At 60.1% G+C, this 57671-nt stretch carries 43 protein-coding genes, 2 tRNA genes and 1 other RNA gene (1 of these 46 running past the window's edge); 16 read left to right on the forward strand and 30 right to left on the reverse strand.

Annotated elements, in window-relative coordinates:
- Positions 1-292: 292 nt before the first annotated feature.
- From WCT10_01880 to WCT10_01895, 4 genes are all read left to right on the forward strand, one after another.
- Positions 293-562: a helix-turn-helix domain-containing protein gene (locus WCT10_01880; GenBank protein MFA6603575.1), complete on the forward strand. Its 270-nt coding sequence runs from the start codon at positions 293-295 to the stop codon at positions 560-562.
- A 102-nt stretch (positions 563-664) separates the two neighbouring features.
- Complete coding sequence (locus tag WCT10_01885) at positions 665-2722, forward strand: putative glycoside hydrolase (GenBank protein MFA6603576.1); 2058 nt, start codon at positions 665-667, stop codon at positions 2720-2722.
- 156 nt (positions 2723-2878) lie between these two features.
- Positions 2879-4879 carry a hypothetical protein gene (locus WCT10_01890; protein MFA6603577.1) on the forward strand — a complete coding sequence of 667 codons (2001 nt, stop codon included), beginning with the start codon at positions 2879-2881 and terminating at the stop codon, positions 4877-4879.
- A gap of 403 nt (positions 4880-5282) precedes the next feature.
- On the forward strand, positions 5283-6437 hold the full coding sequence (locus tag WCT10_01895) for a glycosyltransferase family 4 protein (protein ID MFA6603578.1): 1155 nt from the start codon (positions 5283-5285) through the stop codon (positions 6435-6437).
- Positions 6438-6737: 300 nt separating this feature from the next.
- On the opposite strand, the gene WCT10_01900 is transcribed toward WCT10_01895, so the two are convergent.
- The 15 genes from WCT10_01900 to WCT10_01970 all read right to left on the reverse strand — a co-directional run bounded on the left by WCT10_01900 (position 6738) and on the right by WCT10_01970 (position 21381).
- A complete protein-coding gene (locus tag WCT10_01900) occupies positions 6738-7958 on the reverse strand; it encodes a glycosyltransferase family 4 protein (protein MFA6603579.1) in 1221 nt (406 codons plus the stop codon).
- Between the two features lie 101 nt (positions 7959-8059).
- Entirely contained in the window at positions 8060-9613 is a 1554-nt protein-coding gene (locus WCT10_01905; GenBank protein MFA6603580.1) for a hypothetical protein, read from the reverse strand.
- Positions 9614-9924: 311 nt separating this feature from the next.
- Positions 9925-10536 carry a hypothetical protein gene (locus tag WCT10_01910; GenBank protein MFA6603581.1) on the reverse strand — a complete coding sequence of 204 codons (612 nt, stop codon included), beginning with the start codon at positions 10534-10536 and terminating at the stop codon, positions 9925-9927.
- A gap of 90 nt (positions 10537-10626) precedes the next feature.
- Positions 10627-11493 (reverse strand): hypothetical protein, encoded by an 867-nt coding sequence (locus tag WCT10_01915; GenBank protein MFA6603582.1) that lies wholly within the window; start codon positions 11491-11493, stop codon positions 10627-10629.
- A 551-nt stretch (positions 11494-12044) separates the two neighbouring features.
- Complete coding sequence (locus WCT10_01920) at positions 12045-12686, reverse strand: hypothetical protein (protein ID MFA6603583.1); 642 nt, start codon at positions 12684-12686, stop codon at positions 12045-12047.
- 53 nt (positions 12687-12739) lie between these two features.
- A complete protein-coding gene (locus WCT10_01925) occupies positions 12740-13939 on the reverse strand; it encodes a PDZ domain-containing protein (protein ID MFA6603584.1) in 1200 nt (399 codons plus the stop codon).
- 10 nt (positions 13940-13949) lie between these two features.
- Positions 13950-14738, reverse strand: coding sequence for a hypothetical protein (locus tag WCT10_01930; GenBank protein MFA6603585.1), 789 nt, complete (start codon positions 14736-14738; stop codon positions 13950-13952).
- Between the two features lie 16 nt (positions 14739-14754).
- Positions 14755-15480: a hypothetical protein gene (locus WCT10_01935; GenBank protein ID MFA6603586.1), complete on the reverse strand. Its 726-nt coding sequence runs from the start codon at positions 15478-15480 to the stop codon at positions 14755-14757.
- Positions 15481-15507: 27 nt separating this feature from the next.
- On the reverse strand, positions 15508-15957 hold the full coding sequence (locus WCT10_01940; protein ID MFA6603587.1) for a hypothetical protein: 450 nt from the start codon (positions 15955-15957) through the stop codon (positions 15508-15510).
- Between the two features lie 86 nt (positions 15958-16043).
- Positions 16044-17153, reverse strand: coding sequence for a DUF5667 domain-containing protein (locus WCT10_01945; protein MFA6603588.1), 1110 nt, complete (start codon positions 17151-17153; stop codon positions 16044-16046).
- Entirely contained in the window at positions 17134-17667 is a 534-nt protein-coding gene (locus WCT10_01950; protein ID MFA6603589.1) for an RNA polymerase sigma factor, read from the reverse strand. Before WCT10_01950 ends, WCT10_01945 begins: the two co-directional genes overlap by 20 nt.
- A 212-nt stretch (positions 17668-17879) precedes the next feature.
- Positions 17880-18161 carry a GIY-YIG nuclease family protein gene (locus WCT10_01955; protein MFA6603590.1) on the reverse strand — a complete coding sequence of 94 codons (282 nt, stop codon included), beginning with the start codon at positions 18159-18161 and terminating at the stop codon, positions 17880-17882.
- Positions 18162-18540: 379 nt separating this feature from the next.
- Positions 18541-18932, reverse strand: a transfer-messenger RNA (tmRNA) gene (gene ssrA, locus WCT10_01960).
- A 73-nt stretch (positions 18933-19005) separates the two neighbouring features.
- Positions 19006-19446 (reverse strand): SsrA-binding protein SmpB, encoded by a 441-nt coding sequence (gene smpB, locus WCT10_01965; protein MFA6603591.1) that lies wholly within the window; start codon positions 19444-19446, stop codon positions 19006-19008.
- A gap of 60 nt (positions 19447-19506) precedes the next feature.
- Positions 19507-21381: a DUF2723 domain-containing protein gene (locus WCT10_01970; protein ID MFA6603592.1), complete on the reverse strand. Its 1875-nt coding sequence runs from the start codon at positions 21379-21381 to the stop codon at positions 19507-19509.
- Between the two features lie 203 nt (positions 21382-21584).
- Between WCT10_01970 and infC the strand changes: the two genes are divergently transcribed.
- From infC to WCT10_02025, 11 genes are all read left to right on the forward strand, one after another.
- Positions 21585-22082 carry a translation initiation factor IF-3 gene (infC, locus tag WCT10_01975; GenBank protein MFA6603593.1) on the forward strand — a complete coding sequence of 166 codons (498 nt, stop codon included), beginning with the start codon at positions 21585-21587 and terminating at the stop codon, positions 22080-22082.
- Between the two features lie 96 nt (positions 22083-22178).
- Positions 22179-22358 (forward strand): 50S ribosomal protein L35, encoded by a 180-nt coding sequence (locus WCT10_01980; GenBank protein MFA6603594.1) that lies wholly within the window; start codon positions 22179-22181, stop codon positions 22356-22358.
- Between the two features lie 27 nt (positions 22359-22385).
- A complete protein-coding gene (gene rplT, locus WCT10_01985; GenBank protein MFA6603595.1) occupies positions 22386-22733 on the forward strand; it encodes a 50S ribosomal protein L20 in 348 nt (115 codons plus the stop codon).
- A gap of 453 nt (positions 22734-23186) precedes the next feature.
- Positions 23187-23555, forward strand: a complete 369-nt coding sequence (locus tag WCT10_01990; protein MFA6603596.1) for a hypothetical protein — start codon at positions 23187-23189, stop codon at positions 23553-23555.
- 87 nt (positions 23556-23642) lie between these two features.
- Positions 23643-24473: a hypothetical protein gene (locus tag WCT10_01995; GenBank protein ID MFA6603597.1), complete on the forward strand. Its 831-nt coding sequence runs from the start codon at positions 23643-23645 to the stop codon at positions 24471-24473.
- Positions 24474-24710: 237 nt separating this feature from the next.
- Positions 24711-24965: a GIY-YIG nuclease family protein gene (locus WCT10_02000; GenBank protein MFA6603598.1), complete on the forward strand. Its 255-nt coding sequence runs from the start codon at positions 24711-24713 to the stop codon at positions 24963-24965.
- 100 nt (positions 24966-25065) lie between these two features.
- A tRNA-Asp gene (locus WCT10_02005) sits at positions 25066-25143 on the forward strand.
- Positions 25144-25451: 308 nt separating this feature from the next.
- Positions 25452-26279, forward strand: a complete 828-nt coding sequence (locus tag WCT10_02010; protein ID MFA6603599.1) for a hypothetical protein — start codon at positions 25452-25454, stop codon at positions 26277-26279.
- Between the two features lie 156 nt (positions 26280-26435).
- Complete coding sequence (locus tag WCT10_02015; protein ID MFA6603600.1) at positions 26436-27152, forward strand: hypothetical protein; 717 nt, start codon at positions 26436-26438, stop codon at positions 27150-27152.
- A 420-nt stretch (positions 27153-27572) separates the two neighbouring features.
- On the forward strand, positions 27573-28508 hold the full coding sequence (locus WCT10_02020; protein ID MFA6603601.1) for a hypothetical protein: 936 nt from the start codon (positions 27573-27575) through the stop codon (positions 28506-28508).
- 121 nt (positions 28509-28629) lie between these two features.
- Positions 28630-29436 (forward strand): hypothetical protein, encoded by an 807-nt coding sequence (locus tag WCT10_02025; GenBank protein MFA6603602.1) that lies wholly within the window; start codon positions 28630-28632, stop codon positions 29434-29436.
- 46 nt (positions 29437-29482) lie between these two features.
- On the opposite strand, the gene ppsA is transcribed toward WCT10_02025, so the two are convergent.
- The 15 genes from ppsA to WCT10_02100 form a co-directional block, all read right to left on the reverse strand.
- Entirely contained in the window at positions 29483-31951 is a 2469-nt protein-coding gene (gene ppsA, locus WCT10_02030) for a phosphoenolpyruvate synthase (GenBank protein ID MFA6603603.1), read from the reverse strand.
- Between the two features lie 47 nt (positions 31952-31998).
- Positions 31999-33450: a pyruvate kinase gene (pyk, locus tag WCT10_02035; GenBank protein MFA6603604.1), complete on the reverse strand. Its 1452-nt coding sequence runs from the start codon at positions 33448-33450 to the stop codon at positions 31999-32001.
- Positions 33451-33624: 174 nt separating this feature from the next.
- Complete coding sequence (gene ftsZ, locus WCT10_02040; GenBank protein MFA6603605.1) at positions 33625-34866, reverse strand: cell division protein FtsZ; 1242 nt, start codon at positions 34864-34866, stop codon at positions 33625-33627.
- A 310-nt stretch (positions 34867-35176) separates the two neighbouring features.
- Positions 35177-36433 carry a cell division protein FtsA gene (gene ftsA / locus WCT10_02045; GenBank protein ID MFA6603606.1) on the reverse strand — a complete coding sequence of 419 codons (1257 nt, stop codon included), beginning with the start codon at positions 36431-36433 and terminating at the stop codon, positions 35177-35179.
- A gap of 34 nt (positions 36434-36467) precedes the next feature.
- The gene (locus WCT10_02050) at positions 36468-36833 is read right to left on the reverse strand and encodes a diacylglycerol kinase (protein MFA6603607.1); all 366 of its coding nucleotides are present in this window, start codon (positions 36831-36833) and stop codon (positions 36468-36470) included.
- 13 nt (positions 36834-36846) lie between these two features.
- Positions 36847-37296, reverse strand: a complete 450-nt coding sequence (gene ybeY / locus WCT10_02055) for an rRNA maturation RNase YbeY (GenBank protein MFA6603608.1) — start codon at positions 37294-37296, stop codon at positions 36847-36849.
- A gap of 77 nt (positions 37297-37373) precedes the next feature.
- A complete protein-coding gene (locus WCT10_02060; GenBank protein MFA6603609.1) occupies positions 37374-38549 on the reverse strand; it encodes a hypothetical protein in 1176 nt (391 codons plus the stop codon).
- A gap of 12 nt (positions 38550-38561) precedes the next feature.
- Positions 38562-39164: a hypothetical protein gene (locus WCT10_02065; protein MFA6603610.1), complete on the reverse strand. Its 603-nt coding sequence runs from the start codon at positions 39162-39164 to the stop codon at positions 38562-38564.
- A 189-nt stretch (positions 39165-39353) separates the two neighbouring features.
- A complete protein-coding gene (locus WCT10_02070) occupies positions 39354-39767 on the reverse strand; it encodes a hypothetical protein (GenBank protein MFA6603611.1) in 414 nt (137 codons plus the stop codon).
- 12 nt (positions 39768-39779) lie between these two features.
- Complete coding sequence (locus tag WCT10_02075; protein MFA6603612.1) at positions 39780-51413, reverse strand: IPT/TIG domain-containing protein; 11634 nt, start codon at positions 51411-51413, stop codon at positions 39780-39782.
- 21 nt (positions 51414-51434) lie between these two features.
- Positions 51435-53618 carry a pilin gene (locus WCT10_02080; GenBank protein MFA6603613.1) on the reverse strand — a complete coding sequence of 728 codons (2184 nt, stop codon included), beginning with the start codon at positions 53616-53618 and terminating at the stop codon, positions 51435-51437.
- Between the two features lie 39 nt (positions 53619-53657).
- Entirely contained in the window at positions 53658-54113 is a 456-nt protein-coding gene (locus WCT10_02085) for a GatB/YqeY domain-containing protein (GenBank protein MFA6603614.1), read from the reverse strand.
- Between the two features lie 393 nt (positions 54114-54506).
- Positions 54507-55901 carry a histidine--tRNA ligase gene (hisS, locus tag WCT10_02090; protein ID MFA6603615.1) on the reverse strand — a complete coding sequence of 465 codons (1395 nt, stop codon included), beginning with the start codon at positions 55899-55901 and terminating at the stop codon, positions 54507-54509.
- 29 nt (positions 55902-55930) lie between these two features.
- The gene (gene lepB / locus WCT10_02095; GenBank protein ID MFA6603616.1) at positions 55931-56587 is read right to left on the reverse strand and encodes a signal peptidase I; all 657 of its coding nucleotides are present in this window, start codon (positions 56585-56587) and stop codon (positions 55931-55933) included.
- Positions 56588-56725: 138 nt separating this feature from the next.
- A tRNA-Val gene (locus WCT10_02100) sits at positions 56726-56802 on the reverse strand.
- Between the two features lie 256 nt (positions 56803-57058).
- Between WCT10_02100 and WCT10_02105 the strand changes: the two genes are divergently transcribed.
- Positions 57059-57671, forward strand: the start of a protein-coding gene (locus WCT10_02105; GenBank protein MFA6603617.1) for an LCP family protein. 824 nt of this gene lie beyond the right edge of the window; only the first 613 of its 1437 coding nucleotides appear in the window; its start codon is at positions 57059-57061; its stop codon lies beyond the right edge, outside the window.

A 57671-nucleotide genomic window follows, 5' to 3' on the forward strand; every position in this document is an offset into this window, starting at 1 on the left:
CTGGAGTGCTGGAGTGCTGGAGTGCTGGAGTGCTGGAGTGCTGGAGTGCTGGAGTGCTGGAGTGCTGGAGTGCTGGTCCCCTTGCCGGAGGAAGTGAGCTATAATGGGAGTGCGGAAGTTTGGGAGAGACGGAGTTGGGGAGTGCTGAAGTGCAGGAGTGCTGAAGTGCGGGAGCCACGTCGCTCGCGAATGACGTGACGGAGAGATGGGATTGCTTCAGCCAGCTGCGCTGGCCTCGCAATGACGACGAGGAGAACGCCGGGTTCACCTCGCAATGACGACAAAAAGAATTATGAACATTGTGCGCGTGTCGGTATCGGAGGCTTCGAGACTCTTTGGAGTCTCGACCAAGACCGTGCGGCGAGCGATCGCTGTCGGCGAATTGACGTACGTCGTGGTGCGCGGACGATATAAGATAAATTTCGAAAGTCTGGTACGCTGGTCACAGGAACGACCGACCGTGAAGAACAAACTGAAACGCGAAGGCATCGGACAGTTCGTCGAGCAGTGGAAAATCAAGAACCGGCTTTACAGTCCGAATCCGAAGGTGTTGGAGAAGTGAAGAAGTGACGGAGTCAGGGAGAGACGAAGTGACGGAGTCAGGGAGTTGGGGGCTTATGAGAGTGCGGGAGTGCTGGAGGGCGGGAGTTATTAAAGAGATATTATGAACATGAATCGGGGGAAGACAACTGGCGTTGTGGCGGCTGCGGTGATCGTGGTCGGTTTGGCGTTGCTCTCCCCTGCTCCGGCGGCTGCGGCTTTGAAGACGCCGGCGGACAAGTTCGTCCGGACGGCAAACTATTATCTGAAAGCCGGCACGGACATCCGGCCGGAGCATTACGACCAGCTCGCGAAGTACGACCTCCTGATCCTGCCGGCCGAGGCCCAGGTCTACAACCGCACGCTTTTCGGCGAGCTGCGCAAACGGAACCCGACGATCCTGATCCTCGCCTACGTGCCGACGAAATCCTACAACTACAGCTGGGTCGATCCGCTGCACGCGAAACTGCAGGCCGGCCTGCAAGACGCGTGGTGGCTGCATGACCAATTCGGCGGCCAGGTCTCGGTCTGGCCCGGCACGGCGATGCTCAACATGGTCTCGGGCTGGGGCGACTACCTGCCGCAGTTCGTCGCGAGCGAGATCTGGGCGACCAAACTCTGGGACGGCATCCTATACGATGAATTCTCCGGCAACGTCTCGTGGGTGAACGGCGGCAACATCGACATCCACCGCGATAGCGGCAAGGACGATCCGACGCTCGTGGACGTCGCCTGGAAACGCGCCACGATGAACATGCTGAAGGCGACGCGCGACAAGCTCGGCGCCGAGGCCATCATCGTGACGAACGGCGATTCGACGGATGATCTGCAAGCCAACATCAACGGCCGGATGTTCGAGTCCTTCCCTACTCCGTGGGAGGCCGGCGGCACCTGGGCCGGCGTGATGAGCAACTACATCCGCCTGCAGACCCGGGTCGGTTATCCGGCGGTCTTCATCATCAACGCCAACACCGGCAACACCGGCGAGAACGCCGATTTCCGCAAGGTGCGTTTTTCGCTGGCCTCGACCATGCTCGGGGACGGCTTCTTCAGCTTTGATTTCGGGGAGACCGACCACGGACAGATCTGGAATTATGACGAACAGGGCGTGAAGCTCGGGCGGCCGCTGGGCGGACCGGTGAACCTGCTGGCACCGACCAAAAAGAACCTGACCGCCGGAGTATGGCGGCGGGATTTCGAGAATGGCGTCGTGCTGGTGAATTCCACGGACCAGCCGCGGAAGGTCGAGCTCAAGGAAGAGCTGGAGCGGATCCGAGGCGCTCAGGCTCCGGACGTGAACGACGGCTCCGTGGCGACGAGCGTGACCCTGGCCGCGAGCGACGGACTGCTGCTCCTGAAGCCGCTGGCGAAACTGATCGGGGCGACATTCCCGAACGGAGCTTACGCCCGGGTATTCGACAAGAACGGCGCCAAGGTCCGGAACGGGTTCTTCACCTACGTGGCGCCTTATGACGGTATGTCGTCGATCGTGCTCCGGGATATCGACGGCGACGGCGCGATCGAGAAGATCGTGGCGGAAAAGAACACCGTGTCGGTCAATTCGAGCGACGGGACGCGACGGGCTTCGTTCCAGCCGTACGGCGCGAATTATAATCTGGGGATCAATATCGCGGTCGGCGACCTCGACGGGAACGGCCAGCTGGAGATCGTGACCGGCACGGGAGCCGGGGCCGGGCCGCAGGTACGTATATATAATATGAATGGCGCGCCGCAGGGGTCGGGCTTTTTCGCCTATGATCCGAAGTTCCGGGGCGGGGTGCAAGTGGCGGTCGGCGACCTTTACGGGAACGGGCGCGAGATGATCGTGGCCGGGGCCGGGGTCGGCGGCGGGCCGCACGTGAGGATCTTCACCGGTTCGGGGCGGGCCATCCATCCGGGCTTTTTCGCCTATGATCCGAAGTTCCGGGGCGGGGTGCAGGTGGCAGTCGGCGACATTGACGGCAACGGGCGCGCGGAGATCATCACCGGGGCGGGCCCGGGCGGCGGGCCGCACGTGCGGATCTTCAACCGCGACGGGCGGTTGCTGGGGCCGGGGTTCATGGCCGCGGATGCCGCCGGCCGGGGCGGAGTGAGGGTCGCGGCTGCGGATATCAATGGGGACAAGATCGCGGAGATCGTGGCTTTGAGCACGGATATTTTTCAGTTTTCGTTGGCAAGGTAGGGGGTTGAGGGGGTGGAGGGGGCTGACGGGAGAGTGCAGGAGTGAGGGAGTGCAGGAGTTTGTGAGGGTGCGGGAAGCTCGGGTGGCTGAGCTCAGGGGACATCATCGAACGATGCTTTCTGAGCTGAACCGAATCGAGAAATATCTTAACGGAATATGAAGAAACAACCGAAGGAAACTGACGGACAACAGGCGGCGCGGCCGGTGGAGGCTGAGCCGGTCCTGAATACGGAGCTCGCGGAAGTGCGCGAGACCGAGAAAACTCCGGCCAAAAAGACGGGCAATATCTTCATCGGCACACTGAACGTCATCACGGGGCCGATGAAACAGCTCACCGATCCGGTAAAAAAGATCTGCTACGAACCGCTGCAGCTCCACTGGGAGGAGCGGTATAAGAAAAAGTACGCCCACCACGCGAGCAAGATGCTGATCCTCGACCTGGTGCTCCTGTTCACCGTCGGCGCGCTGGCGGTCGGCGGGATCTTCGCCTATTTCGTGCTGCCGGTTTTGCCGACCGCCAAACTGGTGGAGCTGAACGTGCTGGCGCCGAAACGGATCGTGAGCGGCGAGATCTCCAACCTGATCATCAGCTATCGCAACGAAACCGGATCCGAGCTGGCCAACGCCGAGCTCAAGGTGAGACTGCCGGATGGCTTCGTCGAAGCCGAGGCGTTGGGGAAGACCGGGGCCGCGACTACTCAGGCCAAGACCGATAGCGCGAGCGACGGCATCAAGACCATCGCGGTCGGTTCGATCAAGCCGCATGGGCTGGGCGAGGTCCGGATCAGAGGCGCGGTCTTCGCGCCGGTCGGGACCAAGGTGACCTTGTCGAGCGAGCTGGTCTACTGGGAAGAGGGGCGCTCTGAACCGAGCCGCAACGCGACATTCACGAACTGGCTCGTCGAGGACGCGGTGCTGCAGCTGGCTTTCCGCTCCCCCGATCAGGTGGTCCGTGGGCGGCAAGTGGCGGTGACGATCACTTACGCCAACCAGACCGAGGAGACGATCGATGCAGTCGTGATCAAACTCACGCCGCCGGATGACTTCCGTGTGACGGGCGCGGTGCCGCAATACGGCGACCGTTACGAATGGCGGATCAACAATCTGGCCGGTGGCGCCAAGGGCTCGATCACGGTCTACGGCTTCCTGCTCGCCGGAGCGGCTAAGCAGGCGATCCCGAACTTCTCGGCGCGCGGATATCTGCTCCTGGGCGGCAAGCAACTGATTGTCCAGGAGGTACGCGCGAATCTGGAAGCGCAGGCGACCGGTTTCAGCCTGGGACAGGAACTGACCGAGCCAGCTTCGAAGACCTCGCTGGATCCGGGAGAACAGGTCACAGTCACCGTGCGCTACCGCAACGGCGGCAACAAACCGATCCATAACCTGAAGATCTGGGTCGAACCGACGCCACAATTCCTGGCTGAGACCAAGAGTTTCACCTGGGATACGTCCAATGAAGCAAAACTGATGCGAATCGAGCCGGGCGAATCCGGCGAGGTCATCGCATCCTTCAAGATAAAGGAGATCATCGGCGCAAGCGATGTCGGCGCAGACGGACGTCCGATGATGGAAATCGCCGCGCGGGCACAATATTTCATGGATGACGACCTGACCGACCCGATCTTCGCGGATACGGCAGTGATCAGCCTGCCGATCACGACGAAACTCGCGATCGACGCTTCGGCGATCTACTACTCCAAGGATGGCGACCAGTTGGGAATCGGTCCCCTACCTCCACAGGTCGGCGAGACGACCAAATACTGGGTCTTCATCCAGATCACGAACACCACGAATACGGTGAAGGAAGCCTTGCTGGAGACCTGGTTACCGGAGAACGTCGGTTGGACCGGGCGCTACAGCGTGACCGCGGGCGCGTCGATGGCGCATCTGCCGACGAATGGCCGGATACTCTGGGAGATCGGCGACATCCCGGCGAATGCGAGCAGCGCTGGCACGAAGGTCGGGGCCAGCTTCGAGGTGGAGCTGACGCCGACGAAGGCGGACGCAGGGACGGCTCCCCTGCTGCTCAAAGAAGTCATGCTGTCAGGAGTCGACGCAGTCACACAAACCAAAGTGCGAGCGACAGCGCCGGCGGTCACGACAGCGATACCGTTCGGGCCGGAGGCGGCGCGGACCGGGGTTGTGGTTAAAAAATAGTTAGAGGAGAGTGCTGGAGTTCGGGAGAGACGGAGTGCGGGAGTGCTGAAGTACTGAAGTGCTGGAGTGGTTAAAAGATAAGCCCTGGCTTTTGAGAGGCCGGGGCTTTTTTGTTGGGAGTGCGGGAGCGGTGGGGGGGGTGTGAGAGTGCTGGAGTGCTGGAGTGCTGGAGTGCAGGAGAGACGGAGTCACGTCGCTCGCGAGCGGCGTGGCGGAGATATCGACTAGTAGCCTGGTAGGGTTGACAAAAGGCTTATTTTGTGCTACATTTAGCGGTCAAACTAGAAATCGAGCGGCGGTAAAAAGGCTCAGTTGAGACGTTTTTTGCCCCGCAGCTAATCGATCGTCCGTCTGGATTCCCGCTTATGCGGGAATGACAAAAACTGACTATATGAAAATAGCCATGATCGGACAAAAGGGCATCCCCACGCAGTTCGGCGGCATTGAACGCCATGTCGAGGAATTGGCGTGCCGACTGGGCGCGATGGGCCATGAGGTCACCGTGTACACGAGGGCCTGGTATGCCGCACCCAAAAAACGGTTTTCGAAGGGTGTCCGGACTGTGGCTACGCCGACCGTCAAATCGAAACATCTCGATGCCATCATCCACACGTTCACCTCGACCTTGCACGCGCTCCGCGAGGACGTCGACATCATCCATTATCATGCCGTCGGGCCGTCGCTCCTGTCGTGGATCCCGCGCCTGCTCGCACCGCGCGTCAAAGTGATCGCGACCTTCCACTGCATCGATCGCAAACACCAGAAATGGAATTTCTTCGCGCGCCTGGCGCTCGGCCTCGGCGAGAAGGCAGCCTGTCTGTTCCCGCACGAGACCATCGCCGTCTCGAAGACGCTCGAGGCTTACTGCCGCGACCGTTTCAACCGCGACGTGCACTACATTCCGAATGGCATCACGAATCCCGGACGGACGGGCAGCGACCTGCTGGTCAAATTCAACCTGAAAAAGAACGGCTACATCGCCATGGTCTCGCGCCTCGTGCGACACAAGGGCGTGCACTATCTGATCAAGGCCTTCCAGAACCTGGAAAAACGCGGCCAGACGGGCGGCCTGAAACTCGCGATCGTGGGCGACTCGGCTTTCACCGACGATTACGTCGCCGAATTGAAAGCCGCGGCCGCCGGCAATCCCAACATCGTTTTCACCGGTTATCGCCAGGGCGCGGAACTGCAGCAGCTGTTCGCGAATGCCTACGCCATCGCGCACCCTTCGGAATCCGAGGGGCTGCCAATCGCCGTGCTCGAGGCTATGAGTTACGGAAAGACCGTGCTGGCTTCGGACATCCCGGAGATCCTGGAGGTGACGAGGGAGCACGGACTGAGTTTCCGCAACAAGGACGTGGCCGATCTGGAGCGGAAATTGCGCTCGCTCATCGCGCGGCCGGAACTGGCGCGCGCCAAGGGCCGGGCGGCCAAGACCTTCGTGCTGGCCGATTATCACTGGGATGACGTGGCTACGGCTGTAAGCCGGTTGTATACCGCGGTGACCGCGGCAAGCAGGCCGGTTAAGGCCAAGATAGTGAGGAGCGTAAAGGTTTGAGGAGAGTGCTGGAGTGCGGGAGTGCGGGAGTGCTGGAGAGACGGAGATACGGAGATACGGAGAGAAAATTGGAAGATTAAAATCACCCGCCCTTAAACAAGCGGGTGTTTTGATTGAAGGGCGGGGGGGGGTGTGGGAGAGACGGAGTTGCGGAGTCAGGGAGAGACGGAGTTGGAGAGCTTATGGGAGTGCAGGAGTGAGGGAGATGTGGAGTCACGTCGTTCGCGAACGACGTGGCGGAGTCAGGGAGCCTGTGAGAGTACTGGAGTGCTGGAGTACTGGAGTGCTGAAGTGCGGGAGTTAGGAAAGTTTTTTGCCGCCGTAGATTTTCATCAGACCAGCGTAATATTGGTCGGGAGTGAAATAAGACTCGACCCAGGAACGGGCGACACGGCCCATCTTCTCCGCGATGATCGGGTGATTCCAAAGATCGCGCATGGCCCCGGCAAGATCAGAGACATCGCCGGCGGAAACCGGAATACCGGTCTCCCCCGCTCGCACGAGTTCGGTAAGTCCGCCGATCTCGGAGGCGACTACCGGCTTGCCGGCAGCATAAGCCTCGAGAACGACCAGACCGAAGACCTCATACCAGACCGACGGCACGACCACGAAACGCGCGCCGGCGTATTCGCGTTTCAAATCGTCGCCGGCGAGAAAACCGCGAAAGACGACATTCGTGGCGCGGAGCTCGAGGGTCAGCTTCTTAAGCCGAGCCTCGTCTGGACCGGTTCCGACGATGTGCACCGGAACATTCTTGGCGATCGCGGCCGCCCGGATCAGCGTCTCGACGCCTTTCTCGGCCGACAACCGGCCCACGAACAGAGCGTAGTCGCCGCTGAAAGACGGCTGCCAGTCCGCGGTCTGGACGAAATGAGGCAGGAAAGACACCTGTTTCTCATCAAAGCCATATTCAACCAAGAGGGCCTGAACGAAGCGGCTGGGGGCGATATAACGGTCAATATTGCGCTTATAGAGGCCCAAGGAGCGGTGCAGGGACATTTCCAGGGCCGTGAGTGCGCTCGCCGCGGCCGAGCCTTTGACGCACTTGTGGCTGACCGCCCGCCAGTAAGCCTGCGGCTTGGTGACCTCGCAGATGCGGCCGTCGTGGAACAGTGAGTAGTTAGGCGCGAGCAGATTATAATCATGAACAGTCATGACGACCGGGAGCTGGCGCTTCTTCGCCTCCGGCAAGATGGACGGCGAGATCTGGTGATAGATGTTGTGGACATGGACGAGGTCGGGGTCGGCTTCGGACAGGAGCGTCGCGAACTTTCGCCGCGCCTCGAAAGAATAGAGCATCCGGCCGGCGGTGCGGAGACCTTCCCAGCCGAAAGAGACCGCTTCGGTGCTGACCGGACTCACGAAATGTCTGTACCAGGCGCTCGGCTCGTCATGCTCGCCGGCCATCGCGAAAGGGATGATCTCGTGGCCGCGCGATTCGAGCAAAGTTTTGAGATCAAAAAGATGGCGTTCAGCGCCGCCTCTCAGATAGTAGTACTTATTGGCGAAAATGATGCGCATGTGATGGGAGTGACGTAGTCAAGGAGTGACGGAGTCAGGGAGTTTGTGAGAGTGGTGGAGTGTTGATGCTCCGTAACTCCGTCTCTCCCTGACTCCCCTACTCAGGCATAAATCTTCTCATGCCGGCCGAGGACGTAGAGGAAAGCGCCGTAGAGCCAGAGGTACATGGCAAGCGTCCGGACCTCGAGGTAGGTCGCAAGGAAGGCCTGGAGCGCCACAGCGAGGAGACAGCCGAAATAACCGAGGGCGAGGCCGCGGGTGAACGGCAGCCGCGAACGGCGCCAGACCCGCAGGGCAACGAGGGCCAGGGCAATATACATCCAGAGATAGAAACCCAGGCCGAGAGTGCCAGTCTCGCCCCAGATCGAGAACCAGTTGTTGTCGATGTAGCCCTCGGTGCCGCTCACGCCGAACGGCAGATTGAGCTGTTCATAGACCTTGGTGTTGCCGAGCGCCGCCGCCGCGCCGCCGCCGTATTGGCCGGGGCCGACGCCGAAGAGCGGCGAAGAACGAACGACCGTGAGCGGCGTCTGGACGATCCAGAACATCCGGCCGAGTCCGTAATATTCGCCGCGCCAGCGCTCATAGGAAAAAGCCTCGAAGAAACGTTCGATCGGAGTCTGGCCGGGATAATCCACGAGATAACGCACGACGATGCCGGTGTAGCCGAGGTAAGCCAGCACGACGACCAGGAAGCCGGCGAAAGCGAGGCGGACCTTGACGTCCTTCATGAGCAGGCCGCCGATGACGAGGACGCCGAGCAGGAAGCCGAACCAGGAGGCGCGCGAGAGCGTCATGACGAAACCCGGGAACGCGAGGAGCAGGACCGCGAGCAGGCCCTGGCGCGTCTTGTCGCGCTGCGAATAATACAGCCAGCCGACGATGATCAGGAAGAAGAAGCAGAGGAAGGTGCCGAGCTGGTCGTAGCGGCCCATGGTGGCGAAGACGCGGGTGCCGGGAGACCAGAACTGCGTCGTGCCGGTCGTGAGCTGGATGCTCTCGAAGAAGCGGCGTTCGCTCGGGATGAGGAGTTCGTCGAGCGGACCGCCGATGAGCGACTGCAGGCCGCCCAGGAGGCCCTGGAAGAGGACGATGCCCAGCATGATGTACGAGAAGCGCTTGATGAACGCCCGGTCAGGGTCGAGATAGACGACCAGGAAGAACAGGAGCACGAAACGGATGATCTGGCGCAAGCCGAGGAAACCAGTGACCGGCGAGACGAAATTAATGACGAGCGAGGAGGCGGCGACGAGCAGGAAGAAGAGGAATGGCAAGTCGAGCGGCGTGGCCACGACGCGCTTCTGGCGCACGAGCAGACGCACGGCGACCGAGAGCAGCAGCATGTAAACCAGAGACTCGGAAAAATAGCGGGCGTAGACATAGATCTCGTCGCTCACAAACTTCAGGAGGAAAGGCTCGAACGGAATGAGCGCGCCCAGGAAGATGATGACCCACTCCGGGCGGTAGAAAGCGAGGGCAAAAACAGCCAAGCCGGCCACGATAGCGAAAGCCTTCCAGGGCGAGGTCAGGACGACCAACGCGCCGGCCAGGGCGGCGGTGGCTAAAAGAGCGAAGGCGAAGTGCCTCCCTGAGGGACGTTTGATGTTCAGATCGACCTCAAAATAGCGCCCGATCCTGGCCAAGAAGCTTTCCATAGGTGGGTTTATTGTACCTTATTTACGGAGAGTGAGGGAGTGCAGGAGTGCAGGAGTGCTGAAGTGCGGGAGAGACGGAGTCATGTCGCTCGCGAGCGATGTGGCAGGCCGAGTGATTGGTTATATAAAAGTTGTCGAAATCGTTATTGCCGGGCGAGACCCACACCACAAGGACGCTGTAAATTCGGAGGTGCCCGGTGGCGTAAGCCGAGCCCGGGATTGCTTCGCTCCGCTCGCAATGACGGAAAAGGAAAGAGCCTGCTTCGTAAGGAAGCAGGCTCTTATAGAGGCGGGTTGAGATCAGGAAGGAACTATTCCAGGTTGGCCATGTTGCCGGCTGGCGTGATGTTGCAAGCCGCATCGAAAGTGACGCGAATGCTGCAAGACGGATTCACACCAGTGACCATCTCCCGAGTCGAGGCATTCCACCAGTTGCACTGGATGAACGCACGCGCCTCAGAGGTCATCGCCTTGAGCTGGTCGATGTCACCGAACTGGGCCCAAGCTTCGTTCGGAGACTGAGTCGAACAGTTCTGCCAGCCGACGTAGCTCAGGTTGTAGGTGCCAGCGTCCGGGGCGTCCGTGAAAGCCATGCCGATGTAGCCGGAGTTATCCGAATCGAGCATGTGCGGGCCGTCGGTCCAGGTGACCGCTGTCGTACCGCGGATGTCGCCACGGAGCTCGCCACAGGTCGAACCTGACACGTAGGCAGAGCTGAAGTCCAGGACGCAAGCCGTCGGGGACTTGAAGGGAGCGGGCATGACGACTGCGGGCGTGACGGGGTCGACTGGGTCGACCGGGTCAACGATGTCAACGCAGTCCGTGCAAGCGCTGTCTTCATCCCCACTTTCCTGCACGCCGCAGGCGGTGAAGCTGAAGGTTGCACACAGGGCAACGATCGCGATCCAGAGATTCGTCTTCATGATTGATCTCCTCTTTCTGGGAATTGCAGCGGTTCTCTGAATTTGTCGGCGAGGGCGATCACCATGACCGCCCTCGCCAAGATCTGAGCACTATGGCAACTCGAGACGGAGCAGGACCTGGCTCCCGAACGCGAACGCCGGGCAGCCGGAGTCGAACTCCGAACCGAGACGACCGGAGACGCCGACCTGGACCAGCTTGTGGCTGAATACCAGACCGAAATCTCCCGTGACGAACGCCGACTTAGCTTTGAGCTGGTTATCGTAACCAACCCAGCTGGAGCCGACGCCGCCTTCGATCGCGAACCAGTCGTTCGCCGTCCAGGACAAGCCGCCGCGGACCTGAGTCCCGACACGGGCATTGCCACCGGACACGAGCGCATTGGCGTCGAAATCGATATCCCAGGAGTCCGTCAGGTTGAGCGTCAGACGAGTGCCGACCGGCAGACCAGTGTAGGTCGTACCGTCGGACGAGCGCAAGACGAGAAACCCGCCCTGCGGCCCGATCTTCACACCACCCTTGCGTTCCATGACGTTCAGGCGGCTGTCGATCTCTCTGATTCTCTCCATGAGCGCGTACAACTGCTGCGCGAGCTCGACGTAATCCTTGGCCGTAGCCTGGTTGAGCCGATCCAACTCGCCGCGGAGCCGCGCAATCTCAGTCCGGACCGACGCCGCGATGGCGTTCTGATCCGCGCCCGGCTTCTTCTTGCCGAGCAATCCGACCTGCTTGCGCAGTCCGGAGATCTGATCTTCGAGGACCGTCACGCGCCTCGCGAGCGAGGCGATGCGATCATCGGCGCGAACCTTGGCGGTCGCGGTGCAACCAGCGAGACATCTTGCCGCTTCCGGCGGCAACACCATCCGGAATTCGGACAGCGTATTGCTCTCATCGGCCGAGACCTTCCCGGCCCAAGCAAGAACCGCAGCGCAAGCGACCAATGTGCTGACCTTTTTCATGACCGTCTCCTCTCGCCCCGACATGGGGGCATTGTGAAATGCCCTTGCGGGGCGGTTTGATACTGGATTCCTTTTGATCTCAACTTGTAATGAGCAACGCCTCGTTGAAACGAGACGCTAAGACCGTTTGACGTAACCGACGAAGAGAAGGAGGAGGTATCTTCGCTGGTCTGTCAAACGGTCCCAACGTCCCGGTCAGGACCTCTGCTACCTTCAAATGAACGAATAAATGTAACATAATCCGGGTGTTTTGTCAAGGGTGGCGGACAGCCATAACTAGCGCAGAATTACGGGTAATTAAAGCTGGATTGCCGGCTAAAATCAGCCGCAACCCAGCTTTTTTGCCTTATGAGCTGCGGAAATTAGGGAGTTTGTGAGAGTGCAGGAGTGCGGGAGACCGACCATCTCCCTGACTCCGTCTCTCCCAAACTCCCGAACTCCCTGACTCCGTCTCTTTTCTTCAGCCCCAGCTGGAGCTGAAATTTCCTACCGGAGACTAAAAAACCCGCTTCTTCAAGCGGGAGGGCAGCCTGATGACCCGAGGTCTGGACTCAAACTATCGCAGCCGGAGTCTCGTAGAGATCATGGCGGCTGGCGACAACAAGCACCTGGCCGGCGCCAGCGATGAGGCCGAGAACGAAGCCGGCGAAAGCATTGGCGGGGATATTGGGTTTGACCGGGTACTTGGACTGCAACGGCTGATCCACCAGTTTCACCTGAAGATCACCGCCGCCGACATACTGCCAACCCTCGGTCGTAAGGACGAACGCGATGGCGCGGGCGATCTGCGTGGCTTGTGCGGGATCGGTGTGATAGACGGTGACGACGAGCATGCCGGAGCCGCTGACGACCTGGGTCGCGATCATCTGATCCCACTGTTTGCGCTTCTTGGTCTCATCGGTCTTGAAGATGGTCCGGTCGATGTTGAACTGCGTGGCCAGAACCTTCTCGAAGAACGAGGTCGTGTAGATGATCTGGCCCAGATTGTCCGACAGCCGCTCCGAAGCTTTCATGGCGGTGTAAGGATCGGACTGCGACAACTGCTTCTGAATGATGAGCAGACGCATGGTGGAACTGTAGCGCAGAGGGAAAACGAAACTCAGGCCGGCTCCGAAAATAGCCGCCAAAAGGCCGAAAAGCACGATACGCTTCCAGCCGCCGGACAAGGCCCGAGTGTATTGGTAGTCTTCCATACCTTAATTTTACACGAAAAACCCGGCCAGCGCCACTCCAGGCACCGCTGGTCCTACCTGCCGGAATTGCCGCCGAGCACGACCTCGACGGTGATGAGAGCGCCGTTGCGAGCGACTGACAGCAGACCGCCGGGGAAAACACCGCGCCGGACCACCAGACTGACGCGGTCCTGCGGATCGTATTCGGAGATGATCTCAGAGAGAGTCCGCTTGGCGGTCACGTCATCGCTGTCGACGGAGACGATGATGTCGCCGGCGCGCAGACCAGCCTCGGCGGCAGGACTGCGTTTGGCCACGGCCGGGATCGAACCGTCGGCCGAACCGAAAACCAGGGCGCCCTTATGCAAGAAATCGCGATCATCATTCAGTCCGACCAGGCTCCCCAGATCGAGATAATGGACGCCGAGCAGCGGCCGATCGATATTCTGGTTGCCGAGGATGGCGCTCATGCGATCAATGAAAGAGTCGAGCGGCGCCGCCAGGAGACCAGGCTCGACCAGACCGCCGAAAACTGCCACGGCCTCGCCGCGGCGATTGAAGATCATCGCTCCGGGCATGGGAGTCTCGCCCTGCAGACGCAGATAACGGCTCAAAACCTCCGAGGAAAACAAGGGCCCGTGACCGGACGCGTCGGCCGGAGCGCCGAAACCGAGCATACTCAGATGCCGGGGTCCGAAGCCGGCATCGAGCGTATAGACGCTCTCCCCCGGGACTAGGGCGGCGGCATCGCCGAAAGACACGACCGGCAGATCCGCGGCGGCGATCTTGGCGAAAACGACGCCCGAATAAGAATCGCGCAGGACCCGCTCGACCGCGTAGACCCGACCGCCGACCAGGGCGGCGAGATCTTTGGCTGGCTTGCCTTTGACGGCGACGAGCGCCTGACTGCCGGTGAGCAGCCAGCCGTCGGAAGTCAGCACGGCGCCGCTGGCCAGGGCCTCGTCCGGAAGATACGCATCCGCCAGCGGATCGCCGGAAACGGACTTGGCCGCGAAGAACAACACAGCTGATTGATCCGCGATGACCGGCGCATCAGCTTCAGCGCTGTCAGAACCGAGCCGGGCCGCCGTACCGCGATCACGCCAAACCGTGAGCGTGGATGCCGACCCGCTGTCGGCCGGCAACAGATACGTCGCAGACAGCAGGCCGCCAACCAGACCGGCGGCGAAACCGAAAAAGACGCTGCTCACGAAGAACGGGGTCCAGCCGGACCGCGTCAATTCGATAACGCCGTGTTTTTTGGGCCACATCATAAAATAGTGATCAGAACCAACCGGCGGTCGCCAGGAGAACAGCGATCGACAGGAAGGACAGCGCCAGTTCGCGCCGAAAATAACGAACCTCGCCCGCGCCCCGCATGATCATCCGGACCACATACAAGGAAACGGCGAAAAGAATGATATTGACCGTGGCGTTGACCAGGCTGCCGGTGGGCAAAAAGGAAAAGCCGACGTAAGCCTGAAATTCCAGGGCGCCGAAAACCACGACCACGACCGGAAGTTCCGCCGAAGATAATCCGAAACCAGCCAAGCTCTCGCCGGCCAACCCGGCGACCAAAGCAGCGGCCGCGAGACCGAGCAATGGCATGGAAATGTAATAATAAGAGTTGATGCCGTACAAAAAAGCCAGGAACAGGAACAAGCCAGCCAAACCGACCAAATTAGCCAGATAAGCCAGAGCCGGATCATCCGGCGACTCATCGGACAAGACCGAGCGCACCTGGCTCAAATGGGATCCGACCAGCGCCGTAACGACCGCCGCGAGGAGATAACTGCCGACTGTTGATTCGATGATCAACAGATAACCGAAGCTGGAGATGAGCAGGACGAAGGACGGCAGACAAGCACGCCAGAGCCGCCACGGACGCGCCGCGCCCATACCGAGCCAAAGGATGGCGGCTGTGAAGACCGCCAGCGCCGCACCCAAACAGACCGCCCAGATGACGATGGCGACGGACAAGTGGCGCGCCGGCAACCAGATGGCCGCGACCAGGGCGGCGCCGATCAGGATCGCGACGACCGCGGGCAGATCGCGGAAAGATATCTTAGGCATAGATCAGGCGAAAACGTCAGCGCGGAACATAATGGATGAGAAAGCGCATCCGGCCTGGTTCGAGGACGATCGAATTCAGTCCGCCGAGACCGGACATGGCCGAAGTCAGAGCCTCCCCGATCACCCGATCCAGCACGGAAGCGAAAAGTCCGGACAAACCGTCGGGAATATCGAGAGCGCCGAGGCGGAGACCGGTGACCTTGATCTTGAGCTGGCCATTCTGGACCACGGGTTCGATATCGGCTCGAACGGTCGCCTGCCGATCAGGACGGTCGATCAAACCATAAAACTCGAGATGTCCGGGATCGACAGCAATCTGGGTGCCGCTCAAAGCAACCGGCAACTGGGCGCCGGCCGCAGCCAAGGATCCGCGGATAATGGTCGTGAGCTCGGCTTCGCTGAAACTGATCTCCAGCGACTGCAGCAGGGCGTCGTATTTGGACTTAAGCGCCGCGGTTTTGGCGATCTGCTCCCCGGTCGAGCCGACGAGCGGCAGGACCTGGCGCGCAGGCTGCGATGGTTCGTACAACCAGCCCGTCAGGACCGGGACCGTGACCAGACCGGTCTTCGCGACCAGGGCGGCCGAAAGCAAGAGCGGCACGGCAACAGCCAAAAGTTCCAGCACCAAGCAGCCGGCGCAACCCAAAAGCTTCTTGCGGCGCTGTTCGTGATGGATCTCCGTGAGGATCTCTTTTTTGAGCGCCTCGCGATCCGACTGATCTTCGTTCTCGATCCTGGTCATAATGGATGCGACAAACCGGCGGCGGATCTATTGGATCAGCCAAGAATTTTCACCGAGCAGATCGCGGGTATTCGCGAGCACCAACTTCTGGTCGGCTTTGGAGCCTGACATGGCCCGACGCCATTGTTCGAGCAGCAGGACGCAGGACAGGTGGATGTTCTGGTCCGCTCCGGGGACACGGAGGCGCAACAGCCGCTCCTGGGTCTTATCGATGAGATCGACGAAGATCGGATCGATCGCGGTGAACGCGGTCTCGTCCAATTTCTGCGCCTGAACAAAAAATGGCGTCAGGACCGAACCGGCGGCAGTGCGGTATTCAGCTTCGCTGGGAGCAGTCACAACTTCGGACGCCGGAGCTTCGGCAACGGGCAAAACCCGCAGATTCAGAACGCCGTAACCGATGCCCGCGATCACCGCCAGGCCGAAAACCGCGAAGACGGCGAACCGGTTGATGAGCCGATGTTTTTTCTCATCCATAATAGCCATAATATAACAACATCCAGCGTCTTGGTCAAAGCCTTGACCGCGCCTTAAAAAACGCTCAATTGAGCCGCGCTAGGCGGTCAGTCGCGGTCTGAAGCGGCAGCCTCGCGCTGCGGCCGCTCCCAGCGGTCTCCCCGATCGACATTCCGATCGTCGATTCCCGTATCATTGTCGCCATCTTCCCGCAGCGTTTCCCGGCCGCGCGAATGCTCCGGCCATTTCTGGTCCGCGCTGATCAGCATCTTGGCCTGCTGGGCTTGCCGGCCGGCTTCCTGGAACACAGCGAAGGCTTCATTGAATTTTTCCACGATCATGGCTGCGCGGCCGGAACTGACGGCGGCTTCGGCTAGAGCGATCAATCCGCCGGCCTGGTCGATGGTCTTCACGGTCAGACGCGATCGATCCTCTGCGAACTTTTCTTTCACCGCGGTCAATTTCTTCTCAGCGTCGGCCAAGCTGGCCTCGGCGGCCCGGCGGTTGTCGGGAACGGTCACAGCCTGCTCCGAATCGGAGCGGCGGACAGCGGCGCGGCCAGCCTGTTTCTCGGCGGTCTTGATGACATTCGCGGCACCGACGGCGCGCCGATCGTCGGGCTCGGACAACCGGCCGATGACCGCCGCATGGCCGCGCAACGCGCTCTCCAGTTCTGAACCCAACTCAGCCGCCTCGCGGGCGTGGCCGCCGCGATCGATCTCAGCCAGATGTTCCTCGGCGCTGGCTGCGTGGGCGTTGATCCGCTCTTCGATGATGGCGGCCTTGTCCGCATCAAGATCGCCGGCGTCAGCCAGAACCTCGGCTTCTTCGAGCCGACGCTCGGCGCGGCGCGTTTCCCAGCGGACCTGGGCTTCCGGAGTGACCGCCAAAGCCGAAACAACCTCTTCATTAACAGCTAATTTGAAGCCGTAAAGCGCATCGCCAGGCATCGCGCTTTCAGCGGCATAAGAGACTCCGGCGCTACCCACCAGAATCGCGACAATCATGGCCGCGGCCAGGACCGGACGGGCCGAAGACCGCAGTGCGAACGCCGACTGCCGCCAGAACCCGAGCCAGGCGGCGATAAAATTTTCGGACGCGCCGGCCCGCGGACTGGCCGCGTATTCGACCAGACGGACGCGAAGAAACTCGCGTTCGGCTTCGGTCAGAGCGACGCGTTTCGATCGTTCAGAAATATTATTCAGCAGATCTTCCATAGCGCGTTTTATCCAGCGTGAATTCTTTCTTCAAAGTCGCGACGGCGCGATTGATCCGGACCGAGACGACGTTCTCAGACAGACCGGACAACCGGGCGATCTCCTGCGGACCCAGCCCTTCGAGAAAACGATGTTTCAGGACGTCGCGGAAGGCCGGTTTCAGACGGTCGATCGCGGCGACGACGCGGGCCGTTTCCGCGAGCTGCTCGGCGGAACCGGATGCGCCGGTCGGATCAAAACCCTGTTCGAGCAGCGCTTCAAGCGAGTCCGTCTGATGACGACGGCCGGCGTCGATGGCCAGGTTGGTCGCGGTCCGATAAAGGAAGGCTTTGATGTTGCCGATCTCGCCGCCGCGGCACAGGTAGTCCCAAGTCTTCATGAAACAATCCTGGACCAGATCACGAGCCTTCTCGCGATCGTAGACGCGAAAATAACAGTGCCTGAAAATGGCGTCAGCGAGCTCGTCGTACGCCTTGATGAACTGAGCCTGGTTGTCCCCGCTCGTTGGATTCATCGTAATAATATGACGTTTCAAGCAGCCTTATCTTACAGGGCTGATAGGATAATTTAGCTTGGATGGAGGGGGAAAGCAAGGGAGCAGGAGATGCGGAGTCAGGGAGAGACGGAGATGCGGAGATACGAAGTGGCGGAGTCAGGGAGTTTGAGAATGCTGGATTCCCGCCTACGCGGGAATGACAAAAAGAGAGTGCGGGAGTGGTCGGACCATCAGTCGAGATGTCTATAACCTAAACGCGAAAAAGTCACGTCCAGTTGTTTTTTCAAAGCAGCCCGACCATTACCGCCTTTCAGATATCGTTCCCGCCGTGCGGCCTCAATTCTAGTCAAATAAGCCTCGTAATAGATCAACTTCAGCGGCCGCCGGTCTCTGGTCGATCTCACCATGCCCGTACGATGCTGACACCAACGTCTGCGCAGGTCGTCCGTCAGACCCACATAAAGCTGCCGATCCTTCACGCTAAATAATACGTATACGTAGACGTAATGCATACCGCGTTTCCTACCATAAGGCCAAAATCAGGTAAAGCGCCAAGCTGAGCTCGGAAAATACAAAAAACCAGCCGGTGTTACCCGGCTGATTCCCACCACTGAACTCGGCTCGAGCGTTGCAGTGGGCCAGCTCAGCTGGCCGCACCTCGCTCTGATCGCTCGGTTGTTTCATCAGAGAATGCGAAGCTGAGCTTCGCCTTCATCTTTTGAAACCGAGCTGAGCTCGGTGGTGGAGATGGGGAGATTTGAATCCCTCGCTCCGACTCGGGCCCCGGGGCGCTGCGCACCGGTCCGCCCGCTAGCGGGCGGACCTCTCGCGCCCGAGTTCAAATCTCCCCCATAAAACAAAAGCGGACGACTAGCGTCGCCCACTTTTGATTGGTGGAGATGGGGAGATTTGAACTCCCGTCTGGCGAGGTATTTCCCGACACTTCTACAAGCGTATTCCGTTTGGTATTTCGGCTCGGCGGTGAGAAACGGAATAAACCCGCCGGACCTATCCCCTGCAATGGTCGGCCTGTCCGCCGGGGCCGCGGTCAGGCTCTGTCCGATAGATGACACCGGGATCCCGCTTATCGGACGTCAGCGGGGCCGATGGGTTCGCGCGTTACGCGAGAACCGGAGCGAATGAAGGCGCGAAGGCGTTAGCCAGGGCGGTCTTCACCCGATTGACCAAGTTTGCACTTGTTCAGTATCCGTTGATTTACGAGGTAACGGACGTCCTCGGCTCGCATGCCGTGAAAAAAACTCCCATCGATGCCTGGCATCCCCAGGCGGCTGATTGGCTGCTTAGCTGACGGCTCATGGCCAATGGCCAACTGCTATCAGCTATCGGGCTAACCAGCTACTTCATCGCGCGGCGCACCTCCCTATCAAGCTCGCGCCTCTTGATCGTCTCCTTTTTCTCATACTGCTTCTTGCCGCGCGCCAGACCGAACTCTAATTTGATGCGCGACCCCTTAGTATAAGCAGAAAGAGGCACTAAAGTCAATCCTTTCTGCTCCATTTTTCCCATAAGTCTCAGCAATTCCCGCTTGTGGAGCAAGAGTTTGCGCGTGCGCCGGGCGTCATACCCCGGCAGCGGTCCGGCTTTGGGGAAAGGCGGGATCTGAGCATTCATGAGCCAGGCCGAGCCGCGATTCAGGGTCACGAATGATCCGGTCAGGCTCATCTTGTCGTCGCGAACGGACTTGACCTCGTGACCCAGGAGCTCCAAACCAGCCTCGAACTTCTCGAGGATCTGATAGTCATAATGCGCTTTTTTGTTCTCGGCCAATCTGGGCATAAAATTCGGCTATCCGCACTGTAACACCGAACACTCCCCCGCTCAATGCCGCGGCTGGCGTCATTCGACCGGGACCGTCGGATCGTCCGCGATGAGGCCGCGATCCTTGAGGACGGAAAAACGGTGCGCGACGAACCCTTGGTAATCAGCGCTGCCCGGGACGAGGTCGTAACGCATGGCGCGCGTGAGATCGTCCAGCGAGCGCTGGCTGTCGGCCGTGGCCTCGATGGCGCGGGCGGCCTTGGCATAAAGAACGTTCGCAACGAACTGGCGCAGCGCGGGCTGATCCGCGAGTTCGGCTTCGGCGGGCAGGACTGGCGGTTCGAAACCCGGACCAGGATCGCGGCGCGTGCCGTCACGCAGGAACTCGAAATGCAAACCGTCGGCGCGCGACCGCCAGCCGGACACCAGCGAATCCGCGGCGAAAGTGAGGAAGAGCGGCCGCCCGGCGAAACGCTCGTCAGCCAGGACCGCCGCGAGCAGCCGCTTCTGCTCGACGCGCAGATTCGCGTCGTCATACGGCACCGGCAACACCGGCGTCGTGAAGCAGCTCATGCCGGAATCCTCGACGATCGTCACGTCGGGACGCAGATGCTCGACGACGCGCAGATAAGCCAAAGAGAGAACAACCGTGTCGTGGGTGAAGACGCCGCCTTTGACCACGAGCACCGCGTCCGGCGGCAAAGTTTCGAGAACGCGGCGGCTGTAAGCCTCCACGAAACCGTCGGAATAAGCCGCGACCTGGACCAGATTGTTCGCGATGAACAGGATGGGCAGCGCCAAAAGAAAGACCGCCGCGGCCAGCCGCAAGAACAGCCGCCGCCCGGGCTCAGTGAGCGATCGCACGGCCGCGGCCGCGCCGACGGCAGCCAAGACAGCCAGGAACAAGTAGCCGCCGACCGAGTAGACCCGCGCCAGATATTCAGTAGTCTCGTTCAGGGCGGAAGCGCGCAATAATTGGGTGAGCGGCGCTCCGAAAACTATGCCGAGCGACGCCAGACCCGCGACCCAGGCGACCCGAAGACGGCGCGTCCGCAGCAGCAGGAAACCACCGACGGCGGCCAAGCCGATCACGAGCGGACCGAGATAGACGGCGAGATGCCAGAAAGACACTCCGACCAGACTAATCTTGTTGTAGGACAACAGGCCGAAATCCTGATGGCGGCGGAACACCAGGTCCAAAAATCCGCTCAAGCCTTCAGCCGGCTGAAAGATGAAAGGCGCTCCAAGCCAGGCAGCCAGCGGCAGATACAGATACGGTGAGAGACCGAGCGCCAAGCCGCCGACGGCCGAGCGCCAGGCGTGACCAGATGTCCATGCGCGCAGCTCAATCAAAACGGCGGCGAGGATGACGAGCGGCAAGGACGCGGCGGCCAAAAAAAGGTGGTTGGCGCCGGCCAGGCCGACGAATAAGAAAAACCAGAAGAGCCGACGAGGGCTGGAAGCCGCGGCGTAACGGATCAGCATGACCACGACCAGGGAGAGCAGCAAGGCGTGCAGCGGGTAGACCTGGGCATAGAGCGCCTGACCCCACCAGACGCTGGAATACGCCGCTTGCAGCAATATCGAGGCGATGGCGATCTTCTCCAGCCAGCTCACGCTCCCCCGAAGCGCGAGATAGGCGCGCTCGGCGATCCAGTAAGCCGCGGCCACGGCAGCGGCGGCGCAGACGGCGGAGAACAACGCGATCCGCCAGGGTATCGTCCCGAACGGCAGCCAGGAAAAGACGTGAGCCAGAAGCACGTAAAGCGGGTAGCTTGAGGGATGCGGGATCCCCAAAACCGCCGCGACCGTGACGAACTCGCCGCTGTCTTCGAAGGACACCGTGCGCGGCAGGGTCGGCAAATAAGCCGCCAAAGACAAAACGAACAAGACGACCGGAACAAAGACGGTCGAACGCCCCAGATCAGCCAATTTCTGCCTCAATCGATCCATATCACTGCCCATGATATAACAAACCGCGGCAACTGGTAACTAGCAACCAGTCACTAGTGACTAGTCGCTGGTGGCTCGCGGGCTTTACAGTTGTCCAAAAATGGCCTAAGATAGCCTCCATAATCAACGTAGTCATCTTAACCCCCACGGCCTTGCGCATCTCCAGGAGACGTTTCAAACCCAAGGAACCAGCAGTCATCTTTTTGATCAACGAACAGATCCGCTTCCCCGAACTGCGCGTCATCACCGACGACGGCGAACATCTGGGCGTGATCACGTCCGCCGAGGCGCTCCAGAAGGCCCGGGAACGCGAACAGGACCTGGTGATCATCCAGCCGAAGGCCGAACCGCCGGTCGCCAAGATCATTGATTTCGGCAAATTCAAATACGAGCGGGACAAGGAGATCCGCAAGCAGAAATCCAAGGTCAAGACGGTCGAGGTCAAAGGCATCCGCCTCTCGGTCCGCATCGGCGAACACGATCTGAACATCCGTAAAGACAAGGCCAAGGAGTTCCTCGACGACGGCGACAAGGTGAAAGTCGAGATCATCCTGCGCGGCCGCGAGAAACGGCACGGCGAACTAGCCCAGAAGATCATCGAGCAATTCGTGGCCGCGGTGAACAAGGAAATGCCCGTGAAGGTCGAGCAACCGATCACTCGCCAGGGCGGACAGTTGACAAGCATCATCGGCAAAGCGTAATATCCTGGCGTTGCCGCTCAGCGCGGCTGGCGGGCCCAGAGCCCGTTTTAATGCCTTTTGAGAAGCGGACGAGATCACGAACCGCTGACCAACGTTATGAAAACCCACAAAGCCATCTCGAAAAGATTCAAGATCACGAGGACCGGCAAAGTCCTGAAGCGGGTCGCCGGACAGGACCATTACAATTCCCGCGAGCCGGGCAAGGTCACGCGCAACAAGCGCCGCGACTCGCAGCTCGAGGGCCGGGTCGCCCGGAACGTCAAAAAAGCCATCTAACGCCGCCAACCGTAACACCGAACTGTTATGCCGAGAGTCAAACGCGGAAAACTCCACCTCAAGCGCCGCAAGAACCTGCTCGCCCAGACCAAGGGCTTCATGTGGGGCCGCAAGAGCAAGATCAAGCTCGCCAAGGTGGCCGTCTACAAGTCCGGCAAGAACGCCTACACTGGCCGCAAGCTCAAGAAGCGCGATATGCGCGGACTGTGGCAGACCAGGATCGGCGCCGCCGCCCGGGTCGAAGGCCTGAGCTACAGCAAGCTCATCGGCGACCTGCACAAAGCCGGCATCACCCTGAATCGCAAGTCCTTGGCCGCTCTCGCCGCCAAGTATCCGGAAGCCTTCAAGGCCGTGATCGCCGCGACGAAGAAGTAAGTGACGCAGAAAAAACCGCCCTTAACGGGGCGGTTTTTTGAGAGACGGAGTGCTGGAGAGACGGAGTGCAGGAGTCCGGGGATACGTTCGCGAACGACGCATCTCCGTCCTTCGGTGTCAGGCACCTGGAGTGCCTGACACCGAAGCATCATCAAATGAGCTTAAAAATGATGCCATGACCTAGGGTGCCTGTCCCCTCGGTGTCAGGCACCGGGGACGGACCGCCTTTCGCGGCCCGGCGGTTTTCTTTACGAACGGGAGAGTGCCGGAGTGCTGGAATGCCGGAGGGCTTCGTCACTCCCTGACTCCGTAACTTTATCACTCCCAATCTTGACAAACCGCCTTATTTCTGCTATAGTTAGCCGTTTCAAGAATTGTGCTTGAAACCAGGCCAAAATTTCAGTTCGTTGAAAATTCACGGAACGATCAACCCTTTCAGAAGAGGAGAACGTCATGACCAAAAAGAACGGAACGACACCGTCCGAGATCCAACCAGTCGTAACCGAGGGGGAACCCATGCCGAACGAACGCGAGATCGATGATCTGGAAGCTGGTGCCGAACTTCAACAGGTAGCCGAGCACGAACAGAAGATGAAGCGTGCCGGTCGGACCACCCTCGGCGCTTTCATCATCCTGCTGGTCGGCCTCCTACTCTACGGCATCGCCAGCGTTGTCGACAGCAAGACGAAAAGCGGCGTCACGGTCATCGTCCCGGCCGTCAAAGGCGTCGACGCCTCGGACTGCAGACCGGGACAGTGGCGCGTCGAAGGCAATCAACTGGTGTTCACGGAATGTGCGAAGGCGATGTTCAACGGAAAGTGATCATCGCCTCGCGGGAACCTGCCGACCGCCGGCCAACCGCCGGCCTCGGCAGTCTCCATCCGCCGAGCAAAACGAAAGGAACGGGTCATGAAGATCACGACCAAGGGAACCGACCAGCAAGGTTGCGTGGGAGAACCCCTGCAGCCTCTCCAGGTCTGGCTCAAGGAAGAGTGCGGGCTCATCAACATGCCGGTGCACTTCCGGCTGATCAAGGGTCGCGGAAAATTCACGCATCGCGACGAACGGACTGATTGGTCCGGCGAAGCGATCGCGGAATTCATTCCCGAAGCGGCTGGGCCGTATACGATCGATTGTCTGATCGGCCGCCGCGAACAGAAAGGGCAAACGATGCAGAAAGTCTCGTTCACGGGACAGATTTCCCCAGCAGCACCGCCGAAGTCCGACTTCACAAGCGACATCTCGCAGATGATCGATGAGGAACTGGCTGTGGCGGACCAATCCAAGGTCTCCGCGCCAGCGACGGAATCACCGGCGCCGACATCGTCGTTCGAGACGCTGTTGGCGGCAGAACTGGCGGTCGATGAAGACCTGCCGCCGGCCGAACAGATCGAGCCGGTCGAGCCGCAAGCGCCTCCCCCGCCGGAGACGCCCCCAGCGGAACCCGAGACGGAACCGCTGTCCAAGCCGGTCGAGCCGGAAAATCTCCGGGACCGCGAAGACAATGCGCAATTCCAGAACGAGGACGTTTCGACCCCGAACTGGAAACAGAAGATCGTCTGGGCCGTCATGGCTCTGGCGATCGGCGGTTTCCTGGCGATCATTGCCAACCTCGACCGAAAGGGTCAGCTGCCGACCGCCGGAAACTCCGGAACCGGAAGCATCGACTGCACTCAGGCCGCTGTCCAGGTCGTTGACGGCGACAAATTCGTCTTCAGCGGCTGCGTCAAACAGCCTTAAGTCCAGTTCGGTCCCTCACTAGCCGCCGAGCTCTCAGCTCGGCGGTTTTTCTTATCCGAGCGCGCGGAACCGGCTCTGCCAGGCCGGGGTCTTGATGAAAAAACGTAAATAGTCTACGATACTTTTGCTAAAAGCAGCGGTAGCACATCCGACAACTGATCGCGCGTGGGTCCGTGGTGTAGCCCGGTTAACACGGGCCGCAGTACTGCGGCCAGACCGAGGGTTCGAATCCGCATGATAACCACCCTTTACGTCATCAAAAATACAAAAGGCAACTACTATATCGGAGTCACTGGAGATATTCACCGGAGACTGATCGAACACAATTCGGGAACAAGTCTTGCTACCAGAGGAAGGGGTCCGTGGAAACTGGTGTATACGGAAACTTTCCTTTCGCCGCAAGAGGCGAAAAAACGCGAGTATCAGATCAAGCAAAAGAAACGGAAATCATACATTGATTGGTTGATAAATGCGCGTGGGTCCGTGGTGTAGCCCGGTTAACACGGGCCGCAGTACTGCGGCCAGACCGAGGGTTCGATGCCAATCATCCTGATCAAAACAGAGGTCGTACATCCGACAACTGATCGCGCGTGGGTCCGTGGTGTAGCCCGGTTAACACGTCTCCCTGTCACGGAGAAGACCGAGGGTTCGAATCCCTTCGGACCCGCCATAAAAGAACTGTTCATGTCGAACGGTTCTTTTATTTTGCCGCTCCTGCCCATGGTGTAGCCCGGTTAACACGGGCCGCAGTACTGCGGCCAGACCGAGGATTCGAATCCCTTCGGACCCGCCACGTAAAAACCGCAGCGCAAGCTGTGGTTTTTACGTACCACGTGGACTGCCTGAAAGGTAGTCTTTACGTGGTCGACCACGGGGGCTCTTGACATTTTTTTTTTGCTATCCGCTATACTCCACCCCGCTCACTCAACTGAGCGCCCTAAGCACTCGTTTGGGGCAACCGAAAACAGGAGACGAGAGATGAAATCGCTCATTCAAAAACAAGTTTTGGCCGTCTGCGAAGTGCTTGCATTCTGCGCCCTCACTGGTTGCGGGACCGAAGACGAGACCATTGATCCGGACAACCTTCTCGATTCCGTCGACACCGTCGCGCAAGCCCTGGATTCCGCGCATACGCGCGTAATCCAAGAGTGCTCGCAATCCATGTCCGGCAGCTGGTGGACGTACAACGAGACCAACTGGCCGACGGGGACGACGTACGGGACGTATGCGTACATCTCCAACGATCTGGGAGCGTGGGGAAAGTTGTTGGATAACACCTACAACTACGGAATCAGAGGCTGGTGGACGTCGTGCAGAAAGACAAACTCTCCGCAGACCAACAACTACGGGCCCTGTAGTCTTACGTACGGCGATCTGGACACCGCGAGCCTCTACGATTGCCAAGGCACATGCACGGGCGGCATTCACCATCGTGGCGGACAATGCAAGCCATTCATGAACTTGGTGGCGTACCGCTCTGGCACGTACCAAAACCCGGGCTACGCTTGGAAGTCATTCCCGAACGACGCCACGATCGCGGCAAGCGACCCCAACGGCACGCTCATGCCTGCGGCGACCTATGCGAATATCGTCGAAGGGGATTACCTCCGGCGACCCTACGGACACGCCTTGATCATAGTTCGCAAGATCAGTAGTTCCCAGGTCATCGTGTTGGATTCGAACTGGTCCGGCGGCAACGGGACGGAACAAATCTCATCACATAGCATGGCCTTCGGCAGCGGCGATAGCGACAGCAATCTGGGTGCCTATCGCGTTCTTAAATGCGCATATACGGGCGGATGTTGATGCTCATGTACATATGACGCATTTCGGGGAGGGTTTCATGCCTCCCCTTTTTTCTTGAAAGACACTTACTACGAGATGATCTTGCGACATACTGATACAATTAGGATAATAGAGATAAGAGTGTTAAATGTTTGAGACCGCCTTATGATAAAACGATTGAAAATCACGGTCATCTGCATCCTGACCATCATGGCGCTTGCGCTTGTCTTTGTACGTTTTGCATTACCGAAGCCATCCACGCCAGCGCCCGCGATTACCAAGGCTCCTCCGGTGCCGGCGGGGTCGTTGGTCGATCTCTCCAAGATCGCCTATGACGCTAAGACGACCGTTCCTGGTACTGGGGTTACCTTTTCATACCCGAAAGAAGGCTATTACGGGAAAGGTGCACAGTTGGTGAATCAAGTATGGACATCTGACCTGAATGTTAATCATGCTTCATTTCCCGAAATCGAGAGCCTTTATTTCACTTCACTTCATGACAGTATTTTGAATGCGCAGCAAATCAGTATTCGAGTGTTTCGGCTCGAAAAAACAACGGACATTGAGGACGTATTGAACGGATTGGGAATACCCGGACCCTATTACCCCCTTCCAGGACGTTTCGAATCAATCAATGGAACACGTTACTATCTCCAACCTGGAAAAACCTCGGGCCTCAATCTTTTTATTGTCTACGGATACGACGCGTATACGATCGTAAACGGCCGGCTTCTCATTGTGTCGTTCCAGGGTGGTTTTGATGCAAGCGATGATAATAAGACCCCTGATCTTGTCATGCAATTTCTCTCGCGCCTGGATTTCTCCTGTACGTCTACGTCGGATTGCTCAGTAAATTCATCTCCGATCATTGTATCAAAGGGGAACGAGCAATAGATTTGAAAAACCTGATAAGGATGAGACGCGGCTATTTTAAAATGGAATCGGGCTACATGCCATATCTTGATGCCATGAGCGCGGTTCTAATGTCGTCCACAATGCCCCGCCATCGAAGAAACGCCCGAAGAAGGGCGTTTTTTCGCATCTCGCCAGGATGCCCGGTTAACACGGGCCGCAGTACTGCGGCCAGACCGAGGGTTCGAATCTCCCGCCATGACAGGCGTGGATCCCGCTCACAATATCGTAATAACAGAAAGCGGGACCTTCGGACCCACGCACATCATTGACGCGACCCCTGATCTTTGCTTATCTTTAGCAAGCGAAACGGTTCTTTAAAAATTCATTCATGAGACAGCGCCTCGGGCATAAAGGCCCCCACTCCCGCCGACAGCCGGGTTGTGTCCGGCGCGCTGCCTCATGAAAGAGGAAGCCGCCGGCCGGAGCGACTCCGGCAGATCCAGAACCCAGGAGATGACGATGACGACGCGATCGATCACGTCCATGACCGACGGACAGCAGAAGCAATTCAGAAGATTCATCGAAGACGCCGCAGACAAAGCTCTCGCGGAAACCAGCCTCAGCAAAGACGAACTTCAGAGGCTCATCGCGAACGGCGGCAAATTCCAATCGTCCATCATGGCGGCGATCCGGGAATTCTCCGGCACCCGATTCCTTCGTGAGGAGATCCTCTCTGATTGCACGTACCCGGAAGAATACAAGGGGCCGAAACCGATCTCGGAGCAAGTCGCGATCCTCTTAGAACGCTTGCCGGCACTCGGGAACGCGACATACGACAAGAAGCTGGCCACACGGCCGCTGCCGCCGAACACCGAAGGGTGGTTCGCTATCCCGAGGTGGGAGAAGCTGGGATCCTCCTACACCGATGCCGTGGAAAGAATGTTCAGATCCTTCTGGCCCACGTGGAATTTCAATATCCATCACCGCCCGATCGGAAGAAGCCATCTGCGCCAGCTCGCCGAGACGACGCGGGCCTTCCAGAGACTCGGCGACGAGCAGTTCGGACACGACATCCTCGTCGTCCCCGCCCAATTCGGTCTTCGCCACCGCGGCCGTTCGGCTCGCCGGGCCCGCGAGACGATGAATGTCGACGAATTCGCTCTCGGCGTGTTCGCTGTGGGATGCATGCTTCTGACTCATCCTGAGCGGCAGCAGCTGATCAAGCAGAAACAGCTCCAGGTCGACTGCGCTGGCGACGAGTACGCCATTGATGCTGATCAGTTCTTCTTTGCGCCATCCTTGGCTTTCAACCGAAAAGAAGCTTACCTCGGCGTCTCCGAGGATAGCGCGGTCTACAACGATTTCGGCGTCGCGTCAGGCTTCCTCTTGCTGTAACCGCTCCTTAACCGGCCGCCCGCAACGCAACGCGGGTGGCCTTTTTCTTTTGCGCCAGGATTGACAAGAGCGGTTTTTTATGCTATATTTAGAGCAGTAATTGAATTTTGAGGCCAAAATTATGCTCGAACGTATGACTCCTTCGCAATTCGACATCAACAAAGCGAGCGACGACGAGCTGGCCAAGGCTGTTGAAATTCCCGCCGCGCAGAAACAGGAAACCAGACTGAGCCCGGCTGACCGGGCCCGGCAGGCCGTTTCCAAAGCGAGCCGCGAGATCCTCGATCTGAAGATCCACGGCGCCAAGCAAGGCATTCCGGATGAACTCCAGGAGAAGATCGTCGAGGCGCGGCGCCAGAACGCCATTGCCGAGACCATCGCGGCTGATCCGACTCTGGACGCCGCGGCGGCCGAAACCATGATCGCCGAATACCTGCAGATGCAGGAGACGGAGCACGAGCTCGCCACCAAAAAAAGCGGGCAGATCGACATCTCGGACGCGGAGATCGACAGCCTCGGAGCCGGTCTGGGCGAGGAACTGGCCGTGACCACGGAGCGTTCGTCGGCCGATCAATTGAAACTCGCGGCGAGCGCCGAGAAGCGCGCCATGGACACGGAAGAGAAATTCCAGGCCGACACGACCGCTTTCCGCCAGAACGCCGAGGTCCAAAAATTCGTCGAAGACAACATCCGCGGCGCCGCGGACGAATGGGATACGAACCTGCCGGGCAAACAACTGGAACTGGCCGCACGCCTCGGCAGCAACAACAAGGAAATGACCCACGCCGCCATGCAGGCCATCGATTCGCTGATCAAGGAGAAATTGCAGCGGATCAAGGGAGCTCAAGAGATCGCCGCCGAACCGAGTCTCGATCTCGGCTCAGCCAATGACGACGAACTGGATTCCGCGCTCGACAAACTCGGCTGAAACAACGTTAAAACACCCCGCTCCAGGCGGGGTGTTTTGATTCGGACTATTTCTTCTTTTTGGCGGGCTTACTACGGGCGGCCGGCTTCTTCGCGGCCGGCTTTCGAAGCTGCTCCTCGGTCTCGGCGATCGCCACCGAAGTCTTAAGCAGCGAATCCGGATTGAGCGAGATACTGTCGATCCCCTCCCGCACCAGGAACTGCGCGAACTCCGGATAATCCGACGGCGCCTGGCCGCAGATACCGATCTTCACCTTCTTCTCCTTGGCGACGCGGATGACGTGCCGCAGCGAATCATAGACCGCGTCATTCCTCTCGTCGTACAGCCGGCTGACGAACTGGGAATCGCGATCGACGCCGAGCGTGAGCTGTGTCAGGTCGTTCGACCCAATGCTGAAACCGTCGAAGATCTCCGCGAACTTGTCGGCTAGGATGATGTTCGACGGGATCTCGACCATTACGTAGACCCTGAAGCCGTCCTTGCCCCGGACCAAGCCGGCTTCGGCCATGGTCGCGAGCACTTTCCTGCCCTCCTCCGGCGTGCGGCAGAACGGGATCATGACGATGAGATTCTTGAGCCCCATCTCCTCGCGCACTTTCCGCACGGCCCGGCACTCGAGCAGGAACGCGGCTTTGTACTTCTCGTCGTAATACCGCGAGGCGCCGCGCCAACCGATCATCGGATTGGACTCGACCGGTTCGTAGGCGCGCCCGCCGATGAGATTGGCGTACTCGTTAGTCTTGAAATCAGACATGCGGACGATGACGTCCTTCGGATTGAAGGCGGCCGCGAGCCGTCCGATGCCCTCGGCCAGCCGGTCAACGAAGAAGCCCGTCTTGTCGGCGTAACCCCGGGTGATCTCGTCGATCTTGGCGCGCGTCTCGTCGTCCTGCTTGTCGTAATTCAGGAGCGCCAGCGGGTGGACCTTGATGTAATTGGTGAAGATGAACTCCGTGCGGGCGAGGCCGACGCCACGCTGGGGCAGAAACGAATATTCGAAAGCCAGCTCCGGCTCGCCGACGTTCAGCATGAGCGCGGTCTCCGGGATCTTGAAGCCTTTGAGTTTGGTGCGGCGCATTTCGAACGGCAGCAGCCCCTCGTAGATCTTGCCCTGCTCGCCCTCGGCGCAGGAGACCGTGACTTCCTGGCCATCCTTCAGGACCGCTGTCCCGTTCACGGTCGCGACGACCGCCGGCGTGCCCATCTCGCGCGAGACGATGGCCGCGTGGCAGGTCCGGCCGCCGCTATTGGTGATGATGGCCGCGGCTTTCTTCATGATCGGCACCCAGTCCGGATCGGTCATCTCGGTCACGAGCACTTCGCCCTCCTGGAATTTGACCATGTCGTGGACGTCCTTGATGACCCGCACTTTGCCGGAACCGATCTTCGAACCGATGGACAGGCCGGTGGCCAGGATCCGGCCGCGCTTCTTCAGCAGATATTCCTCGATGACGTTGAGGTCGCGTTCGGCCTGGACCGTCTCCGGCCGCGCCTGGACGATGAAGAGCTCGCCGGTCTTGCCGTCCTTGGCCCACTCCATGTCCATAGGCTGCAGGTGGCCGGCGCGCTTGGAATAATATTCCTCGATCATCGTGCCCCACTTCGCGAGCTTCAGGATCTCGTCGTCGGTCAGACAGAAACGCTGACGATCCTCGGCGGAAACCGGCACGGTCCGGATGGTCGAACCGCCCTCAAGACTGTAAATGATCTTAGTCTCCTTCATACCCAGCGTCTTGCCGACGATCGGCCGGAAACCCTGGAGCAGGGTCGGCTTGTAGACGTAGAACTGGTCCGGATTGACCTTGCCCTGGACCACGCTCTCGCCGAGGCCGTACGCGCCGTTGATCAGGATCGCGTCCTTGAAACCGGATTCCGTGTCGATCGAGAACATCACGCCGGCGCAGGAGAGATCGGAACGGACCATCTTTTGAACGCCGACCGATAGCGCCACTTTCATGTGATTGAAGCCTTTCTCAACGCGATAGACGATGGCGCGGTTGGTGAAAAGCGACGCGAAGCAGCGTTTGACCGCGTCCTGCAGAGCGAAGTCGCCCTTGATGTTGAGATAGGTATCCTGCTGGCCGGCGAAAGAAGCGCCCGGCAGATCCTCCGCGGTCGCCGAAGACCGGACGGCCGTATCCACTTCCTGGCCGCCATAGCGGGCGCACATCTTCTTGTAAGCCGCGGAAATGGCCTGGCGCAATTCCGGCGAAACCTCGGCCGCGAGAATCGCCTGGCGCACGAGTCCGCCGCGCTCGGCCAGATCCTCGACATCCTTGACGTCCAGACCCTTGAGGATCGCCGCAATCTTCGGCCGGATGCCAGCGTGGTCGAGGAAATGCCAGTAAGCCGCGGAGGTCACGGCAAAACCGTCGGGAATCGGGATGCCGCGCCTGGTGAGATTCTGGAACATCTCGCCCAAGGAGGCGTTCTTGCCGCCGACGATGGCGACGTCATCCATGTCGATCTCGCTGAAGAATTTGATGAACGGCGCGGCGACTGGCTTCTTGGACATAAGATGAACGGATGACGCCAGCCCCGGCGGCCGGCGTCGTTTTTTATCTATTCGATCGATTTAAGTTCGATGAGATTGAGGCCGCCCGAAGAACCGACCGGTTCGCCGGCGATGGCGATGATAAGGTCGCCTTTTTTGACGGCTTTGACCTTCTTCATGTAGCCGATGGAGCGGTCGATGAGTTCCTCGATGGAGTGGCAGCGCGGCAGCAGGAACGGCACGACGCCCCAGGACAGATTGAGCTGATGCCGGACGCGCTCGGAATCGGTGGAGACGTAGATCGGCATCTCTGGACGGTAGCGGCTGACGATGCGGCCGGCGTTGCCGGAAAGCGAGGCGACGAGGATCAGTTTGGCCTTGGTGTCGCGGGCCAGGATGTTGGCCACGCCGGACACGGCTTCTTCGGAACTGGACTTGCCGGACAGGAAACCAGGCTCGCGTTCGGTGTTGTCATATTCCGACATCTCGGTCTCGTGGATGATCTTGGCCATGGTGCTGACCGCCTCGACCGGATACTTGCCGGAAGCGGTCTCGCCAGAAAGCATCACCGCGTCGGTGTGATCGATGACCGCGTTCGCGACGTCCGAGACCTCGGCGCGGGTCGGCCGCGGATTCCGCATCATGGAATCGAGCATCTGGGTCGCGACGATGACCGGCTTGCCGGCCGCGCGGCACTTGTCGATGATGCGTTTCTGAATGAGCGGCACTTCCTCCGCCGGCATCTCGATGCCGAGATCGCCGCGCGCGACCATGATACCATCGACCGCTTCGATGATCTCGTCGATATGCTTCACAGCCTCGTGTTTCTCGATCTTGGCGATGATGCGGATCGGCGGGACGTAAACATAGCTGCCGCCGAGCTTGGCCTTGTGATCCTCGATCAGGTAGCGCAGGTCGTAGACCTCCTTGGCCGACCGGACGAAAGACAGCGCGATCCAATCCACGTGATGCTCCACGCCGAACTCGACGTCCGCCGCGTCCTTCTCGGTGATTGCTGGAATGGACAGCGTTGCGGTCGGCAGGTTGATACCCTTATGCGACGTCAGGATCCCGCCGGTCACGACCTCGCAGGTGATATCCCGGCCTTTGACTCCGATGACGCGCACATCCATGAGACCGTCGTCCAGGAGCAGCCGGTCGCCGCTTTTCACATCTTCATGCAGCTTCTCATAACCGACCGGGATCTTCGGCGGCGCGGCCAGGCGGTCGGTCGTGAACACGACCTTCGTCCGCGGCACAAGTTTGACGCCTTCCGCGGGCAGATTGCCGATCCGCACTTTCGGTCCCTGGAGATCTTGAAGAATAGCCACGGGCTCGTTGGTCTGGCTCGAAAGCATCCGCAACGCGCCGATGAGCTTGGCGTGCTCTTCGTGAGTGCCATGGGAAAAATTCAGCCGAGCGACGTTCATGCCGGCGCGAACCATGGCCGTGAGAGTGCTCGGGCTGCCGGAAGCCGGCCCAATGGTGCAGACGATCTTGGTTCTCTTATTTTGGCTCATAAGGCGGTTGAGGCAGGCTGTCTGTGAGGTTGCGTCCGCCGAGCTTAGCTTCAGCGCGACTTCTCGAATAATTATACCAAAAATCAGCCTCCGGCAGAATGGCTGTCTGTCTTCTGACGGATACAAAAACCACCGAGCTGATCTCGGTGGTTCGCCATTATGCAATCTCTGCGCTTAACCCATCTTGCGCCTGATGAAGGCTGGGATCTCCAGATCCTCTTCGGCCGCCGGTTCTTCAGCCCGATTATCCCGGATGCCGGCCAGGACGCGTTTGACGAATGGAGCGGTCGACGCAGCCTGTTCGGCGGCTGCCGGAGCGGCTTCCGCCGCTTTGACCTTGACCGTCTGGCGCGGCTGTTCTTCAACAGCCGCGGCCGAAGCGCGGCCGTCCTTGGTCAGAAAACGATTGGCCGAATAGCCAGCCTGGTCAGCGGCGCCTTTTTCCTGGCGCAACATCTTGCGCTCGCCGTCGAATCCGGTCGCGATGACGCAGACCTTGACCTCGTCCTTCATGGATTCGTCGATGACCGTGCCGAAGATGACCTTGGCGGTCTCATGGGCGTTCGAGGTGATGATCTTGGCCGCCTCCGAAACCTCATGCATGCCGAGCTTGCTGCTGCCGGTGATGGTAAAGAGAACGCCACGAGCCCCCTCGATCGAAACCTCGAGCAGCGGGCTTGAAACGGCGCGTTTAGCGGCCTCCACGGCCCGATTCTCGCCGGAAGCGCGACCGATGCCCATGAGCGCGGTGCCGGAACCGTTCATGATCGCCCGGACATCGGCGAAATCGACATTGATGAGTCCGGGAACGGTGATGACCTCGGAAATGCCCTGAACACCCTGGCGCAACACGTCGTCAACGGTCTCAAAAGCATCCAAAAGCGAAGTGTTCTTATCGACGATCTGCAACACGCGATCGTTCGGGATGGTGATGATGGTATCGACCTGATTGGCCAGTTCGGCATGAGCGCGTTCGGCGATATCGCGGCGCTGGGCGCCTTCGAAACTGAACGGTTTCGTGACCACGGCGACGGTGAGGGCCCCGAGATCGCGGGCGATCTCCGCGACGAGCGGCGAGCCGCCGGATCCGGTGCCGCCGCCGAGACCGCAGGTGATGAAGACCATGTCCGCGCCCTTGAGCGCGTCACGGATCTCGTTCTGGCTCTCTTCGGCAGCCGTGCGCCCCAGTTCCGGATTCATGCCGGCGCCGAGACCGCGCGTCGCGGCCTTGCCGAGATGGATCTTCTGCGGCGCCTGCGAGTAATGCAAAGCCTGCACGTCGGTATTGGCGGCGATGAATTCAACGCCCTTGATCTTCGACTGGATCATCCGGTTGACCGCGGAATTACCGCTGCCGCCGATGCCGATCACTTTAATCTTGGCGAACGTTTCGATTGCTGGTTTGACCTCGGCCATAAAAAAATGTGGTTGTCGCGTCCCCGCGCCTGGCGCGCACGGATCGTCTTCGGGGTGATTATTGCTTCGCTAAAACTATAGGCGAGGACGCACTCACGTGTCAAGGCAAAAATCCGCCAAATGAACACAAAAAATGTTCATTTTGTCCCCAGTGGTTGCGCGAGAGAGACGGAGTCAGGGAGTTTAAGAGTGCGGGAGTTCAGGAGTGCTGGAGTGCTGAAGGATGCCGGAACTTCCCCGCTCCTCAACTCCCCCACTTCCAACTAAAAAACCGCTCCATAGAGCGGCTCTTCTAGTTACTAGTTGCTAATCAGTGGACCATCGCGCCAAACCACTTCTTGAGATGCTCGGTGACTTTTTCGACCGGTTTGGATTTCGACCACTCGCCCTTGCGGCGCGCGGGCGTTTCCTCAGCTTCCCGCATCGCCCACTGCATGAGTCCGATGGCGGTCGTGTAGCCGAGATCCGTGACCTTGTCCGTGATCGAAGTGACGCCGATGGGATAGCCGAGCGAAACCGGCAGACGCAATTTTTGCTTGGCCAGGTCAGTGAGTCCGGCGACCTTGGCGCCGCCGCCGGTGATCACGATACCGGCCGGCAGCATGCCGCTCCGGTCGATCTTCTTGAGTTCGCCATCGACTTTCTCCAGGATCTCCTCGGCCCGGGACTGGATGATGTTGGCGACGTATTTCAAGGAGACCATCTCATCCGAATCAGCGCCCATCTCCTTCAGATTGATCTCTTCGCGTTTGGTAAGATCCTTGGAGACCGCGCGGCCGTAATTCAGTTTGACCTTCTCGGCAATGTCGATCGACGTCCTGAGCCCGATGGCGATGTCGCTCGTGATGTGGTCGGCGCCGATGGGCAAGGTCGCAAGATGCATGATATCGCCCTGCTCGAAGACCACGATCGAGGTGGTCGAACCGCCGATATTCACGACCGCCACGCCCAATTCTTTCTGCCGGGGCGTCACGACGACCTCGGCCGCGGCCAGGATGCCAAGCACCAGATCATCGATATTGACGCCGGTGCGATAAACGCATTTGGTGAGATTCTTGATATGTGCGGAAAGCCCCTGGACGATCTGCGCGTCGACCTCGAGCCTGATGCCGGTCATGCCGACCGGGTCCTTGACCCCCGGCTGGGAGTCGACGGTGAAGGTCTTGGGGATGACGTGAATGATCTCGAAATTGACCGGGGTGGCGATATTCTGCGCGGCCTCGATCGCCCGCACGACATCATCTTCGCGGATCTCGCCGTCCGGACGGGCCACCGCGACCACGCCTTTGCTCACGAGCGAAGAGACGTGCGTTCCCGGAATGGCGATCATAGCGGAACTCACCGGTACGCCGGTCATCCGCTCGACGCGCTCCAAGCAGCTCGAAACCGTCGAGACGGCATCCTCGATCGAGATGACCGTGCCGCGGGAGACACCCTCGGAAACCGTTTCCGCGGCGCCGAGGATGTGGACCGATTCCTTGTCGCCGACAGGCAAACGCTGCCCGACCACGATGCGGACGGCGCACGAACCGATGTCTATTCCGGCGAAAATCTGATCATTGGGCATAACGCTCGACAAATGTTTGGCGCTGCGAGGCCGTTCAAACTAACGCCGCCAGGCGCGGACCGAAGATCAACACGGCGATGATCACGGATCCGATCGCGGCAGCAAAAACCGTGCCTGCCATGATATCCTTGATGTCTTCGACATACGGATGCAGGCGCGGTTTGAAGAGATCGACCATGCGTTCAAAAATACTGTTCAGCAATTCTAACACGAGCACAAGTGCAATAGCAAGCGTCAAAATCGACCGTTCCGCGCCGGAAAGATCGAATACGGACATGAGGACGACGACCGCGGCGGCGGCGGCCAATTCAACGCGAAAATTCTGCTCTTCGCGGGCGACTTTGGCGATACCGCGGGCGGCGTAGCGGAAACTTTTGACTAATTTCTTCGGATCTAACATAGCATTCGCTCGATCAGAGGACTTTGGTCCTGAGCAGGACTTCTTGTTGGAGAAAAAACATCTTTTTTTCGCGGGCCGGGACGTTGTGATCGTAACCAAGGAGGTGGAGGAACCCGTGGACGATGACGAGAGCGAGTTCCTGCGCGCAAGGCCGGCCGATCTCGGCCGCCTGGCGGCGCACGCGGCCGGGACAGACGATGAGATCGCCGAGTCCGCCGCTGTCGGACAGGCGACGTTCTTTCCGGTCGAGCTCGTGATAGGCGAAAGACAGGACGTCGGTCGGCCGATCGAGACCGCGACGCTCGCGATTCAGCCGCCGCATTTCCGGCTCGCTCACGAAGACGATCGAGATCGCGGCCGCGCCGCTCCAACCAGCCAGCCGGAAAGACATGGCGAGTAATTTTTGCAGAGGCAGTTCCCGGAGACACGCCGGCGGACGACCATGAAGATCAACGCTCACCATACGCCTGAATCATACCGCAGGAGACGGGAATTGAAAACCGCTCCGGAACATTCCGGAGCGGTCGCAATTTCTTGGCTCTACTCAGCGACTTTCAGGCTATTCACCACCATCTTGAAAGTGACCGCGTAATCAAGTTTATTCTGGCCTCCCAGATTATAACTCACGATGAATATGCGCTTGCCCGCAGCCACGAAGGCCGTCATCTTGTCCGGGCTCAGGATCTCCTCGTGACCGCCGAGAGTCTTAAGCAATTGAACCTCGGAACCCACGACGCCTGGCGATTGTTCCAGATACCAATCCAAGAGCGTCTTGTCCGTATCATTGGTTTCGACCAACACCTGGATGAACTCACCCTTGGGCGACGTGAAGTAGGTTTCCTTGCCATCTTCGCCTTTCTCGCTCACGACCCAGGAGGCCGGACGGAAGATCTCGTAACCCTGGACCGCGCTCTTGTAGACAGCGATCCCCGGATTATTCACGAGCAGGGCCGGGCGCGGCCGGGCCGGATCGAAAAGGTTGAGTACCTCGTTCAGATCAACGAAACTGTCGCCGTCGGAATCAGGATTGCTCATATCCGAGCCGTAGATGCCGGTCTCTTCCGCGTCGGTCACGCCGTCAAAATCAGAATCCGCTCCCGGAGTCGGTTCGGGAGGTTCGCAATCAGCGGCGCAGGTCTCGAGAGTCTCAGGTTCCTCGCATTTGTTGTCACCGCAGACCGGACCGGGCGGCACGCAATCAGCAGAACATGTTTCCACGGTCTCCGGCGCCTCGCATTTGTTGTCACCGCAGACCGGACCCGGGGACGGGCAGTCGGCCGGACAAACGGCGAAATTCTCGCCGCTTTCGCATCGGTTGTCGCCGCAGACCGGACCGGCCGGAATATTGGCGTTGGTATTGATCGCGGGCTGGACCGGACCCTTGGCCTTCTGTCCGGGCTGGTAGACCAGGAAATAATACGCAGCGCTGCCGCCGAGAGCTAGCAACAGGAAAATGACGATCAGGATGATCGGCAACGCGCTGCGTTTCTTGGGCTGCGGCGGTTTGGACGCTGGAGGATTAGCCGCTGCTGCCGGAGCCGGCACTGCCGGTTTCTTCGGCGGCTCGACCACTTTCTTCTTCAGAGCCGCGCCATAAAACTCATCCGGAATGACGTGGATGACGGTCTCGGAAGAGTTGGCGCCAGGCAAAGCCGCGGTGGGCGTGCCTGGCGGTTTCTCAAAACCCGGATTCGGAGCGATGTTCGGGGTGTCCATGGGAATAGCGGCTTAGGGCGTCGGCGGCAGACCGGGCAATTTTCCCGGCCCCAGCGGATTATAGCCAGCCTTGACCTCGGCGCCATCAAGATAACCGTCACCGTCGGTATCCGGCTTCTTCGGGTCGGTCTTGTATTGGCGCACTTCTTCAAAGTCGGTCAATCCGTCGTTGTCGGTGTCAACGGCCTGCGGGTCGGTCCCGAGCTGCGCCTCCTCCATATCGGACAACCCATCGCCGTCGGAGTCGATCGGAGCGGTCTCTACGGCTGGCGGGACGATCGGCTCCTGCGGCTGCGGTTCGGGTGCTTGCGGCGCGGCCGGTTCGGGCTGGGGCTCTTGGGCCTCCGGTTGGGTCGGCTGGGCTTCCACATCGGTCGCCGCGGCCTGATCCGTTGGCGCCGCCGGAGCGGGCGCCTGGCTGCGATTCAAAAAGAAATACGCGCCGCCGCCGATCGCGGCCAGAACGATGACGCCGACAAGACCAAGCAGAAGCTTATTGGGTCCGGCCGAATACGCAGCCTGGGGCGCGGGAACGCCAGAACCAGCCGGCTGGACCGGCCTGGGCTTGTCCACTTCCGCGAAAATATCTACCGGTTCTTTGGCGTCGTCGAACATAAATTTATGTTATCTCAGCGAAAATACTACAAGCGATACCACAACCATTGTTTATTTCTTTGAGCTTATGATACAGCGGAATTCTTCTGTATTTATCATATCACATCTTTAGACCCGTTTCTATCACCCAAAATCGTCGCTAAAACCAAAATCATCTTCCCCAGCCAGGGAGGACGATCTTTTGCGGACTTATTTGCCTTTGACCAGCGGATCGCGGCCGGAACGATATTCTTCGCTGTCCGAAAGGCCGTCGCCGTCAGTATCGCTCTTGAGAGGGTTTGTCTTGAAGTTGTAATACTCGGCTCCGTCTCCAAGAGTGTCGCCGTCCGTGTCCCAATTATTCGGGTCAGTCCCGAGTTTGGCCTCTTCCGCAACCGTAAGACCGTCGCCGTCATCATCACCTGAAAGCGGCACTGGGACTGAAGGAGTATCCTGGCGCGGTTGTTGCTCACCCGCCTCAACACCTGATCCCGACTGCCCTACCGGCACTTGTGCCGCATCTTCCAGAACGGATCGAGATCTCAGATAGAACGCCAGAGCGCCACCACCCAACAGGACGACCACGAAAACCGACACGATGATAATGATGAGTTTCCGGTTCATAAAGAATTGATCTTAAGGCGTGCTGGTCTGATAAACATTCTGCGGGGTCAACGTCGGCACTCCAGAGGTGGGTACGGTCATGTCGAAGATGTACCAGTTTCCCTTGGTATTACTCGTACTCACAGGAGCCGTGATCGAAGTCAGCTGATACGCGCCGTTGTGCCAGCTGATATACATCCGGGAATTGACTTGGGAGAAATAATCGTAGCCATTACCGCTGTAGTCATTCACCCAGAATTTCCAGGTCCGCAGCACCGACCGATCATCATTCCACCGATATAACATTGTCTGCGGTGCGTAATCGAAAGTACCACAGGTGTTCCTGCCATCTGGATGGTAGCAGGACAGGAAAGCGTTCGGATTAGTATTAGCCACGTCTTGATTGCCCGGACTGCCGTACGACACTGTCGCGCTGCCTGGATCAGGAACCCAAAGATACGAATCAAGGAATCCGTTCAGGTCGCCATCCCAGATATATGCGGCCATGGCGTACCCGTAGGAAACCCGGGGCATCAGATAGAATTGCGGCGCCGACCAACTGTTCGCCGAACCGCTCGGAACGAACATCGAAGCTGCGTGATAACCGTTGACGTTGCGCTCCACGACCGCTCCAGAAAGGCCGGAAACGACCAGATTATTGGCGGGCTTGAACGGCAGCACCTTGAGCCGGACGCGGCAGTGCGCCGGCGTGCCAGTGGTCTTGACCACGTCGGCCAGATTATAATTGCCGCTGGCATCGGTCTGGATCGCGATATTATTCGGCGAACGATCGACGCCGCAGACGCCGCCGAGTTTCTTGCCGTTGGCCCAGATGAAGATCCCTTCGGTCACCTTGTCGTCGAGTCCGATCCAGCAATTGGCGCCGTTGCAGGCCGTCCGGACCTGTTCGTTCTTCGTCAGGTCGGCGATGGACGCGAGTCCGCCGTGATTGGAGCAGGCCGACTTGGCGGAATCATAGTTCAAACCAGTGCCCGTGACCGTGAGGTCGTTGCAGACACCGCGGTCGGCCAATTGAGTGGACGAACAAGCCGCGTCGTTCCACGTGCCGTCAGGGTACATCTGCGCGCAATTCTCATTGCCATCAGGGGAGCCGGTCCAGTTATCCGGCTGCTGCGTCGCCCAGTTATTGAAGTTCAGGGTCGTATCGGCATTGCAGTCGGTGTCGCTGCCGCAAGTCGTGACGCGATCGTAGTTGCAGACCGCGGCCTGAGCCTCGACAGTCGCGCCGACGATCGGAGTATTCACGAACATGGCGTCGCGCAGGTTTCCAGAAACAGCCATGCCTTCGCCAGGCCTGGTCCTGACCGTCCAGTTGTCATCGATCAGACTGTTGCAGTCATCGTCCTTGCCATTACATAGCTCTTTCGGATAGAAGACCAGGTCCATCGAGTTGGCTGGATTGCAATCGGCGACCTTGGCCAGCGTTGTCTTGGCGATATCCGGTCCGCCCCAGCAACCGGTGGACGGCGGCCAGGCCTGAATTTCGATCTCGCTGCCGGCGCAGGTCGTGATATTGAAAGAGATGTCGTAACTGCCATCGGCAGCCGTCATGACCTCCTTCAGATACGTAAGATTGCCGCCGTCCTTGCAATAGAGCTTGATCGGCGCATTGCCGACAACGCCCCTGCCGCCTTCAACCCTGAACACGCCCCTGATCTTCATCAGATTCTCATCAACCACGCCGTTGCAATTGTTGTCGCGGCCGTCGCAGACATCCTCGACACCCTCGGTCACCGAGAACGAACCGGTCTCGCCGGTGTCGCCGCTCTTCGTGTAGGTCAGGCTGAAATTCGGCCGCGAATCCCATTGGAGAGGTTCGCAATCCTTGGAGTTCGGCACGCCGTCGTTGTCGGCATCCGGATCGCAGGAATCCTTCAAGACGATCGGGTAGGACTGCGGCGGAGCGACGGGGTAGGGATTCGGGAACGGCCAGGAATTCGGCAGCTCCAACAAGTAGGCCTGCGGATTGAACAGGTTCCAGACGCCCTGCGGCGGCCGCACGTCACTATCTGTGTTGACCGTCGAGGAATCGTTGCAGGCTTTGGATGACCGGTCGACGCAGGTCCGTTTGCAGGTCTTGGCGTCGCAGCTAGCCTGGCCGGTCTGGCGTCCGAAGACCTGGTCCTGCGGCCTGGTGCTGACGCAGATCCAGTTATTGATCCCGGTCTCGCCTTCGCACTCTTCCGGTCCGGGCGGATCATGCTCGAAATTCTCCAGGATGTTGTTGCCGCAGAAGCCGCCGGTGACGGTGCCGAGCTTGCAGGCCGACGTGCAGTAAGTGCAGTCCTGGCCATAGGCCGGACGGCAGCGCTGGCCGTTCAAAGCTCCCCCGTCGCACTGTTCGCCGCGCGCGGCGCTCACGAAACCGTCGCCGCAGACAGCGTTCTTGCAGTTGACGCAACCGTCGGCGGCATCGCTGTTGCCATCATCACATTGTTCGCCGGTGTTCTTCACGCCATCACCGCAGCTGCCGGCTTCGGTGCAGCTCCAGTCGCCCCAGCGGCAGGCCAGCTGATCATCCTCCGTACCCGGCGCGTTGGCGTAGCAGGTGCGCCGCCAGCGCTTGTCATGATCGTTGGCATCGCAAAACTTGACGCAGGACCAATCCTGCCCGTTCGCGCCGAGGCCGCGGCAGTCGGCGTTGGTCGAACAGCCGGGCTGCGAAGACAGCTGCGTGCAGGTCGTCTGGTCCGCACCGGGCGGACAGCACAATTGCGGGTAATTCTGGACTCCGCCGTCGCAGACCTCGCCAGAACCATTGATCTTGCTGTCGCCGCAGCGCGGACCCAGCTCTTTGCAATCCCAGGAACACGATGGCGCACCATTGAAATTATATTGGCCGTTATCAGCGCCCAAATCACAGGCTTCGGAAGCCTGTTTCGCGCCGTCGCCGCAGCGCGGACCCAGACCGTTACAAGTCGAGTTGCACTGGCCGTAAGTCCCGTTGAGCGGACCGTCATCGCAGAACTCGCCGGACTGTTTGATGCCGTCGCCGCAGGAGCCGACCGCGCACGCCCCCGGAGCCTGCCATCTGCAATCCAAGCCGCAAGCTTTCCGCTGGACTCCCGGTCGCCCGCCGGATACGCAATCAATGATGGCCGGAGCCTGCCCTGGTTCGCACTCCTCCGGATTGGCGCCGCCGATCTGCACCACGCCATCGCCGCAATAGCCCTGGGAGCCGATCTCCGTCATGGCTTGGCAGCGCGGGCCAAGATCGTAGTTCACGCCGCTCATGAGGAGCGCGCCGCCGCCCTGGGGCTGGCAGCCGGCTTCAGGAGACCAGGCGCACTCCGACTTGGCGACGCATTCGTTCTGCGTGGTGTTGTCGGGATCGCTGCCGTCGCGCACCTCGAAACAGGTCGAGCCAGCCCAGTACATCTTCGCGTTGGCGGCGCACTTGCCGCCGAACCAATTACAGAAACCGTCCTGCGCCAGACAGGTGTTCTGTTCGGCATAGGCCGTGCACAGATAATCCTGCCCGGTCTCGAAATCGGCGTAGAGACGGAAATCCTGGCCGCCGACGCTCTGGAACTCATAGACGTGCGACTCGGCCGGACAGCGATAGACCTTCTCCGCGGCATTCCAGCAAGTGGCGGGATCGAACTTGCGCTTGTCGGCGCAAACGCCGTTCTCGTAGACGCAGATCTCGGCGTGCTGATCGCAGGCGGCCTTGTTCGGATACTGCGAACAGTAACCGGAACACTGCATGAGCTTGTTGACCGGATCGGCCACGAGACCGAAACCGAGTTCGCTGGCGAGGACCGACGTCCACGAGCCCCAGCTGCTGATCGTGCGGCCGGGCAGGAAAGTCCCGGACTCGAGCTTGGGATAGCCATCGCTCTTTTTGGCGACCAGCGCGTTCCGGAGCTGGACCAGATCGGTCCAGCGCTTCAAGTCGCGGATCAATTTATCCTTGTGAGCGCTGCAATAGAGGCCGGCGCGCAGCGGGTCGAAGCCGCCGTTCTTGACGCGGCAATCGACGTCGGCCGAACACGGGATCGGCTTGCCATTGTCGAGCGCCTGCATCCCCTCCTGGGCGGCATCCACGCAGTAGCCTTTGTTACTGACGTTCAGATTGAAATTTATCTTGTTCAGGATCTGGTCGAAGATGGCCTGAGTCTCCGCCGCCGCCCCGTCGCTGTAAGACAGGATGTTGACGTTGGTGTACAACCGGCGCTGCTGCTCGGCGGCGATGTCAACCTTGGCCACTGCCAGGCTATAGACCGTCCGCCCCTCGCGCAAAGCCGGATAGCCATCCACCGTGGTCGCTGTCGGATTGCCGCTGAAGCCCTGTTTCTGGTACCAATCGCTGATGCTCAAATGATCCAGATTGGACATGATGCGCAGACCGATGGCGTTCTTTTCCCAGGCTGTGGGCTTATCCGGGAAATTCGGGTCCAGCGGCCCCAAAGCGCGGTCGAACGTGAACAGATACTCCCGCTGGATATCGCGGCCAGGCTGCAACGAGGCGTACTTGGACTCGTTCAGGGCCGGTAAGAAACCGACGGCCGGGGTGCGCGGAGCGCTGCTCGCGGCGCCAGCTTGAGCCAGGCGCCGGCTGGCGCTGCTCAGGGCCGAAGACGTCCGCGAAAGGACTTTAACGCCGCTTTCGTTCAGCGCCGGCAGATCATCACCCTCGTCACCGCCCGCGGCGCCATCCCGACAATAATAGAAAGAAAGGTTCGTCGTGGGATCATAGAACGGGAACCACACCTGTTCGTCGCCGAGACAGGACAAGCTCGCTCCCCTGGCGGCATCCCAGGGCAAACCATGAGCCTGAACGTCGGTGCATTTCCGCCAGGACGGCCAGGGATTCCGGCACAGCATGACCGTGACCCTGGATTCGGCGCTGAGCGTCGAAGGCAGGCCCTGATCCAAGATCTCAGCGGCCACTCGGACCGACTGATCGCCATTGGCCGGGAACTTTTCGACCGGCGTCTTCCGGACCGAGACCCGGGCGGTTTCGGTTTCCTCCGGACGCGATCTGACGCAATCGGACGCCGCGGCGCAATTCTTGCAATCCGGACTATTATCCGCCTCGCCGATCTCGCAGAAACCGTTTCCGACCGCGGGACCGACGACCGTCGGCGCGACCACGATCGGCGAATCGTCAGGCTGAACGTCCCAGAACCATTTGAAACGATAATCCGGAGTGCTGTTCAGACTGGCCAGATCACCGCCGCGCGCCGGCTTGGCTTCGGCGACGAAATTCTGGTCGCCATCCAGCGAATCCTCAGGATCAGGATATACGGCCGCGTTCGTGTCCTCGGCGGTCGTGAACAGGTGCGAGACCGGAGTCAGTACCACGGAATCGATCTTGCAGACAGCGCCAGCGGTCTTGAATTCCGACGGGCTCGAATCGTAAAGCGGCACGCCGCCCGCCGTCCGCAGCACCTCGCCGGCCGGACGCAAGCCGTCGGCGCCGCGCAAAAGTATCGTGTGCGTGACATTGGGCAGATAAGAACCGGCGGACATGAAGGTCACCAGCCGCGGCTTGACGACGAGGTCGCCGGGAACACGGCAATAACCGGCATCAGCAGCTCGAACCGGCGAGACAGCGCGTTCCAAGAGGTCGAAGAGGAAAGAGATCAACCGCGCCGGAGCCTGCCACCAGGCACTCGACCGGACCTCCGGCCGGAGAGACGTTTCGCCCCAGGGCCGCAGCTGTCCGTTGACCGGCTGCCGGTCGGCGCAGGTATCGCCTTCGCCGCAATCGGCGTCCGTCGAGCACTGCTGGCCGGGTTTCTTGACGCAATATCTGACGGGCCGGCAGGAACCGCCGCAATCAGCGTTGGCGACGCAGGCAAGTCCGTTATTGGAACAGACGCTGGGCGCCTCCGCGGGCCGCGCAGCGCAAACGACGCCGAAAGAGCAGTCAGAATTGATCTGACAGCGCTCGCCGGTATCGGCGCAATATTTGGCCTGGATACAGGAACCGCCGCAGCCGGCGTCGTTCGTGCAGGTCTTGCCTGGATCATTGCTGCAGACCGAACGGCACGCTCCGTCAACGGCCGGTTCGTAAACTCCCACGTTGTCCCGAACGGAATTGATATCGACAGCTTCGCTGAAAGCGACTTTGACGGCCGTGTTGCGGCACACGTCTCCTTGTCCGGATAATGGGTAGACGAACTCCGGCACGGGCGCCGGCGCGCAACAGCCGTTCGCGGAGCAGCCCAGCGGCGGCGGAGCCGGATCCTCTGTAGCCATCTCGCCCAGCGACCGGCAATAGGTCTGAGGCTCGCTCTGTTCCAGACAGGAGCAGGTCAGGCTGACCGTGGCTTTGCCGACGCGCGTCGAATCGGAACCGAATTCGGTCAAGCCGGCCAGGACGTCATCCGACGGCCGAGCCACCGGCGGACCGGAGTAGACGCCGGCGCGGATGATCTGGAAAGGATCGATCCTGCCGTCGCCGCCGACCGGACCCGGATCGCAACCGGCCGCCTCGCCAGCGCCGACCACGCCATCGCGGCAGAACGACATTTCAGAATATTGCGCGGAAGCGCCTTCAAGCAGACAGGCTGCGGAACAGCCGTCTTGATTGGCCAGATTCCCGTCGTCGCACTGTTCGCCGGCCTCCACGATCCCGTTGCGGCAGCACCCCGTGCCGGTCGCTGCGGCGCAGGCTTTCGTGCCGGCGCGCAGACAAGTCTTCGGATCGCAACCGGCGGCCAGAATCGCATCGCTGGCGCCGGCCCCGCTGGCCGTATCACAGCCGATATCTTCGCCGGCTTCGGTCCGACCGTTGCCGCAATAATTGACGCAGGACGGCATGACTCCCTCGCTATCAGGCGCGACATCCAGACAAGATGGCAGGCTGCCCTCGCGCAAACAATTATTGCTGCAGCCGTCGCCGTTCGCGCGATTGCCATCGTCGCAAGCCTCGCCGTCGGCCAGCTGACCGTCGCCACAGGACGACTTGCCGGCCGCAGCGCCGAGCATGACGCAGCCGACGGTCGAGCCGTTGGGTTCCTGGCAGCCGGTATCGAAGACGGCGCGGACGGCGGAACAACCCGCGTCGCCGAGTTTGCAGCCCGCCGGTTCGGTCTCGATGATCGCCTCGCAATTTTCGCCGTTTTCCAACTGACCGTTGCCGCAGCACTGCGCATCATCAAGCGCCCCGCATTTGAGCGTGCCCAAAACTACGCACCGGCTGGCGTCGCACCCGCGCGTCGCCGGACTACCGACGGCCGCATCGCAAGCCGGGTCTTCCCAAGGCAGGTCAACCACGCCGTTGCCGCACTGCGGCATCTTGTTCTGAGACCCCGTATGCCGGCAATCGGAAGTGCAGCCGGCCATCATCTCCATGTTCGTATCGAGACGGACATCAGGAGCCGCCGGCGGATCAATGGATCCGGAGTTCGTGTAAAAACCATCGATGACGTTCTTGTCAGTCTTAGTCCAAAGCCAACTGTAAGCACTCGCCCGCAGCTGCTGGCCAAGATCATCGCATTCGTCAGGTTTGGCAAAAGGCACCGCCTCGAAATCGGCGCGCTGGCCGACGTATTGCAGCAGCACCGCGCTCGGCCTGACATCGGCATGATGGACGGCGCAAGGAGTGGGGCTGGTATTGGTCTTGAACTGCCAGGTGAAATAATCGCCGTCGTTAAGCTTCGAAAGCGGCACGCCGCTCCGACTCTTGATGAAACCGCTGCCGGCCGGCCGCTCGTCTTTTTTCGGATCCCAATATTGGCTCCGCAACCGGACGAGATAATTGGTGTTGCTCGCCAGGCCGGCCGAACCGATAGCGAATTCGAAGCGCCGGCCGCTCAGCTGACCGACCGAATCCACGACCTTGTTCACGGTCACGGTCTCATGGAAATATGGCGGCTGGCAGCTGATGTTGCGGCATTTGAGGACTTCGACATTGCCCGAAAAACTGGCTTCATCCATCGCGACGTTGAATTGCGCCCAGATCGCGGCGTTGCTGCAGGCGCTGCCGCAATCGGGAGCGTGAGCCGTCACCTGCGGATCAGCGAATTTGACGCTCACTTCGGCCTGGCCGGAGGTCTGCTGGCCGCCGCCCGGCGGCGCGAACGCGGCCGCGAGACCGACCGGATCCTCGGTCTCCGCCTTCGCGCGCACGGCCTGATAACACTGATGCTTGTCGGGCTGCAGGGACAGGATGTTCTCATCGGAGCTCCAGTTGATCTGGTAGATGCCCGGAGCGCACCGGAGGCGATTGCAGCTGATGTCGACCGGGAGGGCGGCGAAGCCGGCCGGATTCGCCGGCGCCGGAGCCTGGTTCGGAGCCGCCGGCGGCAGCCATTCCGGATTATCGACCTCGTCGCGATCGATCAGATATTTGAAAGGATTGACGATGACCTCGGAAAGCACGCAAGGAGCATCGGTTGCGGCGGTCTTGAATTCCAGAACGTAGTCGCCGCCCTGGTTGAGATCGTAATCACCGTCGAGATCAACGCCGTAGATATCCTTGATGCCGTTCTCGGAATCGCCGGACAAAGTGACCCGGTACCAGGTCTTCTTGGCCAGCAAAGCCCCGGCACCCTTGGGCGCGGCGACCAGGGACCTCGACCCCGGCGGCTGGGGCGGCAGGTTGGAATTCTCAAAGGTCACGTCGAACTGGCTGGTCACGTTGACCGCGGCAGCGCAGGCCGGAGCGATGCCATCGCCGCAGGTCTCGATCCGGTATTTCCCGGCGAAGGAATCGACCCGCATGAAATTATTGAAAGCCAGCTGGATGACCGTGCCAGTGCAGATATCCTGGGAGCCGGCGGACGGCGCCGGACTCTTGAAATCAACGGCGTATTTGGCCTGGCAGGTCTGTTCATGGCAAGCGCAGCGCAGGACCTGCGGCATCTCCGGCAGCACTTCGGTGCTGAACCGCCAACCGTAGGCACTGGTCGGCTTGGGAGCTTCGCAGGCAGCCTTGGTCGCCCGGCAGGAACCGTTGGGGCAGCAGACCGGCTTATCCGGCTGGTCCTTTTGGCACAGATTGTCGCCGCCGATCTTGGTGCAATCCTGGACCTTGAACGGTACGGCGTTCGAACTCCACTGGTTGTTGGCTTCGACGTAAACAGGACCAGTCTCCGCCTCCGGGGTCGCGGGATCAGGACGGGCGGCTGGCACGTAAGCCGAGACCTCCCGGTTCGACCAGGAAACGCCGGCATAAGCCCGGACCGCCGTGTTGGCCAAAAGGTTATTCTTTGAAAAATTGATGGAGTATTCGGTCAGACCGCTCTTGGTGCCGAAACGCTCGCCCAAGATCTTGACCTTGGTGGTGCCGGCCGGACCGTTATCCGGCTCGATGCTGCAGATGCCCGGCTTCGACGGATCGGAATTGATGGTGAACAGGATCGCTTTGCTCTCCTTGCCATCGCCGGAGCGCTGGACCGACAGGTCATACTGCTCCAACCGAACCGGGCAAGTACCCTTGTCCGAGCACTCGAAAGCCGTCGGGACTTTGACCACGATGTAGTTGCTGGTCCAGGTCGCTTTGCAGGGCGGAGCGGGCGGAACGCCGATGGCGACATCGCTGGCGTTGGATTTGGATACGAAACGCACCACGCCGCTCGAACCGAAGCCGCGGCCTACTATAGTAATATAGGCATCAACCGGACCGGCTGGCGGCAACACCTCGGTGATGGCCGGGGCTTCCGCTTTGTCGCCGGCGGAAACCAGGAAGATCGGATCATTCGTTGTCCACACGCCGGCAGCCTCGTTTCCGATCCTGACTCGGACAGGATACGGCCCGTCCTTGAGGGTCGGCGTAATGGCGGTGATCTTGTCGCCGGTCGACGCCCAGCCCTGGCTCGCGACGTTGGCCGCGCTGGTGCTGAGGAAAACCTGGCTCTCCCCCATTTCCCCGCCGAAATTGACGCCGCTGATGTCGAATCGAGTGCCGATCGGGCCGAAATTCGGTTTGACGAAACAAATGCCCGGCTGCGGCGGCAAAGCGGTGTCAACATCGAAAGTTCCGACCCAGCCGCGATCATTAGCGGTCGTATCCGCGAGTCCGGACAACGTCCTGATCTCGATGGGGCCGTCTTTGGCGTTCGCCGGAACCTTGACCGTGGCCTGGTTGGGTTCGACGCCGTTGGTCCACGAATCTTCGGGCGCGGCGCACAGATCGGCGACCGCGTCGTCATTCGGATCATTCACGTCGCCAAGGAAAATGACGCGTCCGGCCGGCGGTCCGAACATCTTGCCGGAGACCGTCACGAGCGTCCCGGGAGCGCCGGCCGCCGGAGAGACCGACTCGATCATGGGCAGATCGACGCATTTGCCGGCGACACAGGCGCCGGAAGCGCAATCAGCATCGCCGGTGCAAACCGCACCGCTGCAACGGCCGCAAGCCGAGGCTGCGCCGCAATCCACCCCATCCTCATCCGCGTCCTTGGCGCCATTGCAGCAATGCGTCGGCAGGACCTTGAAATTAGAAACGACCGGGGCGCTGGCGTTGCCGACGACGTCCTCGGCGGACGCGGCTGCGCCGTAAAGTGATCCGGCCGCCAACTTGGCCAGGTCAATCTGCACGGTGTCGATTGAAAAAGGATTCGCGAGCGCGGCGTTCATCTTCACGGTCTCGCCGATGATGGCGTCCGCCACCGGAGCGCCGGGAGCGCCGTCCTCGCCGACGGCCACGATCCCGAAAGTCAGGCTGACGGCAAGCTGGTTATCCTGGGCGATAGCCTGAATGTTCAGGGGCGCACTGCAGATTCCTGGCGGCGACTTCGGCATCGTCACGCGGACGTTCGGCGGCTCGAAATCAACCCAATCGCCGATCGCGACGGCGCGGCGGCAAAGCGTCCGGGCTTGCGCGGTCGTATCCTCCGGCTTGGCTCCGGGCGCCGCGCGGCAATCGAGCGGCTTGGCGTCCGGCGTTTTCAGGACATTGGTCTCAAAACCGGTCGCGCCGCCGTCAGCTTCGATGAGATACCAGACATCGCCCTTGAAACATGGCTGCCCGTTATCGCACTTCGAGTCCGGAACGAACTCGATGGTCTTGCCGACCACGGTCGAGGTCCCGGCATAAGCTTCGGTCTTGGGCTTGCAAGCGGCGATATCGAACGGAAGACTCTCGGCGCCGTCGCCCGCGCCCTGGATCCGCGGATTGCACTCCAAGACGCGGAAATGGCCGGTGACGCTCGCTGCGTCAATGCCATCATTGAAAGACATTTTGAGTTTGGAATTCTTGGACCAGCCGCGCTGATCATTCGGACCAGCCGGGGCCACGCCCTGAACCCTAAAAGTGGCGCCGCCGCCGAAGCCGTTGCCGCCGCCAGCGCCGCCCCCGCCGCCATCTCCCCCGCCGCCGACCTCGCCGCCCGCGGCGCCGATGATGAAACGCGCGATGGCGAAAGCCGACATGATGATCACGAGGCCGATGGCCGCGCTGACCATGGTCTTCTTCGCTTTGGAGATCTGTTCCTCATTGCCCTGGGAGGTCATCCAAAGGAAGCCGGCGTAGAGGATCAGGCCGACGGCGATGATCCCGAGAAAACCCAGGAAGTAGCTGATGATGCGGGCAACGGTCGTGCGGACATCGGTCGTCGTGAGACCGATCGCGGTCGCGTAATCCAACCCCAGATCAACCTGGGCGGAGACGGCGCGCGCCGACAACAAAACGGCGAAACCGGCGATGGCGGCCAATCCGGACCTGAAGATGTTGTTTTTAGCGGTGCGCATAACCATCTCGTTGGAACTTCTTTAAGGAGTGCGGGTCGGTCCCAGCTGGCAGTCGAACACTTCCTGGGGATTGCCGTCGCAGCACGAAGTGGCGCCAGCCGTGAGCTCGCAAGCGAAGCCCTGGCTCGGAAAGAAACAGTTCTGGAACGCGTCCTTGACCTGCGCTTTGACGACCGGCTGGTAGAGCGGCAGTTTCTCGGTGACAGTGTCCGTTTCCTCGTTCCAGTTCAGATCATTCAGACGGAAGAACCGCTCGTGTCCCAGATCAGTGACGGTGTGCTCCGTCGGACCCGCGCCCTGGATCGCGTTGCCGATGATGACGGCTGGCGGATCGATCGGCCTGGCGCAGGTCGAGATGTCCATCTCGCTCGTGCAGTCGGCGGTGCCGGTCTTCAGCCAGAGTCGGGCGTCATAGAACATCGTCGTGCCGCCGCGCATGGAAGCCGACATCATCGGTTTATTCCAGGCCAGCGTGACCGGAGCATCAACAGGCACTGACGACGGATCAGCCGGAGTGATGCCGGCGATCCGCGGCGGATCGAGATCGACCGCGCCGCCGATGCGATAATTGGCGACGGCCGTGTCGCTGTAAGCTCCGTAGTTCGACGGATCATTGCCCGGCGGAAAGACGTTCCAATTGAAAGCCTCGCGGCTGCCGGAGACTGGGCCCTCGGCCTTGCCGCTGCGATTGCCGTCGAGGGAATTACCGCTCATATCAGTGACACCATCGGTCGGATCAGCGGCTCCGGGCGGCACCGAACCGACCGTGGCCGCGCGGACCTGGAACGTGACGTTGGCGTTGGCCGGCAGGCAGAAAACGGACTCGCCGCAGGAATTCGTCACCTTGCCGCCGTCGCAGGGAGCGCTCGGAATGAACTCGACCGTGCGGTAGCGGTTGCTGATGTCCATCAAACCCTCAATCGAGGTGCAGGTGCCGCCGGTGCAGTCCTTGAGATCGATGAAATTGAAACCTCCGGATCCGGTCTTGCCGCGCGCGGTCGTCGGATCGAGCGGCTCGTTGAAATACGCGGCCACGACGCGATTCCGGGCCAGAGGATAGATGTTGAACGGACTGGTCGGTCCCGGCGAAAAATATTCGAGCTTGGGCGGCTCCAGGTCGAAGGTCGTGCTCGTCGTGAAGACCCAGAAATATCCGCCGTCGTTGCCCATGGTGTTGAAGGCCGGCTTCTGGATCGGAGCGGTTCCCGTCGGTGGCGGCACCCAAGCCTTGATCCCGGCGTCGCCGCCGCGGAGCGCCACGCGATAATCGACCGGTTCGTCATTGCTGCCGATGCCGGCCGGCCCGAACCTGAGGACGATGGTCTGGTTATTATCGGCGTTATAAGGCTCATCGACCGCCGTGCGCGTCACGGTCGGCGCGGGGCTGACGAGCTTGGCGGCCGGATACCGCTGCTCGAAACGATCGGCGACCGAGGCCGCTGTCGGCTCGCCCAGGTCACCCACCTCGATGATCTTGATATTATCGGTATTGAGCGTGAGGATGGTCTGCGGCGTGACAGGCGTCTCGATATGGCCTTCGCTAGCGCAGTCCGGCGCACAGACGACGTCATCAGCGACGGCAAAAGTATTGTTGTCCTTGTAATTCTTGAAAATGGTCGAAAGCACGACCGGCTTCTTGAAAGTGATCGCCACCTTGGTGTTCCGCGGCACGTTGGTCTGGCCCGCTTCCGGATAGTGGTATTCGATGCCGTAGCCGCGCTGGTTGGGGCCGCAATTGACGCGGCAGCCGCGCGAGAAAAAACTGCCGTCGCCGGAATCGCCGAGCGGACCAGTGAGCGTGTTGCCGGTCACGGCCCGGAAAATGAACGCCGTGATGGCGTAGGCCGACATGATGATCGCGAGACCGATGGTAGCGTTGATCAGGATCTTCTTGGCCTGCGTGATCTTCTCCTCGCTCCCCTGCGAGGTCATCCACAAAACGCCGGCGTACAGGATGATGAGCACCGCGGCCACGCCGAGAAATGCGAAAAACGCTTTGATGATGTTGCCGATGGTCGTCCGGATATCGGTCGTGCCGAGGCCGATGGCGGTGGCATAATTCAAACCGAGATCGACGCCGCTCTGAGCGAACGCGACAAGCGGCAAACCGATGGCGGCCAAGATAACGCCAATGACCGCGACGGTGATCGCGGTCTTAGCTGGCGCCGCACTGGCGCCGTTCCGACGATTTATCCTTCCAAGCATGGGAGAGAAGGGTGATCGTTGATGATGTGGTTGTGCCGTTCAGGAACTCGACGCGGCGATGATCTCTTTGACCGCGGCGCTGACCTTCGTGCCATCAGCCTTGCCTTTGGCCTCCTTCATGACCTCGCTCATGACGCGGCCGAAGTCCTTGGCGGTCACCGTCCCGATAACGGCGATCTTCTGGCGGACCAATTCCTTCAAAGCCTCGTCGCCGAGCTGTTCCGGCAGGTAGGCTTGGAGAATAGCCATCTCCGCCTCCGCTTTCGCCGCCAGATCAGCGCGCTTGCCGGCGACATAGGACTCCAGGGCGTCGCGAAGCTTCTTCAGCTCCCGGCCGACGACCTCGATGACGTCCTCCTCGGCGAGCGGTTTCATTTTCTCGATCTCGACGTATTTCAAAGCCGCCCGAAGCAGACGCAAGGTCGACAATTTGTCGGCCTGGCGCGCTTTGGCGGCTTCGGAACAATCGGCGTCGATGCGTTCTCGAGTGGTCATTGCCTTAACGGACTGTCTTACTTAGTGTCGTCCCTGTTTGCGAGCCGGCCGGAAATCTTCTTCAGTCGCCTGTCCGGTCTTGATCAAGAAATCACGGCGCGCGCGTAAAAACTCGCGGCGCAGAGCTGCGTCACGGACGGCGGTTTTGCTCTTATCGCGAGAGTGGAACCTGATCTTCCGGGCCTGCAGCAGTCGGCCACTAGCCTGGACCTTCTTGCTGAAGCGACGGAGCAAGCTCTCAAAGCTCTCCCCTTTCTTGCGTTTCACTTCTGCCACAATGCTCACCTTCCTTTCTTCTTGAGGTTATTTTAAGGGTGTAATCCCTTAAAATCATATTACACTCGCCGGTTCTCACCGTCAAATGTCGTAAATTTGGCCAACCTGAGCCAGAAACTAGCGGATCACGATCTTCTTCTTCATCTCCGCGGCAGCCTTATTATAGTCCACGATCTCCTGCATGCCGGATTCCATGTCCCGGATCAGGATCGTACCGTCCAGAACCTCTTTCTGGCCGATGATCACCGTGTACTTGGCGCCGAGGCGGTTGGCAGTCTCAAGCTGGGTCTTCAAAGCGCTCTTCGAGAAGGTCGCGGCCACGCGGATGCCGGCGCTGCGCAGATCCTCGAACAAGGTGAAAGCCTTGCGGCGCGCGGTATCGCCCAGCTGAGCCAGGAAGATATCCGGTTTGAAGTCGTCGGTCGGCTCCACGTTCAAGGTCTTCATCTGCAGAATGGCGCGCTCCAGCCCGATACCGAAGCCACACGCCGGAGTCGGCCGGCCGCCGAGCTGTTCGACCAGACCGTCATAGCGCCCTCCCCCGCCGAGCGCGCTGGTTCCCTCGCTCGGGTTCTCTTCCGCCGGCATCACTTCGAAGACGGTGCGGGTGTAATAATCGAGGCCGCGGACCAGATGCGGGTCGAGCGTGTAAGGGACCGACAGTTCATCCAGATATTCGAGCACGCGCATCAGGTGGTTTTTGCACTCCTCGTCGAGGAAGTCGACGATGTGCGGGGCGCTCTCGCGAAGAGCGGCGCAACCGGCCTCCTTGCAGTCGAGCAGCCGCAGCGGGTTCTTCAGCAGCCGCCGCTTGCAATCCTCGCAGATCTGGGAGCGCTTGCTGCGGTAGTAGGCGGTCAGTTCGGTCAGGTAGCTCGGACGGCAAAGATGGCAGCCGAGGCTGTTGATGTGGATGACCGTCTTGACGCCGATGTCCTTGTAGAAAAGATGCGCGGCCAGGATGACCTCGGCGTCGAGCACCGGGTTGGCGTCGCCGAAAGCCTCGAAGCCGAACTGGTGGTGCTGGCGGAGACGGCCATGCTGCGGACGCTCGTAACGGAACATCGGGCCGACGTAATAAAGTTTGACCGGCTGCGGCAGTGTGAACATGCCGTGGTTGATGTAGGCGCGGGCGAGCGACGCGGTGCCTTCGGGGCGCAGCGAAACGTTCTCGCCGCCGCGGTCGACGAAGGAAAATAATTCCTTCTCGACGACATCGCTCTGCTTGCCGACGGACCGCATGAACAGAGAGGTCTCCTCCAGGATCGGCGTGTCGACGCGTTCATAGCCGTAGGCGCGCGCCAGCAGATCGATCTTGCGGTTGATGAAACGCCAATACCGCTGCTCCGAAGGCAGCGTGTCGCGCATGCCGCGCAAGGTCTGGGGCGTGGCGACGTTCCGGACAGCCGGCTTCGGAGCCGCCGCGGCCTGAACCGGAGCTTTCGGCGCCTTAGGCTTGGCCGGAATCTTCTTGGCGGCGACCGGACGCGGTTTATTCTTTAATGATGGCATAAGGTATCAGGTGAAAATCTTTTTATCGGTCAGGGCTGCCGGACCAGCGGCTCGCTTTCGAAAAGCCGCATCTTTTCCGGCGGCCAGCCGCGGAACCAGACGCGGCCGACGACGAACGGTCGCGACACCGGTCCGAACACGCGAGAATCCAGGCTAGCGGAACGATTATCGCCCATCAGGAAAAATTCGCCGGCTCCAAGCGTGACATCCTTCTCCCCCGGCGTGCGCAGCGCGCCGAGGTAGGCGCTTTCATCAAGCAGCCAACCGTCAGGATGCGCGGCGTCGTAAATGGTCACCTGACCGCCCGAGACTACGACCCGGTCGCCCGGCAGTCCGATGACGCGTTTGATGAAGAATTGCCGCGGATCATTGGGATAACGGAACACCACGATGTCGCCGCGCACCGGTTCATGAAGCCGATAACTCAGCTCGTCGATGATCAGATATTCATGATCGTAGAAATTCGGTTCCATCGACGCGCCCTTCACGTAGAACGGCTGGATCAGGAAATAGCGGACCGGAACGATGATGGCCAGCGAGATGATGACCACATGCAGAAGTTCGCCGAAAAATTCCAGGGTCCGCGACACCAGGCTTTTGACGATCGGCGCCGACTGATCGGCCGGAGTCGGCCCGGACGGCAGCTGCTCCTTGGCAGTCTGATTTTCCTTGTTGATCTCGTCCATAGTCGTATTGCGAACGCGCACTGATCATTCCAATATACTCTGACGGACGTCCTCCTGCGGCTGCGGGAGGACTTTTCGGACCACAGATTCGCCGAACCTTGCTGGGGCAATTTGCCCTTCCGAAGCTTTGGCGAAGGATGGTGGGCGCAGGTGGGATCGAACCACCGACCTCTGTCGTGTGAGGACAGCGCTCTAACCAGCTGAGCCATGCGCCCATGATTGCCCGCCAGAGAATATTGAAATACCAGATCTCTCGCTTGACGGCCCAATACTAAGATAACCGCCTCGCGGACTTATTTTAAGCAAAAGCAGTGTAACACGGGATTTATCATTTGCCAATGCCGGGAAGTAAGCTAAAACGGGGGTTGAAACCTTGCCAAAACGACCGATTTAGCAGAATATATGATAATGATACCCTGCCTGATCGTCAGGCTGTGACTTGAACCGCTGACGACCACCTGACCTAAAAACATGAGGACCCTAAAGATCAACTTCCTGGAGAATCACGGAACCAGTCATGACCGCGGCGGCGCCAACCGCCCGGTCAGGTCTTTGTTATCGCTCGCGATCTTCGCGGGCTTGTTCGCTTTTTCCTTCGGCATCGGCCGGCTCTCGCTGTCCGAATCGGCTTCGGCGGCGCTCGCGACCATCGGCAATCTGCCCATCATTTCGCAGATGCAGCTGATCGTCAGCTCTGACAGGAAGATGTCCGGCGAAGCCGCCGACCGGATCAACATCCTGCTGCTCGGCATGGGCGGCGAAGGCCACGACGGCCCGCTGCTCACGGACACCAATGTACTCCTGAGCCTCAAGCCGTCTACGGGACAGGTGGCTCTCATGTCCATACCGCGCGACCTGCTCGTGCCGCTGCCGAAGTACGGCTGGCGCAAGATCAATGCCGCCAACGCTTTCGGCGAACTCGAAGCCGCCGGCCGCGGCGCGGACTTATCGCGCACGGCGCTGGAAGGATTGTTCGGCATGGATATCCCCTACTACGTCCGGATCGACTTCAACGGCTTCAAGGAGATCGTCGACGATCTTGGCGGCATCGACGTCTACATCGACAAGTCGTTCGCGGATCACA

The organism is Patescibacteria group bacterium (genome assembly GCA_041667185.1).
Classification (GTDB): domain Bacteria; phylum Patescibacteriota; class Patescibacteriia; order SG8-24; family SG8-24; genus JBAYFM01.

Excerpts from the sequence above, each read along its gene's own strand:
- WCT10_01880 (MFA6603575.1), top strand. The coding sequence starts at position 293 with ATGAACATTGTGCGCGTGTCGGTATCGGAGGCTTCGAGACTCTTTGGA.
- WCT10_01885 (MFA6603576.1), top strand. The coding sequence starts at position 665 with ATGAACATGAATCGGGGGAAGACAACTGGCGTTGTGGCGGCTGCGGTG.
- WCT10_01890 (MFA6603577.1), top strand. The coding sequence starts at position 2,879 with ATGAAGAAACAACCGAAGGAAACTGACGGACAACAGGCGGCGCGGCCG.
- WCT10_01895 (MFA6603578.1), top strand. The coding sequence starts at position 5,283 with ATGATCGGACAAAAGGGCATCCCCACGCAGTTCGGCGGCATTGAACGC.
- WCT10_01900 (MFA6603579.1), bottom strand. The coding sequence starts at position 7,958 with ATGCGCATCATTTTCGCCAATAAGTACTACTATCTGAGAGGCGGCGCT.
- WCT10_01905 (MFA6603580.1), bottom strand. The coding sequence starts at position 9,613 with ATGGAAAGCTTCTTGGCCAGGATCGGGCGCTATTTTGAGGTCGATCTG.
- WCT10_01910 (MFA6603581.1), bottom strand. The coding sequence starts at position 10,536 with ATGAAGACGAATCTCTGGATCGCGATCGTTGCCCTGTGTGCAACCTTC.
- WCT10_01915 (MFA6603582.1), bottom strand. The coding sequence starts at position 11,493 with ATGAAAAAGGTCAGCACATTGGTCGCTTGCGCTGCGGTTCTTGCTTGG.
- WCT10_01920 (MFA6603583.1), bottom strand. The coding sequence starts at position 12,686 with ATGGAAGACTACCAATACACTCGGGCCTTGTCCGGCGGCTGGAAGCGT.
- WCT10_01925 (MFA6603584.1), bottom strand. The coding sequence starts at position 13,939 with ATGATGTGGCCCAAAAAACACGGCGTTATCGAATTGACGCGGTCCGGC.
- WCT10_01930 (MFA6603585.1), bottom strand. The coding sequence starts at position 14,738 with ATGCCTAAGATATCTTTCCGCGATCTGCCCGCGGTCGTCGCGATCCTG.
- WCT10_01935 (MFA6603586.1), bottom strand. The coding sequence starts at position 15,480 with ATGACCAGGATCGAGAACGAAGATCAGTCGGATCGCGAGGCGCTCAAA.
- WCT10_01940 (MFA6603587.1), bottom strand. The coding sequence starts at position 15,957 with ATGGATGAGAAAAAACATCGGCTCATCAACCGGTTCGCCGTCTTCGCG.
- WCT10_01945 (MFA6603588.1), bottom strand. The coding sequence starts at position 17,153 with ATGGAAGATCTGCTGAATAATATTTCTGAACGATCGAAACGCGTCGCT.
- WCT10_01950 (MFA6603589.1), bottom strand. The coding sequence starts at position 17,667 with ATGAATCCAACGAGCGGGGACAACCAGGCTCAGTTCATCAAGGCGTAC.
- WCT10_01955 (MFA6603590.1), bottom strand. The coding sequence starts at position 18,161 with ATGCATTACGTCTACGTATACGTATTATTTAGCGTGAAGGATCGGCAG.
- smpB (MFA6603591.1), bottom strand. The coding sequence starts at position 19,446 with ATGCCCAGATTGGCCGAGAACAAAAAAGCGCATTATGACTATCAGATC.
- WCT10_01970 (MFA6603592.1), bottom strand. The coding sequence starts at position 21,381 with ATGGATCGATTGAGGCAGAAATTGGCTGATCTGGGGCGTTCGACCGTC.
- WCT10_01980 (MFA6603594.1), top strand. The coding sequence starts at position 22,179 with ATGAAAACCCACAAAGCCATCTCGAAAAGATTCAAGATCACGAGGACC.
- rplT (MFA6603595.1), top strand. The coding sequence starts at position 22,386 with ATGCCGAGAGTCAAACGCGGAAAACTCCACCTCAAGCGCCGCAAGAAC.
- WCT10_01990 (MFA6603596.1), top strand. The coding sequence starts at position 23,187 with ATGACCAAAAAGAACGGAACGACACCGTCCGAGATCCAACCAGTCGTA.
- WCT10_01995 (MFA6603597.1), top strand. The coding sequence starts at position 23,643 with ATGAAGATCACGACCAAGGGAACCGACCAGCAAGGTTGCGTGGGAGAA.
- WCT10_02010 (MFA6603599.1), top strand. The coding sequence starts at position 25,452 with ATGAAATCGCTCATTCAAAAACAAGTTTTGGCCGTCTGCGAAGTGCTT.
- WCT10_02020 (MFA6603601.1), top strand. The coding sequence starts at position 27,573 with ATGAAAGAGGAAGCCGCCGGCCGGAGCGACTCCGGCAGATCCAGAACC.
- WCT10_02025 (MFA6603602.1), top strand. The coding sequence starts at position 28,630 with ATGCTCGAACGTATGACTCCTTCGCAATTCGACATCAACAAAGCGAGC.
- ppsA (MFA6603603.1), bottom strand. The coding sequence starts at position 31,951 with ATGTCCAAGAAGCCAGTCGCCGCGCCGTTCATCAAATTCTTCAGCGAG.
- pyk (MFA6603604.1), bottom strand. The coding sequence starts at position 33,450 with ATGAGCCAAAATAAGAGAACCAAGATCGTCTGCACCATTGGGCCGGCT.
- ftsZ (MFA6603605.1), bottom strand. The coding sequence starts at position 34,866 with ATGGCCGAGGTCAAACCAGCAATCGAAACGTTCGCCAAGATTAAAGTG.
- ftsA (MFA6603606.1), bottom strand. The coding sequence starts at position 36,433 with ATGCCCAATGATCAGATTTTCGCCGGAATAGACATCGGTTCGTGCGCC.
- WCT10_02050 (MFA6603607.1), bottom strand. The coding sequence starts at position 36,833 with ATGTTAGATCCGAAGAAATTAGTCAAAAGTTTCCGCTACGCCGCCCGC.
- ybeY (MFA6603608.1), bottom strand. The coding sequence starts at position 37,296 with ATGGTGAGCGTTGATCTTCATGGTCGTCCGCCGGCGTGTCTCCGGGAA.
- WCT10_02060 (MFA6603609.1), bottom strand. The coding sequence starts at position 38,549 with ATGGACACCCCGAACATCGCTCCGAATCCGGGTTTTGAGAAACCGCCA.
- WCT10_02065 (MFA6603610.1), bottom strand. The coding sequence starts at position 39,164 with ATGTTCGACGACGCCAAAGAACCGGTAGATATTTTCGCGGAAGTGGAC.
- WCT10_02070 (MFA6603611.1), bottom strand. The coding sequence starts at position 39,767 with ATGAACCGGAAACTCATCATTATCATCGTGTCGGTTTTCGTGGTCGTC.
- WCT10_02075 (MFA6603612.1), bottom strand. The coding sequence starts at position 51,413 with ATGCGCACCGCTAAAAACAACATCTTCAGGTCCGGATTGGCCGCCATC.
- WCT10_02080 (MFA6603613.1), bottom strand. The coding sequence starts at position 53,618 with ATGCTTGGAAGGATAAATCGTCGGAACGGCGCCAGTGCGGCGCCAGCT.
- WCT10_02085 (MFA6603614.1), bottom strand. The coding sequence starts at position 54,113 with ATGACCACTCGAGAACGCATCGACGCCGATTGTTCCGAAGCCGCCAAA.
- hisS (MFA6603615.1), bottom strand. The coding sequence starts at position 55,901 with ATGCCATCATTAAAGAATAAACCGCGTCCGGTCGCCGCCAAGAAGATT.
- lepB (MFA6603616.1), bottom strand. The coding sequence starts at position 56,587 with ATGGACGAGATCAACAAGGAAAATCAGACTGCCAAGGAGCAGCTGCCG.